Source organism: Brevibacterium sanguinis, assembly GCF_003315415.1.
GTDB lineage: Bacteria > Actinomycetota > Actinomycetes > Actinomycetales > Brevibacteriaceae > Brevibacterium > Brevibacterium celere_A.
The window spans coordinates 1-57,671 of sequence record NZ_QNSB01000007.1 but is presented as its reverse complement, the minus strand read 5'-3'; the positions used below and the strand labels follow the sequence as shown (position 1 = coordinate 57,671).

The 57,671-nt window shown below is 69.8% G+C and carries 48 protein-coding genes (1 of these 48 running past the window's edge); 11 read left to right on the top strand and 37 right to left on the bottom strand.

Going from position 1 to position 57,671, the window contains the following annotated elements; genetic code table 11:
- Positions 1-2,557: the 5' portion of an aconitate hydratase AcnA gene (gene acnA / locus DFO65_RS11250; RefSeq protein WP_113904535.1), read on the bottom strand. 128 nt of this gene lie to the left of the window's left edge; the window shows 2,557 of its 2,685 coding nt (coding positions 1-2,557); the start codon lies at positions 2,555-2,557; its stop codon lies off the left edge, out of view.
- Between the two features lie 343 nt (positions 2,558-2,900).
- Here acnA and DFO65_RS11245 point away from each other — a divergent pair, with 343 nt between their 5' ends.
- Positions 2,901-3,122, top strand: coding sequence for a hypothetical protein (locus tag DFO65_RS11245; RefSeq protein WP_113904534.1), 222 nt, complete (start codon positions 2,901-2,903; stop codon positions 3,120-3,122).
- 10 nt (positions 3,123-3,132) lie between these two features.
- Here the strand turns inward: DFO65_RS11245 and DFO65_RS11240 are convergent, their stop codons facing one another.
- Both DFO65_RS11240 and DFO65_RS11235 read right to left on the bottom strand, forming a co-directional pair.
- Positions 3,133-4,524: a class I SAM-dependent RNA methyltransferase gene (locus tag DFO65_RS11240; RefSeq protein ID WP_113904533.1), complete on the bottom strand. Its 1,392-nt coding sequence runs from the start codon at positions 4,522-4,524 to the stop codon at positions 3,133-3,135.
- A gap of 6 nt (positions 4,525-4,530) precedes the next feature.
- Entirely contained in the window at positions 4,531-6,435 is a 1,905-nt protein-coding gene (locus DFO65_RS11235; protein WP_113904532.1) for an APC family permease, read from the bottom strand.
- Positions 6,436-6,572: 137 nt separating this feature from the next.
- On the opposite strand from DFO65_RS11235, the gene DFO65_RS11230 reads away from it, so the two are divergent.
- Entirely contained in the window at positions 6,573-7,247 is a 675-nt protein-coding gene (locus tag DFO65_RS11230; protein ID WP_113904531.1) for a potassium channel family protein, read from the top strand.
- Positions 7,244-7,909 carry a potassium channel family protein gene (locus DFO65_RS11225; RefSeq protein ID WP_113904530.1) on the top strand — a complete coding sequence of 222 codons (666 nt, stop codon included), beginning with the start codon at positions 7,244-7,246 and terminating at the stop codon, positions 7,907-7,909. Before DFO65_RS11230 ends, DFO65_RS11225 begins: the two co-directional genes overlap by 4 nt.
- Here the strand turns inward: DFO65_RS11225 and DFO65_RS11220 are convergent.
- The 4 genes from DFO65_RS11220 to dut are packed head-to-tail and all read right to left on the bottom strand — an operon-like array spanning position 7,881 to position 10,240.
- Positions 7,881-8,597: a DUF3159 domain-containing protein gene (locus DFO65_RS11220; protein ID WP_113904529.1), complete on the bottom strand. Its 717-nt coding sequence runs from the start codon at positions 8,595-8,597 to the stop codon at positions 7,881-7,883. The genes DFO65_RS11225 and DFO65_RS11220 overlap by 29 nt on opposite strands.
- Positions 8,590-8,964, bottom strand: coding sequence for an OB-fold nucleic acid binding domain-containing protein (locus DFO65_RS11215; RefSeq protein WP_113904528.1), 375 nt, complete (start codon positions 8,962-8,964; stop codon positions 8,590-8,592). Before DFO65_RS11215 ends, DFO65_RS11220 begins: the two co-directional genes overlap by 8 nt.
- Before the next feature lie 8 nt (positions 8,965-8,972).
- Positions 8,973-9,806, bottom strand: a complete 834-nt coding sequence (locus tag DFO65_RS11210; RefSeq protein WP_113904527.1) for a DUF3710 domain-containing protein — start codon at positions 9,804-9,806, stop codon at positions 8,973-8,975.
- Positions 9,807-9,811: 5 nt separating this feature from the next.
- Positions 9,812-10,240, bottom strand: coding sequence for a dUTP diphosphatase (gene dut, locus DFO65_RS11205; RefSeq protein ID WP_428844226.1), 429 nt, complete (start codon positions 10,238-10,240; stop codon positions 9,812-9,814).
- Between the two features lie 109 nt (positions 10,241-10,349).
- Between dut and DFO65_RS11200 the strand changes: the two genes are divergently transcribed.
- On the top strand, positions 10,350-10,817 hold the full coding sequence (locus DFO65_RS11200; RefSeq protein ID WP_113904525.1) for a DUF3093 domain-containing protein: 468 nt from the start codon (positions 10,350-10,352) through the stop codon (positions 10,815-10,817).
- Positions 10,818-10,917: 100 nt separating this feature from the next.
- Here the strand turns inward: DFO65_RS11200 and DFO65_RS11195 are convergent, their stop codons facing one another.
- Entirely contained in the window at positions 10,918-11,217 is a 300-nt protein-coding gene (locus tag DFO65_RS11195) for a DUF4193 domain-containing protein (RefSeq protein WP_113904524.1), read from the bottom strand.
- A 290-nt stretch (positions 11,218-11,507) separates the two neighbouring features.
- Between DFO65_RS11195 and DFO65_RS11190 the strand changes: the two genes are divergently transcribed.
- Positions 11,508-11,735: a hypothetical protein gene (locus DFO65_RS11190; protein WP_113904664.1), complete on the top strand. Its 228-nt coding sequence runs from the start codon at positions 11,508-11,510 to the stop codon at positions 11,733-11,735.
- A 144-nt stretch (positions 11,736-11,879) separates the two neighbouring features.
- On the opposite strand, the gene DFO65_RS11185 is transcribed toward DFO65_RS11190, so the two are convergent.
- Positions 11,880-12,980, bottom strand: a complete 1,101-nt coding sequence (locus DFO65_RS11185) for a ferrochelatase (RefSeq protein WP_113904523.1) — start codon at positions 12,978-12,980, stop codon at positions 11,880-11,882.
- 187 nt (positions 12,981-13,167) lie between these two features.
- Between DFO65_RS11185 and sepH the strand changes: the two genes are divergently transcribed.
- Entirely contained in the window at positions 13,168-14,211 is a 1,044-nt protein-coding gene (sepH, locus tag DFO65_RS11180) for a septation protein SepH (protein WP_113904522.1), read from the top strand.
- On the opposite strand, the gene cydC is transcribed toward sepH, so the two are convergent.
- From cydC to DFO65_RS11165, 3 genes are read right to left on the bottom strand one after another with little or no spacing between them, the layout of a single operon-like run.
- A complete protein-coding gene (gene cydC / locus DFO65_RS11175) occupies positions 14,186-17,719 on the bottom strand; it encodes a thiol reductant ABC exporter subunit CydC (RefSeq protein ID WP_113904521.1) in 3,534 nt (1,177 codons plus the stop codon). The genes sepH and cydC overlap by 26 nt on opposite strands.
- Entirely contained in the window at positions 17,716-18,738 is a 1,023-nt protein-coding gene (gene cydB / locus DFO65_RS11170) for a cytochrome d ubiquinol oxidase subunit II (RefSeq protein WP_113904663.1), read from the bottom strand. The genes cydC and cydB overlap by 4 nt, the downstream gene beginning before the upstream one ends.
- A 24-nt stretch (positions 18,739-18,762) precedes the next feature.
- Entirely contained in the window at positions 18,763-20,325 is a 1,563-nt protein-coding gene (locus DFO65_RS11165) for a cytochrome ubiquinol oxidase subunit I (RefSeq protein WP_113904520.1), read from the bottom strand.
- Between the two features lie 212 nt (positions 20,326-20,537).
- Here DFO65_RS11165 and DFO65_RS11160 point away from each other — a divergent pair, with 212 nt between their 5' ends.
- Positions 20,538-20,900 (top strand): BlaI/MecI/CopY family transcriptional regulator, encoded by a 363-nt coding sequence (locus DFO65_RS11160; protein ID WP_113904519.1) that lies wholly within the window; start codon positions 20,538-20,540, stop codon positions 20,898-20,900.
- A gap of 13 nt (positions 20,901-20,913) precedes the next feature.
- Positions 20,914-21,807: a M56 family metallopeptidase gene (locus DFO65_RS11155; RefSeq protein WP_113904518.1), complete on the top strand. Its 894-nt coding sequence runs from the start codon at positions 20,914-20,916 to the stop codon at positions 21,805-21,807.
- Positions 21,808-21,862: 55 nt separating this feature from the next.
- Here DFO65_RS11155 and DFO65_RS11150 read toward each other — a convergent pair whose 3' ends face one another.
- Positions 21,863-23,974, bottom strand: coding sequence for a DNA gyrase/topoisomerase IV subunit B (locus DFO65_RS11150; RefSeq protein WP_113904517.1), 2,112 nt, complete (start codon positions 23,972-23,974; stop codon positions 21,863-21,865).
- 233 nt (positions 23,975-24,207) lie between these two features.
- Between DFO65_RS11150 and DFO65_RS11145 the strand changes: the two genes are divergently transcribed.
- Positions 24,208-25,038, top strand: coding sequence for an N-acetylmuramoyl-L-alanine amidase (locus tag DFO65_RS11145; protein ID WP_113904516.1), 831 nt, complete (start codon positions 24,208-24,210; stop codon positions 25,036-25,038).
- On the opposite strand, the gene DFO65_RS11140 is transcribed toward DFO65_RS11145, so the two are convergent.
- Positions 25,026-26,462, bottom strand: coding sequence for an RNA polymerase sigma factor (locus tag DFO65_RS11140; protein ID WP_113904515.1), 1,437 nt, complete (start codon positions 26,460-26,462; stop codon positions 25,026-25,028). The genes DFO65_RS11145 and DFO65_RS11140 overlap by 13 nt on opposite strands.
- A gap of 147 nt (positions 26,463-26,609) precedes the next feature.
- Positions 26,610-27,779, bottom strand: a complete 1,170-nt coding sequence (locus DFO65_RS11135; RefSeq protein WP_181778705.1) for a DUF4192 family protein — start codon at positions 27,777-27,779, stop codon at positions 26,610-26,612.
- A gap of 221 nt (positions 27,780-28,000) precedes the next feature.
- On the opposite strand from DFO65_RS11135, the gene DFO65_RS11130 reads away from it, so the two are divergent.
- Both DFO65_RS11130 and DFO65_RS11125 read left to right on the top strand, forming a co-directional pair.
- Entirely contained in the window at positions 28,001-28,786 is a 786-nt protein-coding gene (locus DFO65_RS11130) for a spermidine synthase (protein ID WP_113904513.1), read from the top strand.
- Positions 28,787-29,060: 274 nt separating this feature from the next.
- Positions 29,061-31,268 (top strand): HelD family protein, encoded by a 2,208-nt coding sequence (locus tag DFO65_RS11125; RefSeq protein WP_113904512.1) that lies wholly within the window; start codon positions 29,061-29,063, stop codon positions 31,266-31,268.
- A gap of 293 nt (positions 31,269-31,561) precedes the next feature.
- Here the strand turns inward: DFO65_RS11125 and nrdR are convergent, their stop codons facing one another.
- The 22 genes from nrdR to mraZ all read right to left on the bottom strand — a co-directional run bounded on the left by nrdR (position 31,562) and on the right by mraZ (position 57,312).
- Positions 31,562-32,059 (bottom strand): transcriptional regulator NrdR, encoded by a 498-nt coding sequence (gene nrdR / locus DFO65_RS11120; protein ID WP_113904511.1) that lies wholly within the window; start codon positions 32,057-32,059, stop codon positions 31,562-31,564.
- A gap of 2 nt (positions 32,060-32,061) precedes the next feature.
- On the bottom strand, positions 32,062-33,363 hold the full coding sequence (gene hisD / locus DFO65_RS11115) for a histidinol dehydrogenase (RefSeq protein ID WP_245940647.1): 1,302 nt from the start codon (positions 33,361-33,363) through the stop codon (positions 32,062-32,064).
- Positions 33,364-33,415: 52 nt separating this feature from the next.
- Entirely contained in the window at positions 33,416-36,925 is a 3,510-nt protein-coding gene (dnaE, locus tag DFO65_RS11110; RefSeq protein WP_245940675.1) for a DNA polymerase III subunit alpha, read from the bottom strand.
- Between the two features lie 165 nt (positions 36,926-37,090).
- A complete protein-coding gene (locus DFO65_RS11105; RefSeq protein WP_113904510.1) occupies positions 37,091-38,014 on the bottom strand; it encodes an RluA family pseudouridine synthase in 924 nt (307 codons plus the stop codon).
- Complete coding sequence (locus DFO65_RS11100) at positions 38,007-38,555, bottom strand: signal peptidase II (protein ID WP_113904660.1); 549 nt, start codon at positions 38,553-38,555, stop codon at positions 38,007-38,009. Before DFO65_RS11100 ends, DFO65_RS11105 begins: the two co-directional genes overlap by 8 nt.
- An 87-nt stretch (positions 38,556-38,642) precedes the next feature.
- Complete coding sequence (locus DFO65_RS11095) at positions 38,643-39,425, bottom strand: DivIVA domain-containing protein (protein WP_113904509.1); 783 nt, start codon at positions 39,423-39,425, stop codon at positions 38,643-38,645.
- 150 nt (positions 39,426-39,575) lie between these two features.
- Complete coding sequence (locus DFO65_RS11090) at positions 39,576-39,875, bottom strand: YggT family protein (protein ID WP_113904508.1); 300 nt, start codon at positions 39,873-39,875, stop codon at positions 39,576-39,578.
- A gap of 122 nt (positions 39,876-39,997) precedes the next feature.
- Positions 39,998-40,486 carry a cell division protein SepF gene (locus DFO65_RS11085; protein ID WP_113904507.1) on the bottom strand — a complete coding sequence of 163 codons (489 nt, stop codon included), beginning with the start codon at positions 40,484-40,486 and terminating at the stop codon, positions 39,998-40,000.
- 101 nt (positions 40,487-40,587) lie between these two features.
- On the bottom strand, positions 40,588-41,325 hold the full coding sequence (gene pgeF, locus DFO65_RS11080; RefSeq protein WP_113904506.1) for a peptidoglycan editing factor PgeF: 738 nt from the start codon (positions 41,323-41,325) through the stop codon (positions 40,588-40,590).
- Position 41,326: 1 nt separating this feature from the next.
- Complete coding sequence (gene ftsZ / locus DFO65_RS11075; protein ID WP_113904505.1) at positions 41,327-42,481, bottom strand: cell division protein FtsZ; 1,155 nt, start codon at positions 42,479-42,481, stop codon at positions 41,327-41,329.
- Positions 42,482-42,736: 255 nt separating this feature from the next.
- Positions 42,737-43,489, bottom strand: a complete 753-nt coding sequence (locus DFO65_RS11070) for a cell division protein FtsQ/DivIB (protein ID WP_113904504.1) — start codon at positions 43,487-43,489, stop codon at positions 42,737-42,739.
- A gap of 4 nt (positions 43,490-43,493) precedes the next feature.
- Positions 43,494-44,894 (bottom strand): UDP-N-acetylmuramate--L-alanine ligase, encoded by a 1,401-nt coding sequence (murC, locus tag DFO65_RS11065; protein WP_113904503.1) that lies wholly within the window; start codon positions 44,892-44,894, stop codon positions 43,494-43,496.
- Positions 44,891-46,000 (bottom strand): UDP-N-acetylglucosamine--N-acetylmuramyl-(pentapeptide) pyrophosphoryl-undecaprenol N-acetylglucosamine transferase, encoded by a 1,110-nt coding sequence (locus DFO65_RS11060; RefSeq protein ID WP_113904502.1) that lies wholly within the window; start codon positions 45,998-46,000, stop codon positions 44,891-44,893. The genes murC and DFO65_RS11060 overlap by 4 nt, the downstream gene beginning before the upstream one ends.
- Positions 45,997-47,610: a putative lipid II flippase FtsW gene (gene ftsW, locus DFO65_RS11055; RefSeq protein ID WP_113904501.1), complete on the bottom strand. Its 1,614-nt coding sequence runs from the start codon at positions 47,608-47,610 to the stop codon at positions 45,997-45,999. The genes DFO65_RS11060 and ftsW overlap by 4 nt, the downstream gene beginning before the upstream one ends.
- 1 nt (position 47,611) lies before the next feature.
- Positions 47,612-49,177: a UDP-N-acetylmuramoyl-L-alanine--D-glutamate ligase gene (murD, locus tag DFO65_RS11050; protein ID WP_113904500.1), complete on the bottom strand. Its 1,566-nt coding sequence runs from the start codon at positions 49,175-49,177 to the stop codon at positions 47,612-47,614.
- A complete protein-coding gene (mraY, locus tag DFO65_RS11045) occupies positions 49,170-50,258 on the bottom strand; it encodes a phospho-N-acetylmuramoyl-pentapeptide-transferase (RefSeq protein ID WP_113904499.1) in 1,089 nt (362 codons plus the stop codon). The genes murD and mraY overlap by 8 nt, the downstream gene beginning before the upstream one ends.
- On the bottom strand, positions 50,255-51,727 hold the full coding sequence (locus DFO65_RS11040; protein ID WP_113904498.1) for a UDP-N-acetylmuramoyl-tripeptide--D-alanyl-D-alanine ligase: 1,473 nt from the start codon (positions 51,725-51,727) through the stop codon (positions 50,255-50,257). The genes mraY and DFO65_RS11040 overlap by 4 nt, the downstream gene beginning before the upstream one ends.
- A 1-nt stretch (position 51,728) precedes the next feature.
- Entirely contained in the window at positions 51,729-53,321 is a 1,593-nt protein-coding gene (locus DFO65_RS11035) for a UDP-N-acetylmuramoyl-L-alanyl-D-glutamate--2,6-diaminopimelate ligase (protein WP_113904497.1), read from the bottom strand.
- Entirely contained in the window at positions 53,318-55,087 is a 1,770-nt protein-coding gene (locus tag DFO65_RS11030; protein WP_113904496.1) for a peptidoglycan D,D-transpeptidase FtsI family protein, read from the bottom strand. The genes DFO65_RS11035 and DFO65_RS11030 overlap by 4 nt, the downstream gene beginning before the upstream one ends.
- Before the next feature lie 66 nt (positions 55,088-55,153).
- Positions 55,154-55,711 (bottom strand): cell division protein FtsL, encoded by a 558-nt coding sequence (gene ftsL / locus DFO65_RS11025; protein ID WP_245940644.1) that lies wholly within the window; start codon positions 55,709-55,711, stop codon positions 55,154-55,156.
- The gene (gene rsmH / locus DFO65_RS11020; RefSeq protein ID WP_113904495.1) at positions 55,708-56,670 is read right to left on the bottom strand and encodes a 16S rRNA (cytosine(1402)-N(4))-methyltransferase RsmH; all 963 of its coding nucleotides are present in this window, start codon (positions 56,668-56,670) and stop codon (positions 55,708-55,710) included. The genes ftsL and rsmH overlap by 4 nt, the downstream gene beginning before the upstream one ends.
- Before the next feature lie 210 nt (positions 56,671-56,880).
- Complete coding sequence (mraZ, locus tag DFO65_RS11015; protein ID WP_113904494.1) at positions 56,881-57,312, bottom strand: division/cell wall cluster transcriptional repressor MraZ; 432 nt, start codon at positions 57,310-57,312, stop codon at positions 56,881-56,883.
- Between the last annotated feature and the right edge of the window lie 359 nt (positions 57,313-57,671).

Sequence of the window (57,671 nt, the reverse complement as noted above, 5' to 3'; positions counted from 1 at the left end):
CCTCGACCCTGACGGTCTTCGGCACGGCGCCCTCGTTGAGTTCGGTGACACCGGAGATCGCGAAGGTCTCGGTGCCGTCGAGTCCGAGCGAATCGGCGGATTCGCCGACCGGGAACTGCAGCGGGAGGACCCCCATGCCGATGAGGTTCGAGCGGTGGATGCGCTCGAAGCTCTCGGCGATGACCGCGCGCACTCCGAGCAGCTTCGTGCCCTTCGCCGCCCAGTCGCGCGAGGATCCCGAGCCGTACTCCTTGCCGCCGAGGACGACGAGCGGGATGCCCGCCTCCTGGTAGTTGACGGAGGCGTCGTAGATCGTCGTCTGCGGGCCGTCGGGCTGGGTGAAGTCACGGGTGAAGCCGCCCTGCACGCCGTCGAGCAGCTGGTTCTGCAGACGGATGTTGGCGAAGGTGCCGCGGATCATCACCTCGTGGTTGCCGCGACGCGACCCGTAGGAGTTGAAGTCCTTGCGCTCGACCCCGTGCTCGATGAGGTACCGGCCGGCGGGGGTGTCGGCCTTGAAGGAGCCGGCGGGCGAGATGTGGTCGGTCGTCACCGAATCGCCGAGCTTCGCGAGGACGCGTGCGCCCTCGATGTCGGTGACCGGCTCGATGTCGAGGCCCATGCCCTCGAAGAAGGTCGGCTTGCGCACGTAGGTCGACTCGTCGTCCCACTCGAAGATCGAGCCCTCCGGGGTGGGCAGCGACTGCCAGCGTTCGTCGCCGTCGAAGATCCGTCCGTACTCGGTGTCGAACATGTCGGTCGAGATCGAGGAGGCGATGACCGATTCGACCTCTTCCGGCGAGGGCCAGAGATCCTTGAGGTAGACGTCGACCCCGTCGGAGTCCTTGCCCAGGGGCTGGTTGTCGAAGTCGAAGTCCATCGTGCCGGCGAGGGCATAGGCGATGACCAGCGGAGGCGACGCGAGGTAGTTCATCTTCACGTCGGGGCTGATGCGGCCTTCGAAGTTGCGGTTGCCGGAGAGGACCGCGGTGACCGAGAGGTCGTTCTCCTGGATGGCCTCGGAGATCTCGGGATCGAGCGGACCGGAGTTGCCGATGCAGGTCGTGCAGCCGTAGCCGACGACGAAGAAGTTGAGCGCCTCGAGGTCCTCGATGAGCCCGGCCTTCTCGTAGTAGTCGGTGACGACCTTCGATCCCGGTGCGATCGAGGTCTTGACCCAGGGCTTGGAGTTGAGTCCCCGCTCCCGGGCCTTACGGGCCAGGAGGCCTGCGGCCATCATCACCGAGGGGTTCGAGGTGTTCGTGCACGAGGTGATCGAGGCGATCGCCACGGCGCCGTTGGTCAGCTCGAACTCCTGTCCGTCGCCGGCGGCCACGGTCGCGGACTTGCCCTCCTCGCCGGCGGCGGCGTAGTTGTGGATGTCCTTGGCGAACTGGCTCTTGGCGTCGGTGAGCTCGATGCGGTCCTGGGGGCGCTTGGGTCCCGAGATCGAGGGCACGACGGTCGACAGGTCGAGTTCGAGGTACTCGGAGTACACGACCTCCTTGCTCGGGTCGTGCCACAGGCCCTGGGTCTTCGCGTAGTCCTCGACGAGCTGGATCTGCTCCGCCGAGCGGCCGGTCAGCTTGAGGTAGTCGATGGTGACGTCGTCGATGGGGAAGATCGCGGCCGTCGAGCCGAACTCGGGGCTCATGTTGCCGATCGTCGCGCGGTTGGCCAACGGCACCGAGGCGACGCCCTGGCCGTAGAACTCGACGAACTTGCCGACCACGCCGTGCTGGCGGAGCATGTCGGTGATCGTGAGGACGACATCGGTCGCGGTCACTCCGGCGGGGATGTCGCCGGTGAGCTTGAAGCCGACCACGCGCGGGATGAGCATCGAGACGGGCTGGCCGAGCATCGCCGCCTCGGCCTCGATGCCGCCGACGCCCCAGCCGAGGACGCCGAGGCCGTTGACCATCGTCGTGTGGGAGTCGGTGCCGACGAGGGTGTCGGGGTAGGCGCGGAGAACGCCGTCGACCTCGCGCTGCATGACCACGCGCGCCAGGTACTCGATGTTGACCTGGTGGACGATGCCCATGCCCGGGGGCACGACCTTGAAGTCGTCGAACGCGGTCTGTCCCCAGCGCAGGAACTGGTAGCGCTCACGGTTGCGCTGGTACTCAATGTCCATGTTCCGCTCGATCGAGTCGGAGCTGCCGAAGGAGTCGATCTGGACGGAGTGGTCGATGACGAGTTCGGCGGGAGCCAGGGGGTTGACCTTGTTCGGGTCGCCGCCGAGCTCGGCGACCTTCTCGCGCATCGTCGCGAGGTCGACGATGCAGGGCACGCCGGTGAAGTCCTGCATGACGACGCGGGCCGGGGTGAACTGGATCTCGGTGTTCGGCTCCGCACTCGGGTCCCAGCCGCCGAGGGCCTTGATGTGCTCCGAGGTGATATTGGCGCCGTCCTCGGTGCGCAGCAGGTTCTCGAGCAGCACCTTGAGGCTGAACGGCAGCTTCTCGGAACCCTCGACCGCGTCGAGGTGATAGATCTCATAATCCTGAGCGCCCACGGTCAGAGTGCTCTTCGACTTGAACGTATCGACGTTGCTCATCGTGATTCTCCTGTTTCATCCGATACCCGGAACCGGTCCTGCCGATGCGCCGCGCACCGATTTACGCGACACAATTGTTTCCAAAAGTATCTTGACATCAAGATAAATTCTATCGCATTCGGCCCGTCTTGACCACCGTCGCGAGAACCCCGCGAGCCGGTCGCGCGTCCCCGTGATCGCGCCCGCGCGGACCGCGGCCCCGCGTCACGCGAGTCCACGGCCTCGGGTTTTCCCGAACCGGGTCTCCGGTCACCTCCAGCGCCTCGCTCGAGCGTCGGCTCCTAGTCTGGAACCCCGGCAGCGCGGTCTCGTCCCCGCTGCAGTCCCCTCGTCAGGAGTTCGCATGGACCCGTTCACGTTCGGCGCCGGCTTCGGATTCGGCGCCCTCCTCGTCGGCACGATCTTCTCCGTCGTCTGCCACTCGATCGCGAAGAGCCGGGGCCGCTCCCCCGGCTGGTGGGCCCTCTGGGGGTTCCTCATGACGCTCATCGCGATGATCGTCCTCCTCATGCTCCCCGCCCGGTCGCCGCAGCCCGCCCGAGACGGACTCCCGGCCGGCGGCTGAGACGGGTGGATCAGCGGCGCAGGACGGTCACCGTCTCGAGGTGGGCCGTCAGCGGGAAGAGGTCGAAGCCGCGCAGGCTCTCGATCTCGAACCCTCCCGCCCGCAGGGCCTTGAGGTCCCGGGCGAGCGTCGCGGCATCGCACGAGACGTAGACGAGGGTGCTCGCCCCCGAGTCGAGTAGGGAGGAGGTGACCGCCGGTCCCGCTCCGGCACGCGGAGGATCGAGGATGACGACGTCCGATTCGGGCAGGTCCGCGGCATCGACGCGGCCGACGGCGAAGTGCGCGTCGAGTCCGTCGGCGTTGATCCGCGCGGCGGCGATCGCGGCCCGGGCGCCCTCGATGCCGTGGAGCCGGGCCCCGACCTCGGCGGCGGCGCCGATGCCGAGCAGGCCGACTCCGCAGTAGAGGTCGGTGATCGTCGTCGTGTCCGCGGGCACCGCCGCGGTGACGACGGAGCTGAGCAGACTCGGGGCCTGTCGGTGCACCTGCCAGAAGCCGTCGGCGGCGACCTCGAAGCGACGCCCGAGCACGGTCTGGGTGAGGGAGTGACTCCCGCGGACGACGCGCAGCTGCCGGTGGCCGGCCGCCCCGCCGCGCCGCGAGGCACTGCGCGCCGAGGTGCGCCCGCGCGAGCGCCTCCCCGACCGTCCGACTCCCGGCCGCCCGCCGTCGGCGCCGTTCGATCCGCGACCGGATCCTGCGGGCTCCTCGGCGAGGATCGACCACTGCGGGCCCAGGGCCAGCGAGAGCTCGCTCAGCGGTCCGGATCCGGGCGCACCGCGCACGATGACCGCTCCGCGGTCGTCGGCCCAGGCGAACTCGAGGCGCTCGGCCCCGGGCAGCCGCAGGTCGGCGAGCGCCACCTCGGCGATCTCGGGGCAGGCCAGCGGCGCCGAGGCGACGGGCACGACCTCATGGCTGCGCGCGGCGAGCATTCCCGGCCGTCCCGCGGCGTCGACGGCGAGCTGCACCCGGGTGCGCCAGTCGAGGCCGGTCGTCTCCCCGGGGGCGGCCTCGACGGTCGGGGCGAGGTCGAGGTGGGCGATGCGGGCCAACTGGTCGGCGAGCACCTGGGCCTTGAGCTCGCGGCTGTGGGCGAGCTCGACGTGGGCGAACTCCATTCCCCCGAAGAGCCGGGGCCCACCGGCGATCGCGTAGCCGCGCCGGCGGTCGGGGACGCGATGGCCGGAGGGCTCGAGCACCTCGACGACCTCGGCGCGCAGGAACGTCGCCGCTTTCCCGCCGACCGTGCGCGCCCGCACGCGCTCGCCGGGCACGGCGCCCGCGACGAACACGACCTGTCCACGGTGCCGGGCGACGCAGGTGCCGCCGGCGGCGGGCCCGTCGATGAGCAGCTCCAACTCGGCCGGGGCGCTGTCAGTGGTGGGAGTCTCGCTCATGTCTGCCTATGCCTGTCTGTCCACGGGGTCGTCGGGTCCGTCTCCGGCGAACTGCCGGGAGAAGGAGCGCAGCCGCCACGGCACGGACACCACGACGACGTTGGGGACGAGCAGCAGACGATTGCGCAGCTTCAAGGCTACTTGGTTGTGGAGGAGGTGCTCCCACCAGCGTCCGACGATGTACTGCGGGATGTAGACGATGACGAGGTCCCGCGGGGAGCGGCGCCGGATCGCCTGGACGTGCGCGAGCAGCGGGCGGACGAGTTCACGGTAGGGCGAGTCGAGGACGGTGAGCGCGACGGGCAGCTCCATCTCGTCCCACTGCCTCTGCAGCGCCTCGGCGGCGTCCTCGTCGACGGCGACGGTGACCGCCTCGAGCTGACTCGAGCGGGTCACCCGCGCGTACGAGAGGGCGCGCAGGGTGGGCTTGTCGATCTCGTTGACGACGACGATCGCATGGGTGTTCGAGGGGATCGTCCGGGTGCCCACCTGGGCGTCGGGGGCGAGCTCGGCCGCCACCCGCCGGTAGTGGCGGTGGATGGCGCCCATGACGAGGAAGAGCGCGGCCATCGCGGCCACGGCGATCCACGCGCCGGCGAGGAACTTCGAGACGATGACGACGAGGAGCACGCCGGTGGCGATGACGCAGCCCAGCGCGTTGACGACGCGGTTGACCCGCATGCGCAGCCGGGCCCGGTGGTCGATGGCCAGCCGCAGCCGCTTGTTCCAGTGGAGGACCATGCCCGCCTGACCGACGACGAAGCTCGCGAACACGCCGACGAGGTAGAGCTGGATGAGCAGCGTCGCCGAGGCGCGGGTGACGATGACGAGGACGATCGCGGCCGCGGCGAGGAGGAGGATGCCGTTGGAGAACGTCAGGCGGTCGCCCTTCGTCGCCAGCTGCCGGGGCAGGAACCCGTCCCGGGCCAGCCGCGAGGCCAGTCCCGGGAATCCCTCCACGGCCGTGTTGGCGGCGACGAGGAGGACGAGGGCGGCGACGAGGACGACGAGGTAGAACATCACGGGAGCGGTGTCGAAGACCGCGTGCGCGAGCTGGGCGAGCACCGGCTCCTGCTCGTACTCGGCGCTGACGACGCTGCCGTCGGGCCGGACCAGGTGGAGATGCGGGTCGTCGACGTACTTGACCCCGGTCACCGAGGCCAGGTACGTCAGCCCCGTGAGCATGAGCGCGGCGAGCAGCCCCGACAGCAGCAGGGTGTTGCCCGCGTTCCTCCCCCGCGGCTTGCGGAACGCGGGCACCGCGGTGGCCACGGTCTGCACACCGGCCAGCGCCACCGACCCCGAGGAGAACGCCCGGAGCACGATGAGCACGGTCGCCAGACCGAGGGTCAGCTCGTCGTCGACGCCGCTGTGGGCGATCGTGTAGTCCGCGGTCTGCGCCTGCGGGGCGTCGCCGGTGCCGACCCGCAGGAGCCCCACGCACGTGGTGAGGAACACGGCGCCGAGGAACAGATAGGTGGGGATGGCGAGCAGGACGGGCGTGGCCTTCGACCCGCGCAGTCCCGCGAGGGTGATGAGGAGGATCCCGGTGATCGCGATCGGCACCCGGTACGGGGCCAGGACCGGCAGGGCGGTGGTGATGTAGGCCGCGAACACCGTCATCGACACGGCCAGGGTGAGGACGTAGTCGACGAGGAGCGCGGCCGCGACGACGAGGCCGGCGCGCGGGCCGAGGTTCTTCGACGCGACCTCGTAGTCGCCTCCGCCCGACGGGTAGGCCCTGACGTTGAGCCGGTAGCAGGCGACGATGACGAGGATGACGGCGCCGACCGCGACGCCGACCCAGGGGGCGACGCTGACGGCGAGCAGCGAGGTCAGGGACAGCGCGAGGAGGATCTCGTCGGGAGCGTACGCGACCGAGGACAGCATGTCGGAGGCGAAGACCGGCATCGCGATGCGCTTGTTGAGCGCGGGGACTCGCCTGTCCTCACTGCGGAAAGGCCGTCCAACGAGTAGTCTTTTGACGGCATCAGAAAAACTGCTGGCCACGGGCACCAATCGTAGAGCACTGCGGAGAGGAACACCCCATGCACTTCGTCATCATGGGCTGCGGCCGGGTCGGGGCGTCGTTGGCCAAGACCCTCGACGGCGGCGGGCACACGGTCGCGGTGGTCGACCGCAACCCCGATGCCTTCCTCAAGCTCGGCCGCGACTTCTCCGGCTCGACGATCACGGGCGTCGGCTTCGACCGCGACACCCTCACCCAGGCCGGCACCGCCGACGCCTATGCCTTCGCCGCGGTCTCCAGCGGCGACAACTCGAACATCCTCGCCGCGCGCGTCGCCCGCGAGACCTTCGGCGTCGCCAACGTCGCCGCCCGGATCTACGATCCCCATCGGGCCCAGGTGTTCGAGCGCCTCGGCATCCCCACCGTCCCCACCGTGCGGTGGACGGCGGAGCAGGTGATGCGCAAGCTCGTCCCCCAGGGCTCGATCACGGAGTACCGGGAGCCCTCGGGCAAGCTCGTCCTCGCCGAGGTGCACCTCGATCCCGGGTGGGTGGCCCGACCGATCCAGCAGATCGAGGACGCGACGAAGGCTCGGGTCGCCTATGTCACCCGGCTGTCCTCGGGGGTCGTCGCCCACGACGATCTGCTCATCCAGGACGGCGACCTCGTCCACCTCATGTGCCCGGTCGGCCGCCTCGGCGAGATCGAGCGGATCCTCGACCAGCCGCCAGTGATCTCCATGGAGGAAGAATGAGAGTCGTCATCGCCGGAGCGGGATCCGTCGGCCGGTCCGTCGCCCGTGAGCTCCTCGACAAGCAGCACGAGGTCCTCCTCATCGATCAGAACAAGGAGGCGCTCGGCCACGAGAGGATCCCCGGGGCGACGTGGCTGCTCTCCGACGCCTGCGAGATCGCCGGCCTCGGTGAGGCGAAGCTCGATGAGGCCGACGTCGTCGTCGCCGCCACCGGCGACGACAAGACCAATCTCGTCCTGTCCCTGCTCGCCAAGACCGAGTTCGGGGTCCCCCGGACGGTCTCGCGGGTGAACAATCCGAAGAACGAGTGGCTCTTCGACGACAACTGGGGCGTCGACGTCGCCGTGTCGACCCCACGGCTGATGACCGCTCTCGTCGAGGAGGCCGTCGAGGTCGGCGGGCTCGTCCACCTGATGAGCTTCGAGCGGGGACGGGCGGGCCTCATGGAGTTCACCGTCCACGAGTCCTCGCATCTCGTGTCCTCGCGGATCGGGGCGATCGCGTTCCCCGTCGACACCGTGCTCGTCGCGGTCATCCGCAACTCCCGGGCGTTCGCTCCGAGCTCCGACGACGTCATCGAGGCCGGCGACGAGCTCTTCTTCCTGTCCTCGCCGGACCAGCAGGAGGCCCTGCTCAGCCTCTTGCAGGCCGCCGCACGATGAGCCAGGTCATCCACAGCACGACCGCGGTCAGCGGCAGGCCCATGACGAGCTTGGCCGTGCCCAGGGGTGCGGTCAGCCCGGCGAAGTACAGCGGCGCCTGCACGAGGAGGCGGGCGACGAAGAGGCCCACCCACAGCCAGGTGACGAGTCCGTAGCGCCGCAGCGTCACCGGGTCCTGCCTCCAGCCGAAGAAGCCGCCGGGAGTCCCTGCGGCGCCCTTGAGCGCGGCGACGACGATGCCGACCGCGGGGTACCTGATGAGGATCGAGACGGTGAGCGCGAGCGCATAGCCGGCGTTGGCGAGCAGTCCGAGGGCGAAGAAGTCCTCGCTGCGCCCGGTCGAGCGGGCGACGAGCGCGCACACGACGACGCCGAGCAGTCCCCCGATGGACTGCGAGATCGGCCGCCTGGCGAACAGCGACACGACGAGGACGACGACCCCGGAGGCGACTGCGGCGATGAGCGTCGTGCGCAGCTCCTCGGTGAGGGTGAAGACGACGACGAAGACGAGGACCGGGATGATCGAGGTGATGATCCCCCACACCCCGCCGAGGGCGTCGAGGACGGAGGTCTCGGCCTTGGCCAGGGGGCTCGAGGCGGCCGCCTTCGCCAGCGAGTCGAATCCCTCGCTCCTGCCCTCCTCGGTGTCGTCCGCGGAGTCGTCCCGGGGCCTGCCCGGCTCAGTCATGGTCGTCCCCGGTCTGGATGAGCTCGTAGACAGGATTGTGGGCGACGAGCTCGCCGTCGCGTTCGCAGAATCGGCCCTCGAGGACGACGAGGGCGCCGGGCCTGAGCCCGCTGATGTCGCGCCGGCCGAGGAACTGGGCCTGGACCTCCCCGGTGCCGTCGGAGACCATGACCTTGAGCCGGGGGCTGTCGCCGATGCACGAGCGGGTCACGGCGCTGACGACCCCGGCGATGCGCGAGTGCCGGCGCGGTCTGAGCTCGTCGATGCCGATGGCGCCGGGGACCCTGCTGGCGACGCGGAGGTCGGCGCGCACCTCGGCGTCGCGGGAACCGTAGTCCCGCATCATACGGGTGAAGTGATCGAGCATGGCCCGGCTCAGCGGATCTCGGTGATTTCCGGACCGCGGGCGAACGGGTCGAGGCCCTCGTCGGCGTCGTCCTCGGGCTCCTCGTCGCGATCGACCTGGGGCGGGGTGAGGACGATGAGCTCCCGCGGGGCCATCGCCTCGGTGCCGCGGTCGACGACGACTCCGCGCAGCAGGGCGCTGAGCTCGGCGCGCACCTCGTCGTCGGTGACCGCTTTGCCGGAGAACACGGCGCGGACGAACCAGCGGGGTCCGTCGATGCCGGCGAAGCGCATCGCCCGCTTGCCGGGCCTGCCGTCCTCGGTCTTGGCGGGGATGAGCGCGGCGAGCTCCTTGCCCAGGGAGGTGTGGAGCTCGGTGGTCTCCCCGCCCTGGTTCGCGATGCCCTCGGCGAGCTGGCGGCGCACGGTGTTCCACAGTCCCTCGGAGCGGGGTGTCGCGAACGCCTGGAGCTGGACGCCTCCCCCGTCGTGGACGAGGGTCACGGCGAGCACGCGCTGCGAGTCGTCGTCGGTGTCGAGGCGCACCTGCATCCCGTCGACCACCGGCACTTTGAGGGCGCCGAGGTCGAGCCGGTTGAGCTCCGGATAGTCCTCCGAGACGTCGAAGGGTCCCTTCTCCGCCCGGTCGAACGGCGCGGACTTGCGCAGCAGCGCCTCGTCGTCGTCCTCCTCGGATTCGGAGTCGGTCGCGTCCGCGGCGGTGCCGTCCGCATCGTCGGCATCGTCGTGCTCGTCGCCGGCGACGCGGTCGGCGGCGAGATCCTCGTCACGCTCGCGCTCCGCGGCGAGATCGCGCTTCTCGGCGCCGGTCGTCTTCCTCGTCAATCGTGAGAACAGTCCCATTGTCGTCACACCCCTTCGGTGCTCAGTCCCGCTCCGACCCCACCGGTGGAGCCGAAGCCGCCTTCGCCGCGATCGCTGGTTCCCAGCGAGGGCACGAGGCGGAAGTCCGCCTGCCTGATCTCCTGGATCACGAGCTGGGCGATGCGGTCCCCGCGGGAGATCGTCATCGCCGTGTGCGGGTCCAGGTTGATGAGTGGCACCTTGATCTCTCCCCGGTAGCCGGCGTCGATGGTCCCCGGGGCATTGACCACGGTCACCCCGTGCCTGCTCGAGAGCCCCGACCGCGGGTGGACGAAACCGGCGTACCCGACGGGCAGCGCCAGGGCGATGCCGGTGGGGACGAGTCGGCGGGCGAAGGGCTCGAGGACGAAGTCGATCGTCGAGCACAGGTCCGCTCCCGCGTCGGCCGCGTGCGCGTACGCGGGCACGTCCATGCCGGGGTCGAGCAGGGCGAGTTCGATCTTCAGGGTTCCAGCCACAATGAAGCACTCTAACCTGCTCGGCTGAGCGGTCCAAAAGAATGCGCTGTGGGACAATGGAGACATGGCAACGACTCATCCCGAAACGCATGTCAACTACCTGGAGAAGGTCCGTCCGTCCCCGGGCATCTGGGCGCTCTGCGTCTGCGCCGCCGCCTCGACGGCGCTCATGGTCTTCCCCGTGTGGAGGCTCGGCGCAGTCGTCCTCCCCGTCATCGCCTTCCTCCTCCTGTTCCTGTGGATGCGGTCGCTGACCGTGCGGATCGTCGTCACCGACACCCAGCTCATCGTCGGCGAGGCGCACATCGAGCGGACGTTCGTCGCCGCCGCCCATGCCTACGACGCCGAGGCGGCTCGTGTCGCCCGGGGGGTCGAGCTCAACGCCCGCGCCTTCCTCGTCCTCCGGCCCTGGGTCAAGCCCGCCGTGAAGATCGACATCGCCGACGAGACCGACCCGACTCCCTACTGGCTCGTCTCGAGCAACCACCCCGAGGAGTTCGCCGCGGCGCTGGGCGACCGTCCCCGCGACTGACCCGCGTGCGTGGGTCCTCCGCGCCGGAGACGAATGCACGAAGGCGCCCCGGTCTCCCGGGGCGCCTTCGTGCATTCAGAGGTCGAGCGGTCGTCTGCTCTCAGCTCGCGCAGTCGGTGCAGATCGGCATTCCGCCGTCGTCGCTGGCCATCTGCGACCGGTGCCGGACGAGGAAGCACTCCATGCAGGTGAACTCGTCGCTCTGCTTGGGCAGCACCCGCACCGACAGCTCCTCGTTCGACAGGTCCGCACCCGGCAGCTCGAACCCCTCCGCAACCGCAGCCTCGTCCTCGTCGATCTTGCTCGCCTGCGCCTGAGAGCGCTGCGCCTTGAGCTGTTCGATGGAGTCACTCTTGATTTCGTCGTCGTGCTTGCGAGGTGCGTCGTAGTCGGTTGCCATGTGGCGTCTTCGCTCTCTCTGAGGGGGTACTGAAAGGGAATCCGATCCCCTTTCCGAAACGTGTCCTCAGCATTGTGCACCCTGGGGTGGGCGTTGGCAAGATCGATCGGCACGTGCGTTCAGTGATTCTCGTCACCGCATGGTCCCCTGCGATGATGCTCACACATAGGATTCTCGAAAAGCTCTGCGACAATGGACCCGTCGGAAAGCATCGACCCACGCGAGCCGATGAACGCGAACTGGGACTGTCCCCGCCCATGAGGGGCGACCAGAGGAAGGACGGATACACGATGAGTGAATTCGCAGATCAACTCGACACCAGGATCGACGATGTCCGTCAGCGCCTCCATGAGGCCCGAGCCGCCGGGGACGACTTCCTCGTCGAGAACCTCATCGACGAACTGGAGAATCTCCTGGCCCTGGCCGACCGCAACGACGTCGACACAGGGCCCATCGCCGAGGTGATCAGGGCCGAGACCGGGTCCATTCCGGTCATCGTCGAGCCCGAAGGAGCCTGAGCGTCCCGGGTGCGGTGCAGTCCGCGCTCATGACGCCATGCTCAGGCCCGCGGGCCGGGTCCGCGGGCGACGGAGAATCCCTCCCCAGCTCATCGAGCGGGGGAGGGATTCGTCGTTCTCAGCTCTCGGGGGCGGTGGGTCGGCTCACCAGTTCGGGTGGGTCGGCCGCTCGACCCGGCCGCGGCAGCAGTCGATGCTGCAGGCGCCGCTTCCCGGGCCGAGCGGACGCGTCCCGGGAATGACGGGCGTCTCGACGTCCTGCCCGCGCAGCTGGGCGACCCGCTCCTCGATGAGATCGACGAGGCCGCGGACGAAGAGCGGGTGGGTGCCCACGGTGGCGACGCGGGTGAAGGCGAGGCCCAGCTCACCGGCGGTCTCCTTCGCCTCGGTGTCGAGGTCGTAGGCGACCTCCATGTGGTCGGAGATGAAGCCGATGGGGACGATGACCACTCCTGTGATCCCCTCCCCCGCGAGCTCCTCCATCCGATCGTTGACGTCGGGTTCGAGCCACGGCACCTCGGGAGACCCGGAGCGGGAGCAGTAGACGAGCTCGGCCGGCAGGCGCATCTCCTCGGGGAGCTCGGCGAGCAGGTGCGCCATGAGCTCCTCGTGCTGGGCCCGGTACCCGTTCGTCTCGACCGCGGAGGCGTCCTGCATGACGTCGGGGATCGAGTGCGTGACGAAGAGGATGCGGTGACGGTCGGCGTCGAGCGCTGCCACCTGGGAGCGGAAGTCCTCGAGCCCCTCCGTGAGCAGTGCCGCGCACGCGTCGGCGTAACCGGGATGGTTGTAGAACTGCCGGATCTTCTCGATCGAGACCTCGTGGCCCTCGTTCCGCATGCTCTCCACCGTCCGGGCGAAGTCCTCCCGGTACTGCCGGCACGAGGAATAGGAGGAGTACGCCGAGGTGTCGATGGACAGGAAGCGGGTCCGGCCCGCCTCGACCTCGGCGCGGACCTCGTCGGTGAGATAGGGCTCCCAGTTCCGATTGCCCCAGATTAGCGGGGTGTCGATGCCGCGCCGGTCGAGTTCGGTCCGGAGTGCGGCGAGCAGCGCCTTGTTCTGGTCGTTGATGGGCGAGCGCCCGCCGAATCCGAAGTAGTGCTCACCCACCTCTTCAAGCCGCTCCTCGGGGATGCCGCGTCCGGCGGTGACGTTCTTGAGGAAGGGGACGACTTCTTCTGGGGCCTCCGGTCCTCCGAAGGACATGAGGACGAGAGTGTCGATGGGTGCTGTCGTATTCACGTCCTCGATTTTACCGCGTGTAGAGAATCAATGCCGGTTGTCCGCACAGTGAGCCGATTCCACTCACCGTCGGGCCGTCCGCAGGCGAAACGGCGCGGGATTTCGCGACTCGCGAGGGAATCTGCCCGACTCGCGGACGCGGACGTGACAGGATTCAAGTCGAGACTGCGATTAAGGAGCCTGGGCAATGCGTGAATTGAGCTTGAATGGAGTCGACGCCGACGGCACCCACCTGCTGCTGAAGGACGACGACGGTCAGCAGTACCGGCTGCCCTTCGACGAGGCTCTCTACGCGGCCGTCCGCAAGGACCGCGCCGCCGTGAGGAGGGACACCCCTGTGCGTCCCCGCGACATCCAGGCGATGATCCGCGGCGGGATGAGCGCCGAGGAGGTCATCGCCGCGACCGGTGCCGACATCGAGCAGGTCCGCACCTATGAACGCCCCGCCCTCGCCGAGCGTGCGCACATGGCCCACCGGGCCAGCCGGCACCCGATCTACTTCGACCACGACCCCAATGGGGATCCGACCCCGCTCGTCGAACTGTGCCAGACGCGCCTGGCGATGCGCGACGTCGACATCGAGACGATGGACTGGGACGCCTGGAAGCAGCAGGACGGCAACTGGTACGTCCAGCTCTCGTTCACGGCGGCCGAGCGCACCCGCACGGCCGGGTGGAACTTCTACCGCAACTCGCTCACCCCCCTCGACGACGAGGCGAAATGGCTCTCCGATTCGGGACCGACCGACACCGGGCCCATCCCCCACTACGGGTCGGGGGTCGAGCGCCAGCGGCAGACGGAGGAGATCGAGCCCCTCACCCCGGCGGCGACTCCCGAGGAGACCCCGGCGGTGCGCGACCATCAGGCCGAGACCGGCCGGATCCTCGAGAACCTGCGCAGGAGGCGCCGGGACGAGGACGAGCCGCGGGCGCGTCTGCGCGCGGTGACCGAGGACCCCGAGACGCATCCGCAGGGAGCGCACACCGCTCCGGGCCGCCCCGAGGCCGCCACCGACGACGAGGTCTTCGCCTTCGAATCCGACGAGGAGCAGGAGCCGACCCTCGAGGTCGGGCGGTTCGACGACGACAATCAGCTCTCCCTGCTCAACGAACCGGGGGTCAGCGACGACGCCGATCAGTACCGGTCGACCGAGTCGAAGGCGAAGAAGAAGAGCAGCCGCGCCTCGATCCCGAGCTGGGACGAGATCATGTTCGGCTCGAAGCGGGACTGAGCCGACCGGCACCGAGGTCGACGACCCGATCGTCCGGCTCTATGAGCCGCCGGTCGTGGGTGACGAGGACGACGGTGTGGCCGACCAGGCCCTGTCGGAGCCGCGCGAGCATCCCGGCGGCCGTCGCGCGGTCGAGGTGCGCGGTGGGCTCGTCGAGGACGATGACGCCCGCTCCGCTGAGGATCGTCCTGGCCACGGCCAGCCTCTGCCGCTGACCGCCCGAGATCTCCGCGCCGCGGTCCCCGACCCACCTGTCGAGTCCTTGGGCGTTGGCCCATTCGCCGAGGCCCGCGCGGGTCAGGGCATCGCACATCTGGGAGTCGCTCGGCGTCTGCTCCCTCGCGATCGCGAGGTTGCCCCGGACGGTGGAGCGGAACACGTGCGCCTCCTGCGGGCACCAGGCGAGTGCACCGGCCACCTCTGCGGCCGCGAATCCGAGGACGTCGACATCCTGCCCCGTCGTCGTGCCCGCCCGGTAGCGTCCCGACCACGGGTCGAGGAATCTCAGCAGGACTCCCACCGTCGTCGACTTGCCGCTGCCGGACTCGCCGACGACGACCGTCCACCGATCGACGTCCGCGCGCAGGTCGAGATCCTCGACCACGGCCCGTTCCTCCCACCCGACGGTGATCCCCTCGAGGGCGAGCGAGGTCAATCGCGGCGCCCGCCCTGCCGCCGTCGGCTGCGCCGCAGGGTCCTCATCGTCGGCGCCGACGTGCGCACGTGCGACGGGCAGCCGGTCGAGGACGAGGCCGAGCTGGGGCAGCGCGCGCCATGCCGTGAGGGAGGAGGAGAGGACGTCGGTGAGGCCGACGGTCATGAGGACGACGACGGCGAGGACGCCGGTCGGGGCGGAGCTCGTCGCCGCGACGGCCACCGCGGCCGCTGCCGTGGCGACCTGGATCGCGAGCTGAGCGGCGCCGTACACCCTCGCGGATCTCGACTGGGCGTCGGCGAGATCCGCCTCGGTCGTGGCGAGGCGGTCGAGCACGGACCCCGCGGCGCGGTTGGCTGTGAGGTCGACCGTGGCCGCGAGCGCTCGGGTGACGAGGGAGAGGATGCGGGCCCTGCCGGACCGCATCCGCGCCGCCACCGGGGCCTGAGCGCGCACGAGCAGCGCCGGGACGAGCAGCAGGCCGAGGCCGGCGAGCACGAGGAGGATCGGCACCGCGGTCGGGAGGAGGAGACCGGTGGTGGTGATGATGGCCGCGACGACCATGAGCGCGACGATCGGCGGGACGAGGGCGCGGGGCACGAGGTCGCGGAGGTCGTCGGCGTCGGCGATCATCGTGCGCAGCGCGGTGTCGGAGGTGAGCAGCGTCCGATCGCCCGACCCGGAGCGTTCGAAGTGCGCCCAGAGCCGCGAGCGCAGCGCCGTGAGCGAGGCGAAGATCGCCGAATGGAGCGTGAGCCGGCTGAGGTACTGCAGGAGTGAGCGGCTGAGCCCGAAGAACCGCACCCCGACGATCGCGACCAGGAGGGTCATGATGGGCGGTTGGTGGGAGGCCTCGACGATGAGCCAGGCGGAGACGGCGGTGAGGGCGATCGCAGCGAGGCTCGCCGCGCACGAGGCGAGCAGGGCGAGGACCATGTCGCGGCGAAGCAGCGGCATGCTCGCCCGCAGCGCGGACCAGCGGCGCCGCAGGCTCCCGGGCGCCGGCGCGGAACCGCGTCCGCCATCGGGTCGGTGCGTACCCTCGAGGCCGTCCGCCGGCCGGGGATCGACGGTTCCCCGGGCGCTGTGGGGAGTCGCCGCCGGGATCGCGCTCACGGCCGGCTCCACTGGAGCGGACTCTCCGCCCACCGGTGCAGGCTCCTCCGCCGATCCGGGTGCGACCGCCGGTGCGACCACATCCGCCGGTGCGCCCACCTCCGCCGGTGCGCCCACCTCCGCCGGTGCGTCCACATCCGCCGGTGCGGTCTCCCACGGCGCGATCTCGTGGTCGGCCAGGTCGAGCACGTGCTCGTCGTGGCTGGCCAGAACGATGCGCAGCCGGGTCGAGACCGCCGCGATCATGCCGATGACCAGGGCGGCACTCTCCTCGTCGAGGTGGGCGGTCGGCTCGTCGAGCACGAGCACCTCGGCGCCGGCGTCGACGCGGGCGGCAGTGCGGACGAGCGCGAGGCGACGCTGCTGGCCCGGGCTCAGTGCGGCGATCGGTGCGCTCGCCGGAATCCCCAGGTTCGCCGAGGCCAGTTCCTCTCGCGCCCGCGCGGGATCGAGCCCGAAGACCGCGAGCTCCTCCCCGACCGTCTCGGCGAAGAACCGGGGTGTCTGCGGGACATAGGCGCAGTCGAGCTGCACGGCCGACGTCGCCGAGGTGCGCGGGAGGGTGCCGGTGAGTGCGGCCAGCACGCTCGACTTGCCGGAGCCGGTGGCTCCGGTGATCGCCGTGACGCCAGGGGCCGCGGGGATCTCCCCGGTCCACGTGATCGTCGTGCCGTCACCGTGGACGACCCGACCGGCGGGCCCGCCGGACTCGATCATGGCCTCGGTGGCCGCATCGGCCGGGGGCCCGGCGACGGTGCCGGCGGGGCCCGCAGAGCCGGTGCCGGCGGCGTCGGCATCCGCGGTGTCCGCGTGGGCCGACTGCTCGCCGGCGATGAGCTCCCGGGCGCGGTCGTAGGCGTCGCGGCCGTTCTCACTGGCGTGGAAGCCCGCGCCGAGCTGCCGCAGCGGGTTGAAGCACTCGGGGGCCAGGAGGAGGACGAACAGTCCCGAAGCCAGGTCCATGCTCCCCGACACCAGGCGCAGACCGATGACGACGGCGACGAGGGCGACGGAGATCGTCGCGATGAGCTCGAGGGCGAGGCTCGAGAGGAACGCGATGCGCAGGGTCGTAAGGCTCGCCGAGTGGTAGTCCGCGCCCAGCTTCCGCAGGGCGCGGGCATGGTCGCGGGAGCGGCCGACCCCGATGAGGACGGGCAGGCCGGCGGCGAGCTCGGCGAGGTGGTCCGACATCCGGGCGAGCGCCGTGGTCGTCGCGGCCGTCGAGTCGGCGGTGTAGCGGCCGATGAGGACCATGAAGACCGGCACCAGGGGCAGGCACGCGGCGATGATCACGGCCGAGAGGGCATCGGTGAACACGATCCGGACGAGGAGGGTCGCGGGCACGACGGCCGCGGCGCTCAACGCCGGGACGACGGTCGTGAAGTAGTCCTCGAGGTCGTCGACGCCGCGGGTGACGGCGACGGCGGTGCTCGCCCGGGCGCGCGCCCGCCCCCGCAGCAGGGTGGTGAGGATGGAGGACCGCAGCCGGCCGTGGGCGGCCGCGGCGGCACGCGTGCCCCACTGCTCGTCGATCCACAGTCCCGCGCCCCGCAGCCCGGCGCCGAGGAGGCCGAGCGTCCACCACAGGGCGGGATCGCCCGCGGACACGATCGCGCGGACGAGCGCCTCGGCGAGGAGGACCAGCCCGACGGCCCGGGCCAGCGCCGAGCCGACCGGGACGGCGAGGCCGCGGCGGCCGCCCGGCTGCTCGAACAGGATGCGCAGCGGCGAGCTCATGAGCGGATCGCCACGGGCAGCCGGTGCGCCTCGGGGATGTGGGTCTCGCGCAGCCGGCCGAGGAACATCCTGTAGCTGAAGATCTGGTACCCGATGATGATCGGCAGGAAGATCACGGTGACGACGAGCATGACGCCCAGGGTGTACTCGGACGACGACGCCGAGGCGATCGTCAGGGAGTGCGCGGGATCGAGCGTCGACGGCAGCACGACGGGGTAGACGCCTGAGAACACGGCGCCGAGTCCTGCGACGAGGTAGACCCCGTGGAGGACGAAGGCCCGCTTCTCCGCCTCGGCGCGCACGGCGACGATGGCACCTGCGAGCGCCCCGACGGCCACGGCGACGACGAGAAGCAGCCAGGTCCGGGAGAGCGCCGCGGTGGCGAACCACACGAGGAACGGAACGGAGGCCGGGACGATCGCGCGCAGGGCCCACCGCCGGGCCCTGGCCCGAATCGGTCCCTCGGTCTTGAGGCCGAGGTAGATGAGAGCGTGGACGAGGGAGAAGCCGACCGCACCGAGACCGCCGATGACGGCCGGCCACCCGAGCCAGGCGAAGGCGCCTCCGACGAGGTCCCCGTGCTCGTTGAGCGGCAGTCCCGTCGAGGTAACGGCGAGCAGGGCGCCGACGAAGAACGCCGTGCCCAGCGACCCCAGCGCCATCGCCCAGGTCCAGGTGCTGCGCCACGCCCGGGTGTGGCCCTTGCCGCGGTACTCGATGGCGACGGCGCGGAAGATGAGTGCGAGCAGGCACAGTGTCAGGGGCACGTAGAGCGCGCTGAACAGGGAGGCGTACCAGTGCGGGAACGCGGCGAAGGTGGCGCCGGCGGCGGTGATGAGCCAGACCTCATTGCCGTCCCACACCGGGCCGATCGCGTTGAGCAGGACGCGTCGGCGCCTCTCGTCCCGGCTGAAGACCGGCAAGAGCATCCCGACGCCGAGGTCGAAGCCGTCGAGGAAGAGGTACCCCATCCACAGCACGATGATGAGGACGAACCAGATCGTTGCCAGTGTTTCCATCGTCATGACTCCTCAGCAGGGTCCTCAGTAGGCGAACGACAGGACGTCGTCGCCGCCGGTGATCGTCGGTCTGCGGTTGACCTGGGCGAGTTCGGGCATCGCCGAGGCGACCCCTCCCCTGATGTAGACCGCGAGCAGCCTGAGCTCGACGAGCATGAGAACCCCGTAGACGGTCGTCAGGCTGATCAGTGAGAACAGCAGCATCGCGGGTGAGACCTCGGGCGAGAGCGCGGCCTGGGTGAACATGTACACGCCGTCGAGCTGGGCGGGGTTGGGGGCGACGACGAACGGCTGCCGGCCCATCTCCGTGAACACCCAGCCGGCGGAGTTCGCGATGAATGGCGCCGTGATCGACAGCAGCGCCCCGCGCATCAGCCATGTCGAGTCGGGCACCGTGCCCCGGCGGGTCAGCCACAGCCCGAGCGCGCAGACCCCGGCGGCGACGACTCCGAATCCGATCATGAACCTGAATCCCCAGTAGGTGACGATCATGATGGGCTGGTAGTCGATCTCGGCTCCCGAGTGCTCCCCGTAGCGGGGGTCCTCGGGCAGGTGGGTGCCGTAGCGCTCCTGGTACTCCGGGAGCAGGGTGTTGACGCCGTCGACGGGGGTGGTGAAGTCGCCCTTGGCGAGGAAGGAGAGCAGTCCCGGGATCTCGAAGACGTTCTCCACTCCCTCGCAGTCGTTCGACGAGGGGTCGCCGATCGTCAGCACGGAGAATCCGGTCCCGTCATGGCAGGCGCCCTCGGCGGAGGCCATCTTCATGGGCTGCTGCTCGAACATCAGCTTGGCCTGGACGTCGCCGGTGATCGCGACTCCGGCGAAGGCGAGGATCCCGACGAGACCGCCTATCCGCAGGCTGCGGATCCACACCCGGTGGTCGATCTCGTCCCGGCCGGGCAGGTCGGCGGCGGACCCGACGACGACCTTCCCATCGGGGCCGATCGTGTCGATTCCGTCCTTGCGCCGGTGGTAGAGGTGGTACCAGGAGACGCCAAGGAGGAAGCTGCCTCCCACGGCGAGGGCTCCGAACAGGGTGTGGGTGTAGGCGGCGATCGCCGTGTTGTTCGTCAGCACCGCCCACACGTCCGTCATCACCGGCCGTCCCTCGACCATCTCGACGCCGACGGGGTGCTGCATCCACGAGTTGGCGACGATGATGAAGTAGGCGGAGATCCAGGAGCCGATGACCGCGCACCACAGGCTGGCGAGGTGGACGCCCCTGGGCAGTCGCCCCCAGCCGAAGATCCAGAGCCCGAGGAACGTCGATTCGAGGAAGAACGCGAGCAGCGCCTCGAGCGCGAGCGGGGCGCCGAACACGTCGCCGACGAACCTCGAGTACTCGCTCCAGGCCATGCCGAACTGGAACTCCTGGACGAGTCCCGTCGCGACTCCCATGATGAAGTTGATGAGGAACAGCTTGCCGAAGAACTTGGTGCTGCGCAGATACACCTCGTTGCCGGTGCGATGGTACATCGTCTGCAGGATCGCGACGAGCATCCCGAGGCCGAGGGTGAGGGGAACCATCCAGAAGTGATAGACCGTGGTGATGCCGAACTGCCACCGTCCGATGAGGACCGGATCCATGTGAGCTCCGTTCGCGAAGAGGGCGTGTTTCTACAACACGTAGAATTCTACGCCCAGTAGAAACAACTCGAGGGTCGTCCCGGGATCCAAGACGGTCGCGTCCATCGCCGAGCGCGATCGCCGCCGGCACCGGCGCTTCTCTCATGGAATTCGACAGCTTGTAGAGCTAGACTGGAGTCACTGGACAAGATCTCCTGAAAGACAAGGACACCGTGGGAACACTGGGCGAACTCGAACGCAGCGTGATGGACGCCATCTGGGTGCATGACGACGGCCTGAGCGCGGCGGAGCTGCGTGATGTGCTGGCCGACCGGGACCTCGCGCTCACGACCGTGCACACCGTGCTCACCCGGCTGGAGAAGAAGGGCTTCGTCACCCGCGATCGCAGCATCCGTCCCCACCGGTACCTCGCCGTGTCCACGCGTGAGGACCATGTCGCCGAGCTGATGAGCGAGGTCCTCTCGCAGGCTCCCGATCGTCAGGCCGTGCTCGCCAGGTTCCTCGGCACGGTCTCCGAGGCCGACACGAAGACCCTGCGCACTCTCCTGGGGCGCAACCACTCGACCAGCTCCTGATCCGGACCCGCTCATGATCCTCGTCGGATCACTCCTCGCGGTCCTCGCCTTCCTCCTCGCCTGGCCGATCCCGGCCGCCCTGTCCCGCTTCCGCGGCGACCCGGTCTCCGAAGTCGTGCTGTGGCAGGCCGTCGGGCTCTCCGGCGGTCTGTCCCTCATCGGCACCGCGCTGGCCTTCGCCGTCGATTCGGACTCACGCAACCTCCCCGCCGGGATCTGGGATCTCGTCCGCGGGCAGTCCCATGCCGATCTCGGAATCGGCGCCTGGATCCTCCTCATCGTCGCCCTCCTGCTCATCGGGCGTCTGCTCGGCTGCCTCGCCGTGACCTTCTTCTCCGCCCGGCGGACCAGGCTGCGCCACGCCGAGATCCTCCATCTGCTCAGCGAGCCCTCGTCGACCCACCCGAACACGCGCATCATCACGACCGATGAGGCCGTGGCCTACTGCCTGCCGCAGGGTCCGAAGAAGGGCACGGCGGTGCTCTCCACGGGTCTGCTCGAAGTGCTGCCCGAGGAGGAGCGTGCGGCCGTCATCGCGCATGAGCGCGCTCACCTCGACTTCCGCCACGATCTGCTGGTGATCCCGTTCGCCGCGTGGCATCGGGCGCTGCCGTTCTTCTCCGCGACCGCGATCGGACTCAACTCCGTCAATCGGCTCATCGAGCTCATGGCCGACGATCTGGCGCGTGATCGCGTCGATCCCGAGGTCCTCGCCCGGGCCGTGGCCGCGGCGGCCCGGATCAGCCCCGACCACCGCGACGATCTCTCGCGGCTGCGGATCGAGCGACTCACGCAGCCCCCGCATCCGGCGAGGATCCCGGTGCGGGTGACGTCGATCCTCAGCGCGGTCGCGATGCTCCTCGTGCCCACGCTGCTCGTCATCGTGCCGTTCCCGGCCGTCGCCTGACGGCCGGTCGACGCGACGGGTTCGCGGCATCGCGGCCCGACGCCGCGGTCGGCCCTCAGCTGTCGATGCGCTCCGCGTCGAGCACGGCGGCTCCCGAGACGATGAATTCCTTGCGCGGTCCCACCGACGTGCCCATGAGGAGCTCGAAGGTGCTCTCCGCCGCCTCGGCGTCGGCCATGGTCACCCGGCGCAGGGTGCGCATCGTCGGGTCCATCGTCGTCTCGGCGAGCTGGTCGGCGTCCATCTCCCCCAGGCCCTTGTAGCGCTGGATCGGCTCCTTGTACGTCTTCTTCGACTTCTCGAGCTTCCTCAGAAGCGCCTGCAGCTCCGCCTCGGTGTAGGTGTAGACGATGTCGTTGGGGGTGCCGCGCTTCGTCACGACCTCCACCCGGTGCAGGGGCGGCACGGCAGCGAAGACGCGCCCCTCCTCGACGAGCGGCTTCATATAGCGGAAGAACAGGGTGAGCAGGAGGGTTCGGATGTGCGCCCCGTCGACGTCGGCGTCGGTCATGATGATGACCCGCCCGTAGCGGGCGGCGTCGAGATCGAAGCTGCGTCCCGAGCCGGCGCCGATGACCTGGATGAGGGCGGCGCACTCGGCATTGGCGAGCATGTCCGACAGCGATGCCTTCTGGACGTTGAGGATCTTCCCGCGGATCGGGAACAGCGCCTGGTGGTCGGAGTTGCGCGCGGCCTTCGCGGTGCCCATCGCCGAGTCGCCCTCGACGATGAACAGCTCGGTGTTCTCCACCCCGTTGTCGCGGCAGTCGTAGAGCTTCGCGGGCAGCGACGAGGCTTCGAGCGCCGTCTTGCGCCGCTGGTTCTCCTTGTGGGTGCGCGCGGAGATGCGCGACTTCATCTCGGAGACGACCTTCTCCAGCAGGACCGCGGCCTGCTGCTTCTCGGCGCGCTTCGACGAGGCGAGGACGGCTCCGAGCTGCTTCTCGACGGACTTCGCCACGATCTGCCTCACCGCGGCGGTGCCGAGCACCTCCTTCGTCTGCCCCTCGAACTGGGGTTCCGAGAGCTGGACGGTGACGACGGCGGTGAGTCCCGCGAGGACATCGTCCTTCTCGAGCTTGTCCTTGCCGAGCTTGAGCTTGCGGGCGTTCGCCTCGGCGGCCTTGCGCATCGCCTTGAGGGTGGCCTGTTCGAAGCCTGACAGGTGGGTGCCGCCGTGCGGGGTGGCGATGACGTTGACGAAGCTCTTGATCTTCGTGTCGTAGCCGGTGCCCCAGCGCAGGGCGATGTCGACGCCGACCTCCCGCTCGACCTCCTTCGACACGAGGTGTCCCGCGGAGTCGAGGACGGGGACGGTCTCCTTGAAGTGACCGGTGTCCTGCAGGCGCCAGGTGTCGGTGATCGGCGGGTCGATGGCGAGGTGGTCGACGAACTCGGTGATCCCGCCGTCGAACCGGAAGACCTCGACGCGTTCGGCGATGACCTCCCCCGTCTCGTCGCGCGCGACTCCGCGCCGGTCCTCGATGCGGATCTCGAGCCCGGGGACGAGGAACGCGGTCTGCCGGGCCCGTTCGACGAGGTGGGGATAGTCGAACTGGGCGTTGGAGAGGAAGATCTGCGGATCGGCCCAGTACTGGGTCCGGGTGCCCGTGACCCCGCGCTTGGCCTTGCCGACGATGTCGAGGCCGGTCGCCTCCTGGAACTCCTCGAAGGGGTTGTCGGGGCTCTTCGTGCCCGAGGAGTCGTCGAAGCGGCCGGGGACGCCGCGGCGGAACGACATCTTGTGGACCTTCGAGCCGCGGGTGACCTCGACGTCGAGGCGGGCGGAGAGGGCGTTGACCACGGAGGCGCCGACACCGTGGAGTCCGCCGGAGGCCGCGTACGAGGAGCCGCCGAACTTGCCACCGGCGTGGAGCTTGGTCATGACGACCTCGACGCCGGTCAGCCCCGTCTTCGGCTCGATGTCGACGGGGATCCCGCGACCGTTGTCGGTGACCGCGACGGAGCCGTCGGCCTCGAGCTCGACGAGGATCGAGCTGCCGTGACCGGCCAGCGCCTCGTCGACGGAGTTGTCGATGATCTCCCACAGGCAGTGCATGAGACCCCGGGAGTCGGTGGTCCCGATGTACATGCCGGGGCGCTTGCGCACCGCCTCGAGACCCGACAGCACGGACAGGTGCCTGGCACCGTAGCTTTCCTCTTCCACGCGAATCCTCTCGTTCGGTTGAATGATAGTCGGCGACACGGACACGACCGACTCCTGGCAGGCCGTGTCGGCCGAACTCGGGCCTCTGCGGACCGCTCCGGCAGGATCTGGGCCGCGCTGGGCCGCCTCGGCGGGACCGGAGCCCGGCGGACCACCCTCGCCGGGACCGGAGCCCGACGGACCGCCTCGGCGGGACCGACTCCGTGGGACCGGGGCAGTGGGACAATGGGTCCATGTCCGAACTCCGACGTCCGCTCGCGGTGCTGCTGTGCTCCATTCTCGCATTGGCCGCCCTCGGCGGCTGCGAGCGGCCGGGCCGGGAGCAGTCCGAGCCGACGCCGAGCGCCTCCGCACCGACGCCCAGCGCCCCCGCGGCGGCGCCGAAGTCCTCCCCCACAGCCGAGGGCGCCGACCTCTCGGGGCGCACCGTCGCCATCGACCCGGGGCACAACGGCGGCAATGCCTCCCACCCCCGGGACATCGCCAGTCCGGTTCCCGACGGCAGGGGCGGGACGAAGGCCTGCAACACCACCGGCACGGCCACCGATTCCGGATTCCCGGAGGCCGAGTTCACGTGGAAGGTCTCCGAGGTCCTCGCCGAGGAGCTGCGCGCCGCCGGCGCCGAGGTGATCGTCAGCCGCGAGGACAACGACGGGGTCGGTCCGTGCGTCGACGAGCGGGGCACGTTCGCCGATGACGCCGACCTCCTGGTGAGCATCCACGCCAACGGCAGCGAGTCGACGACGACCCGCGGGTTCCACGTCATCGTCGCCGATCCGGCCGTGAGCGAGGAGCTCGAAGAACCCTCGTCCCGCCTCGCCGAGGCGATCGCCGACTCCATGGGCGAGTCCTTCACCCCGAACCGGGCCTACGGCGATGAGGCGATCAGCCGTCGCAGCGATCTGGCCGGCCTCAACAACGCCTCGGTGCCGGCGGTCATCGTCGAGTGCGGTGAGATGCGCAACCCCGAGGAGGCGGAGCTGATGGAGTCCGCCGAGGGGCAGCGCGACTACGCCGCCGCCCTCTTCGACGGCATCGTCGCCTGGTTCGCTCAGTCGAGGTAGTCGCGCAGCACCTGTGAGCGGGACGGGTGGCGCAGCTTGGCCATCGTCTTCGACTCGATCTGGCGGATCCGCTCGCGGGTCACTCCGTAGACCTTGCCGATCTCGTCGAGGGTCTTGGGCTGGCCGTCGTTGAGGCCGAAGCGCATCGACACGACGCCGGCCTCCCGCTCCGAGAGGGTGTCGAGGACGGAGTGCAGCTGCTCCTGGAGCAGGGTGAAGCTCACGGAGTCCGAGGGGACGACCGCTTCGGAGTCCTCGATGAGGTCGCCGAACTCGGAGTCGCCGTCCTCGCCGAGGGGTGTGTGCAGGGAGATCGGCTCGCGGCCGTACTTCTGCACCTCGACGACGCGCTCGGGAGTCATGTCGAGCTCCTTGGCGAGCTCCTCCGGGCTCGGCTCCCGGCCGAGGTCCTGCAGCATCTGCCGCTGGACGCGGGCGAGCTTGTTGATGACCTCGACCATGTGGACGGGGATGCGGATCGTCCGCGCCTGGTCGGCCATCGCGCGGGTGATCGCCTGCCGGATCCACCACGTCGCGTAGGTCGAGAACTTGAAGCCCTTCGTGTAGTCGAACTTCTCGACGGCGCGGATGAGGCCGAGGTTGCCCTCCTGGATGAGGTCGAGGAAGAGCATCCCGCGGCCCGTGTAGCGCTTGGCGAGGGACACGACGAGGCGGAGGTTCGCCTCGAGGAGGTGGTTCTTCGCGATGCGGCCGTCGTGGACGATCCACTTGTAGTCCATCTTCAGGCGCGGATCGGTGACCTCGCCCTCGGCGAGCAGATGCTCGGCGTACATGCCGGCCTCGATCCGCTTCGCGAGGTCGACCTCCTCGGCGGCGTTGAGGAGCGCGACCTTGCCGATCTGCTTGAGGTAGTCCTTGACGGGGTCGGCCGTCGCGCCCGCGGAGACGACCTGCTGAGCGGGAGCGTCGTCCTCATCGGCGTCGGAGACGATGAAGCCGCCCGCCTCGGTGACGGCGGCGTTCTTCTCCTGCTCCTCGGAGTTCTTGGTCTCGGTCTCCTCGCCGGGAACCACCTCGGTGGCCAGCGCGTCCGGGGTCGGCTCGATGTCCTCGCCGGGTTCGACGACGACGTCGTCGACCTTCTTGTCCGTCACGTCCTCGTCGGTCTTGGCGGCCGACTTCTTCGCGGAGGTCTTCGTCGCGGTCGTCTTCTTGGCGGCGGTCTTCGTCGCGGTCGTCTTCTTCGCGGCGGTCTTGGTCGCAGTCGTGCTCTTCGTGGCGGTGGTCTTCCTCGCAGTGGTCTTCTTGGCCGTGGTTCCGGTCTCGGCGGCGGATGCCGAGGTCTTCGTCGCCCTCTTCGCTCCGGTCGACGCGGCAGCGGTCTTGGATCCACCGGTGGAGGACTGCGCGGTCCCCTCCGTCTTGTCGGTCACCGTCGTGGATTCCCTATCGACTCTCGGCACGTGTTCACCTTTCGCGAGCGTTGACACTTCTCAATGGTGCCAGGACATTACGAAGACCCATGTCAAGGGGTCTGCGATCCAGGCCCGAGGAAGAACGCACAGTTCTCCCATGATGCAATGACAGGGTCAACGCTCAATTTTCGCACGTTATTCCCTGCGGGGCGAATCGGTCCGGCCGCGTCGGGACCGGGCCTCGTCCAGCCACTTCGGCAGGTAGCCGGAGTCCACCGCGCGCAGCACCAGCCCGGCCATGACGTGGTCGGCGTCGAGGTCGAGCGCGGCCCGCGCGTACTGCTCGGCCATCGTCGACCCGCCCCCGGCCCACTCGAACCATGCGATCACGGCATAGGCCGAGGCCCGCACCTCGGGGTGGCCCCAGGGCAGGTAGTGCTTGAAGAACTCGATGGTCAGGCGGATGTCGCGGGGCCGCGGCCGGCGGTGGGACAGGCCCACCGTCTCCATCGCCGCCCGCGCCGACGACCCGTACTCGAGCGCGCGGCAGGCCAGTTCGCCGGCGGGGCAGTCGATGAGGTCGGCGGGGCGGAAGTCGGGGTGGTTGAAGCTGAAGATCATCTCGAGCGCATCCCGGGACCATTTCTGCCGCAGCATGGCGTCGATCGCCATGACGAGGAGCGGATGCATGATCTCGGTGAGGGCCCCGCGGTCGAGGTCGTCGTCGCTGCGGCGCAGCTCGGTGATCCGGGGGTAGGCCGCGGTCAGGACGTCGAAGCTCACGCCGATGTCGAGCCATTCGTCGAACCCGGGGCGGAACCGCTCGGCCTCGTCGACGGCTGCCGGCCGCACGACGAGGTCCTCCGGCGCCCGTGCGGGAGCCGATCCCCCGGCGATGAGCTCGGTCGCGCACGCCGAGGATGCCGCGGTCTCGAGCGGGGCGCCCTCGTCGTCGGGACGGTCGATCCTCCCGAACCTGTTCCCGCCCACCCACCAGGCGCTGAGCGTGTCGACGCTCTCGGCTTCGAGGGCCATGGCGATCTCGTCCATCGCCGCGCGGACGAGACCGCGGTGGACGAGGGCGCCCTCGTCGGCACCGGGGTAGTCCTCGTCGTAGAGGACGAAGAACACGCCGGACGGCCGACAGGCGTCCACGATGAGGTCGGTGACCCACCGGCCCGATTCCCTGACGATGTGGGCGGCGGTGTCGAGGTCGAAATCGATGCGCAGCGTGGTCTCGCACCGCGCCACCCCTCGCTCGTCCGTCGTGATGATGATCGCGACGAGGCTGCGGTGCGGGATGTAGCCGAGGGTGTGGGGGACCATGCCGACGATGTCTTCTGCGGTTCTCGCTGTGGTGTGCATGCTCCCATCCAGCGCCTCGCCACGCCCCGGCGCCAGGGGCGGGGAACGAGGTGTGGAAACGCCTCGGCGATCCACAGGCCCGACGGGCACGAGTCCGCCCGCTCGTCCACAGTCTCCGCGGTCGCCTCGGCGAGGGAGTCGGCACCGGTGGCCGCACCGCTCTCCCGCCTGCCGCGGTGGTCGGAATTGCCCCGCCGCGACAAGTGGCATAGAAGTGAGGGGTGGCGAAACGACGGATATTCACACCTCCCAGCACTCAAGTCGTCGAGATCTCGACCGGCATGGCCCGCCTCGAGAAGGTCGACGGGGAGGCCGACAGCTACGTCCTCCATGTCAACGGGGTCCCGTCGTCGTCGATCACGCTCAGCGATCCTCTGCGCCTCGACTTCGAGTACCTCGACTGGATGTCGCGGATCATCGACGCCCAGTTCGCGGCCGGCCCGCTCCGGGCGGTGCACATCGGTGCCGCCGGCTGCGCGCTGGCCCGGTACGTCCATGCGACCCGACCGGGCTCTCGGCAGACGGCCGTCGACATCGACCCGGTGCTCCTCGAGCACTCCCGCTCCTGGTTCGATCTGCCGCGCTCCCCCGCCCTGGCCCTGCGCGCCGGTGACGGTGCCGTCGAGATCGAGACGTTCAGGGAGGATTCCCTCGATCTCGTCATCCGCGACGCCTTCGACCACGACATCGTGCCCGAAGCACTGACCACGAGGGAGTTCTTCGCCTCCTGCGCCCGCGCGCTCAAGGGCACGGGCCTCTACCTCGCCAACGTTCCCGATCCCGGTGACCACGCCCGGCTCCGGGCGGACGTCGGGCTCCTCCGGGAGGAGTTCGCCCATGTGGCGGCGGCCTCGGAGCCCGCGATCATCAAGGGCCGGCGCCGGGGCAATGTCGTCGTCATGGCGTCGCAGTCGCCGATCGCCGACGTCGACCAGGTTCTGCGCACGGCGGCCACGTTGGCGTCGTTCCTCGATGCGCGGGCACTCGGCTCCCGCCTCGGGATCTGACGCACGATCGCGGATCCGGCGCGAGTCGTTCCGGCGTCCGCGGCCGCGGCACCGCGTCGTTCCGGTGCCCGCCCACCTCGGCGGGAATGCATCGGCACCCGCCGCCACGGGGCGCGTCGATCCCGGGCCTGCCGGGGCCGGCCCAGCCGCCCCGGACCGCGTCCGGGCCGCCGGTGGCGCAGGTGTGACCAAACACAACAGGCGAAATGCGCGTCCGAGACTACTCCCGGCGGTCGGATTTCGGCATAATTGAATGCCGATCTAAGAAGGTGAGATGACCGAAACTTCAGAACTGCGCGTCGAGCAGAAGAAGCTCGACGAACTCTATGCACGACTCGACGAACTGCGCGAGGAGACGACGGCCCGACTGGGCACGGTCCGGATCTCCGAAGTGGGGGGAAATCACCAGCACCGGAGCGAGCGCGATGCGTTCGCCACGCTCTACGAGGATCAGCTGATCCGGCTCAACAGCGCCGAGGACGGTCTCTGCTTCGGTCGTCTCGACCTCAAGGACGAGGACGAACCGAGCTACATCGGGCGCATCGGCCTCACGGACGCCGATCGCCAGCAGATCCTCATCGACTGGCGCGCCCCGGCCTCCGAGCCGTTCTACCAGTCGACCGCGGCGAACCCGGCAGGCGTCACCCGGCGGCGGCATCTGGTGACGAACCACCGCAGGGTCACCGACATCGAGGACGACGTGCTCGACATTGAGGCCCTCGACGAGGGGCAGCGGTCGAACCTCCAGGGCGAAGGCGCCCTCATCGCCGCGCTCACCACCCACCGCACGGGGCGGATGAGCGACATCGTCTCGACGATCCAGGCGGAGCAGGATGCGATCATCCGCCAGCCGCTCCAGGGCGTGCTCGTCGTCCAGGGCGGTCCGGGAACCGGGAAGACTGCCGTCGCCCTGCACCGTGCGGCCTACCTCCTCTACCGGCATCGGGAGCGGATCGCGAAGTCCGGCGTCCTCCTCGTCGGCCCCTCCCCCGTGTTCCTCAAGTACATCGAGAAGGTCCTGCCGAGCCTCGGCGAGACCGGGGCGCTGCTGCTCACCCCCGGTCAGCTCTACCCGGGTCTCGACACGGACCGCGGTGATCGCGCCGACGTCGCGGAGGTCAAGGGCCGCTCGGTCATGGCGAAGGTCATCGCCAACCATGTCGCCAACTACGAGCGCGTCCCCGACGAGGACGAACCGCTGCGCGTGGGCTCGCACACCGTGTGGCTGCGCCGCCGCGACGTGCGGTCGGCGCGGGAGCGGGCTCGGCGCAGCGGGGACGGGCACAATGCCGCCCGGACCGGATTCGTCACGGGACTGCTCAAGATCCTCGCCGAGGAGCTGGCCCGGGAGATGGGCCTCGACGGCGCCGGTGAGCGGCTGCCCGAGCTCATGGAGGAGCTGCGCTCGAGCATCGATGTCCGCCGCGCCCTCAACCTCGCCTGGTTCCCGATCAGTCCGGGCGATGCGCTGCGCGCCCTGCTGTCCAAGCCGCACAAGCTGCGGGCGGCGGCGCGCCGGCTCCTCACCGACGCCGAACAGGAGCTTCTCCTGCGGGACGCCCAGGCGCCGTTCACCGTCGAGGACGTCCCGCTGCTCGACGAGCTCGCCGAGCTCCTCGGCACGTCGCCGCAGCCGACCGCGGCCCGTGACGAATCGGCCCGGGAGTACGCCGAGGCGGTCGTCGACATGACCGACACCGGCGCTCTCATCGACGCCGAGACCCTGGCGAAGCGGTGGGAGGAGTCCGGGCCGGCCATGACGCTGACGGAACGCGCGATCGAGGACCGCGAGTGGACCTATGGGCACCTCGTCGTCGACGAGGCCCAGGAGCTCAGCCCCATGCAGTGGCGGGTGCTGTTCCGGCGCGTGCCCTCGAAGTCGGCGACCGTCGTCGGCGACCTCGCCCAGGCCAGCCGCGGCGACAATGAGCGCACGTGGGAGTCGATCCTCGGCGAGTTCGTCGGCGACAGGTACTCGCTCCTCGTTCTCACCGTGTCCTATCGCACTCCGCAGTCGGTGATGGACCTCGCGAACCGCTACCTCCACCGTCATTTCCCGCACCTCGAGCTCGTCGAGTCCGTGCGCCAGGGTGGGCCCGACCCCCGCCTCGAGTCCTTCGCCTCGACCGCTGACATCATCACGGCCCTCCCGCAGCGGGCCGAGGCCGAGGTCGACGCGGTCGGGGGTGGCAAGATCGCCGTCATCGCCCCGCCCGATCTCATCCCTGCCGTCGCCGAGGCGCTCTCCGGGTTCGACATCGGACGCGCGGCCTCGGGTCTCGACCACCGGATCGCCGTCATCACGCCCACGGAGGCGAAGGGTCTCGAGTTCGATTCGGTGATCGTCGTCGAACCCGGTCTCATCGCCCCGCGCGGCGCCGACGACGGTGTGGGTGCGCTCTACGTCGCCCTGACCCGCACCACCGAGCGGCTCGCTCTCCTCGCCGCGACCGAGTCGGAGCTGACCGAGCTGATGGGCTGAGCCCGGCCGGGCGTGTGCGCGCTCCGCGGTCACCGTCTCGAGCGGGACTGTGGTCGCGGCGCACATCCCTGGCGGGGCGGCCCTCTGCGGGCGGCGGTGAGGTCCCGGGTGAGGAGCCCTGGGGCGCTGCGACGGCGGTGTCGGGACGGACTGTCCCCGGACGTTGAAAGGCCGCTTGACGATCCGGCTTCCCCTCCGAACCGCAAGCGGCCGCGTGCCTGAGCACGCACTAGTCATATTACACAGGAAAGGGCCGTCAGCACCATTTCGCCGGCGGCGTTCGGGACAATTTCTCAGGAATCGAAATCCTCCGGCGAGACCTCCCGGGCCTGACCCGACTTCAGCGCCGCGTCGGCGCGCAGCGAGTCGATCGCGGCCTCGAAGTCCTCGAGCGAATCGAAGCCCTGATAGACGCTCGCGAACCGCAGGTAGGCGACCTGGTCGAGCTCGCGCAGGGGCTCGAGGATGCTCAGTCCCACCTCGTCGGCGTCGATCTCGGCGATGCCCTTGGATCGGATGTCCTCCTCGACCTTCTGGGCGAGCTTCGCGAGGTCGTCGTCGTTGACCGGCCGGCCCTGGCAGGCCTTGCGCACCCCCGACATGATCTTCTGCCGGGAGAACTCCTCGGTCACCCCGGAGCGCTTGATCACGGACAGGCTCGTCGCCTCCATCGTCGTGAACCGCCGGCCGCAGTGGCGGCACTGGCGCCGGCGGCGGATCGCGGCGCCGTCTTCGCTGGTCCGCGAATCGACGACTCGCGAATCGGACTCGCGGCAGAACGGACAGCGCATGTCTACTCCTCGAACCGGATGCTGACGGCGGTGCCGTGGGCGGGAAGCTGCTCGCTGGCCGAGAGGACCGCGATGTGGTCCGCGACCTCCTTGAGCGCCTCGTGGTCGTAGTCGATGACCTGACTGACCTTGATGAACGAATGGACGCCGAGGCCCGAGCCGTGCGCGGCGGTGCCCATCGTCGGCAGCACGTGGTTGGAGCCCGCGCAGTAGTCGCCCAGGGACACGGGCGCGTCGGCACCGACGAAGACGGCACCCCCGTTGGTGATCCGCGCGGCGACGGCATGCGGATCGGCGGTGTGGATCTCCACGTGCTCCCCGGCGTAGGCGTTGACGACGTCGATGCCGGCGTCGATGTCGTCGACGAGGACGATGGCCGACTGCGTGCCGTCGAGGGCCGCGGCGATCCTCTCGGAGTGGGCGGCGACGGGGACCTGGCGCGCGAGCTCGGCCGCGACCTCCTCGGCGAGGACGGTGGAGTCGGTGACGAGCACGGAGGCGGCGAGCTCATCGTGCTCGGCCTGGCTGATGAGGTCGGCCGCCACGTAGGCGGGCGTGGCCTGGGCATCGGCGAGGATGATGATCTCGGTGGGTCCGGCCACGGCGTCGATGCCGACGTGCGAGCGGACGAGGGACTTCGCCGCCGCGACGTAGGCGTTGCCGGGGCCGGTGATGAGGTCGACGGGTTCGCAGACCTCGTCGTCGTCGAATCCGTAGGCCAGCGCGCCGATCGCCTGCGCCCCGCCCATCGCCCACACCTCGTCGACGCCGAGCAGGTGGGCGGTCGCGAGCACGACGGGATGCGGCAGCCCGCTGCTCTGCGGTGGGCTCGCGATCGCCAGGGACCGCGCTCCGGCGGCCAGGGCGGGGACGACGTTCATCACCACGGTCGAGGGGTAGACCGCGAGGCCGCCGGGGACGTAGAGTCCGACGCGCTCGATCGGCAGATACCGGGTCGTCACCCGCGCGCCCGCCGACAGCTCGGTCGTGACGTCGGCGGGACGCTGGTCGGCGGCGACCGCCTCGGCGCGGGCGATGGACTCGACGAGCGCCGCGCGGATCTCCGGGTCGAGGGCCGCCTCCGCCTGCTCGAGGGCCGCGGTCGGCACGCGCAGGCTCTCCGGTTCGACGCCGTCGAACCGTGCGGTGAATCGCTTCACCGCCGCGCTGCCGCCCGTCCTGATCTCGGCGAGGAGATCGGCGACCCGACGCCCGACATCGGCGTGGGTCTCAGCGGCCCGGGGCAGGCGCTGCTTGAGGTATCTCTTGCTCAGGTTCTCACCGCGGAAGTCCAGAATGTTCACCCGAGACAGTCTAGTCTCTCGGACCCCGTGCGCCGCCAGCGCCCGCCGCACCTCAGGCGCTGAAGCAGCGGGATCCGAGCAGCGCCTTGAGGTCGCCGTAGAGGCTCGGATTCGGATCGACCCGGATCGAGCGGTCGAGGCGCATGACGGTCTGGCGTCCCGGTTGGGTGAGCACGAGGTGGACGTCCGTCTGGCCCTTGTTCGCCTCGAGGATCCGGCGCAGCTTGACGGCCATCTCCTCGGTGGCCTTCTCCATCGGCATCATGAGGTTGAGCGGCCGGTCCTTGGGGTCGGTGACGTCGGGGATCGTCATCGACATCGCCATGAGCGAGGTCGGCCGATCGTCGGAGTGGCGGATCCGACCCGTCAGCGAGATGACGAGGTCGGTCGCGAGCAGGCTCGCCACGGGCTCGTAGGTGTCGCCGAAGAACATCACCTCCACCTCGGCGTCGAGGTCCTCGAGGGTGACGATCGCGTAGGGCTTGCCGGAGTTCTTCGACACCTTCCGCGTCACCTGGGTGATCATCCCGCAGACCTTGACCTGGGAGCCGTCGGGGCGGTGGGACTCGGGGTCGACGACCTCGGCGATCGAGGCGTCGGACTCCGCGGCCAGGACGCCCTCGAGCCCGTTGAGCGGGTGGTCGGAGACGTAGAGGCCGATCATGTCGCGCTCGAACGCAAGCTTCTCCTTCTTCTCCCACTCGGGGCGGTCGGGGATCGCGACGGAGAAGCTCGGGGCGTCGTCGGCACCGCCGAGGCCGGCGAACAGGTCGAACTGCCCGTTGGCCTCCTGCCGCTTGACCCCGATGACGGAGTCGACGGCCTCTTCGTGGACCTCGACGAGCGACCGGCGGGTCTGCCCGAGCGAATCGAAGGCGCCCGCCTTGATGAGGGACTCGATCGTGCGCTTGTTGCACACATGGCTGGGCACCTTGTCGAGGAAGTCGGTGAAGGAGGTGTAGGCGCCCTTCTCCGCCCGGGCCTCGACGATGCCGTCGACGACGTTCGAGCCGACGTTGCGGACCGCGCCCATGCCGAAGCGGATGTTCTCCCCGACCGGGGTGAAGTGCAGGGCGGAGTCGTTGACGTCGGGCGGGAGCACCGTGATGCCCAGCCGGCGGCACTCGTTGAGGTAGATCGCCAGCTTGTCCTTGTTGTCGCCCACCGAGGTGAGCAGGGCCGCCATGTACTCCGCGGTGTAGTGCGCCTTGAGGTACGCCGTCCAGTAGGAGACGACCCCGTAGGCGGCGGAGTGGGCCTTGTTGAACGCGTAGTCGGAGAACGGGAGCAGGATGTCCCACAGCGCCTGGGCCGCCGCCTCGGAGTAGCCGCGCTCCTTCATCCCGCCGAAGAAGCCGACCTGCTGCTTGTCGAGCTCGGACTTCTTCTTCTTGCCCATCGCGCGGCGGAGGATGTCGGCCTGACCGAGGGAGTAGCCGGCGACCTTCTGCGCGATCGCCATCACCTGCTCCTGGTAGATGATGAGCCCGTAGGTGGTGTCGAGGATCTCCTTGAGCGGCTCCTCGAGCTCCGGGTGGATCGGGGTGACCTCCTGGAGGCCGTTCTTGCGCAGCGCGTAGTTCGTGTGGGAGTCGGCGCCCATCGGCCCCGGACGGTAGAGGGCCAGGGTCGCCGAGATGTCCTCGAAGTTGTCGGGCTTCATCAGCCGCAGCAGGGCGCGCAGCCCGCCGCCGTCGAGCTGGAACACGCCGAGGGTGTCGCCGCGGGCGAGCAGCTCGTACGCGCCGGGGTCGTCGAGTTCGAGGTGCTCGAGGTCGAGCTCGAAGTTCCGGTTGGCCCGGATGTTCTCGACCGCGTCGGAGATGATCGTGAGGTTGCGCAGCCCGAGGAAGTCCATCTTGATGAGGCCCAGGCCCTCGGACGTCGGGTAGTCGAACTGGGTGATGATCTGCCCGTCCTGGAACCGCTTCATGATCGGGATGACGTCGATGATCGGGTCCGAGGACATGATGACGCCGGCCGCGTGCACGCCCCATTGGCGCTTGAGCCCCTCGAGGCCCTTCGCCGTCTCGAAGGTCTCCCTGGCCTCCGGGTCGGTGGCGACGAGCTCCCGGAACTCACCGGCCTCGTTGTAGCGCTTCGCCTCCGGGTTCTCGATGTCGGCCAGCGGGATGTCCTTGGCCATCTCCGCCGGCGGCAGGGCCTTGGTCAGCCGCTCGCCGAGGGAGAAGGGCTTGCCGAGCACGCGGGCGGAGTCCTTGAGCGCCTGCTTGGTCTTGATCGTGCCGTAGGTGACGATCATCGCGACGCGCTCGTCGCCGTACTTCTTCGTCACGTACTCGATGACCTCGCCGCGGCGGCGATCATCGAAGTCGACGTCGAAGTCGGGCATGGACACGCGGTCCGGGTTGAGGAAGCGCTCGAAGAACAGCCCGTGCTGGAGCGGGTCGAGGTCGGTGATGCGCATCGCGTAGGCGACCATCGAGCCGGCTCCGGATCCACGTCCCGGTCCGACCCGGATGCCGTTGTCCTTCGACCAGTTGATGAAGTCGGCGACGACGAGGAAGTAGCCGGGGAAGCCCATCGAGATGATGATGTCGAGCTCGTAGTCGGCCTGCTTGCGCACGGCGTCGGGGATCCCGTTGGGGTACCGGTACTCGAGCCCCTTCTGGACCTCCTTGACCAGCCAGGAGGTCTCGTCCTCACCGGGTGGGCACGGGTACTTCGGCATGTAGTTCGCCGAGGTGTCGAACGACACCTCGCACATCTCCGCGATCGTCAGGGTGTTGTCGCAGGCCTCGGGGAGCTCGGAGAACAGGGCCCGCATCTCCGCCGGGGACTTGAGGTAGTAGCCGGAGCCGGAGAATGCGAAGCGGGATCCGCCCTGGTCGTAGGTGGGCTCGATGAGCTTCGAGCCGGACTGGATCGCCAGCAGCGCCTCATGGGCCTTCGCGTCGGATTCGTGGGTGTAGTGGAGGTCGTTGGTGGCGACCAGCGGGATGTTCATCTCCTTGGCCAGCCGGAGCAGGTCCTTCGTCACCCGCTTCTCGATGGACAGACCGTGGTCCATGAGCTCGCAGAAGTAGTTCTCCGCCCCGAAGATGTCCCGGTACTTGCCGGCAGCGGCCTTCGCCTCCTCGTACTGACCCAGCCGCAGGCGGGTCTGGATCTCCCCCGAGGGGCAGCCGGTGGTGGCGATGAGCCCCTCCGAGTACGTCTGGAGCAGGTCCTCGTCGATGCGCGGCCACTTGGCCGTGACGGAGTCGAGGGACGCCTGCGAGGAGGCCTTGAACAGGTTGCGCATGCCGGTGTTGTTCTTCGACAGCAGCGTCATGTGGGTGTAGAGGCCGCCGCCGGAGATGTCGTCGCGCTTCTGCGACTCGTCCGTGCGCCATTTCACGCGCGACTTGTCCTGCCGGTCGGTGCCCGGGGTGATGTAGGCCTCGACGCCGATGATCGGCTTGAGCCCCGCGTTCGTCGCCTGCGACCAGAAGTCGAACGCCCCGAACAGGTACCCGTGGTCGGTCGTCGCGATGGCCGACATCCCCGAGGCCTTCGTCGCGGCCATGAGATCGCCGAGGCGGGCCGCCCCGTCCAGCATGGAGTACTCGGTGTGGACGTGGAGATGGACGAAGTCGTCGTTCGGCACTGTCAGCCTTCCTAGAGCACGGTGTTCCGCAACCACCTTAGACCATCGGCACCGAGCCGTTCAGACCTCGCCGAGGTGCTCCCGAGGTCGTTTCCGGGCGTTCGAGCGGGCTGACTCTCAGGAGGCGCGGAGGCGATCGAGCGCCGTCTGCAGATCCTGCGGGTACTCGCTGGTGAACTCGACCCAGTCCCCGGACTCGGGGTGGCTGAAGCCGAGCTTGACGGCGTGGAGCCACTGCCGCTCGAGCCCCAGGTGCTTGGCCAGCACCGGGTCGGCGCCGTAGGGCAGGTCGCCGGCGCAGGGATGGCGCAGGGCGGAGAAGTGCACGCGGATCTGGTGAGTGCGACCCGTCTCCAGGTGGATCTCGAGCAGTGAGGCGCGCCGGTGGGCTTCGATGACCTCGTAGTGGGTCACGGCGTGCTTGCCCTCGCTGTGGACCGCGTAGAGACCGTCATGGCGGGGATGGCGGGCGATGGGCGCCTCGATCGTGCCGAGCACGGGGTCGGGCAGTCCCTGGACGACCGCGTGGTAGGTCTTCTCGACGGTCCGCTCCTTGAAGGCGCGCTTGAGCACGCTGTAGGCGAACTCGCTCTTCGCGACGACCATCAGGCCGGAGGTGCCGACGTCGAGTCGCTGGACGACGCCCTGCCGTTCGGGCGCCCCGGAGGTCGCGATCCCGTACCCGGCCGCGGCGAGTCCGCCGACGACGGTCGGTCCGGTCCAGCCCAGTGCGGGGTGGGCGGCGACCCCGACGGGCTTGTCGACGACGACGAAGGACTCGTCGTCGTGGACGATCCGCATCCCCGGCACCGGATCGGGGACGACCTCGAGCGGGCGCTTGGGTTCGGGCATGACGACGTCGAGTCTCTCCCCGGCGGTGACGCGGTCGGACTTGCCGACGACGCGGCCGGCCAGCTGGACTCCCCCGTCCGCGCAGATCTCCGCGGCGGCGGTGCGCGAGAGTCCGAGCAGCTTGCTCAGTGCGGAGTCGATCCGCTGGCCCTCGAGGCCCTCGGGGATGAGGATGGAGCGTTCAGTCATGGGTGTCCTCCCTGCTCGTGTGGTCGCTCGACCCGGTGCGCGATCCGTCGAGGTCGATCCCCCTCAGGCTCGCCACCACGAGGGTCACGGCCGCCGCGGTGATCGCGATGTCCGCGACATTGCAGATGAAGAGGGAGAGGTCGATGAAGTCGACGACCGCGCCGTGGAGGAAGCCGGGCTGGCGGAACAGGCGGTCGACGAGGTTGCCGAAGAGCCCTCCGAGCAGCAGGCCGAGGCCGACCGCCCACGTGCGGGAGCCGAGCTTCCGGGACAGGACGAGGATGGCTCCGAAGACCGCGATCGCGATGAGCGGGAAGACCCACGTGATCCCCGCACCCATCCCCAGGGCGGCCCCGGGATTGCGGTAGAAGTCGAAGCCCGCCAGCGATCCGAGGACCGGGATCGCCTCCCGGCCTTCGAGGAACCGCACCGCGAGCAGCTTCGTCAGCTGGTCGACGACGAGGACCGCCGCTGCGATCGCGAACAGGGTGCGCCGCATCCGTCCGCGTGTGGATTGAGCCTCGCGGGGCTGGGATCTCATCTGGTCCATTCTAGTCAACGCAGTGTCCGGGCAGGCGACAAGGTCCGGGCACGCCGTGCCCGGACCTTGTGCGGTGACCGTCGCTGCTCAGAGCTTGTTGCTCGAGGAGCCGAACGAGCTGCCGTCGAGGGTCTCCGGAGCCAGGCTCGTGGAGTTCTCGAGTTCGCGCAGCTGATCGTTGAGGTAGCTCTTGAGGCGGGTGCGGTACTGGCGCTCGAAGTTCGAGAGCTGGTCGATCGCACGCTCGAGGGTCGACTTCTGCGACTCGAGGGACGACAGGGTCTCGTCGCGCTTGCGCTCGGCCTTGCCGACGATGTCCTGGGCTTCCTTCTCGGCGCTCTTGATGAGCTCGTCGCGCTTGCGCTCACCTTCGGCGACGTGCTCGTCGTGCACGCGCTGGGCCAGGGCGATGAGGCCGTGGGCATCGGCGTCCGACCCGGCGGTGACCGCGGCGGCACCGGCGGGAGTCGGCGACGGAGCGGCGGGAGCGGACTGGCTCGGGGCAGGCGACTGCGGAGCGGGAGCCGCTTCCTTGACCACGGGAGCCGCGGGCGCCTCGGGGGCGGGAGCGGGCGGAGCCTTGTCCTCCTTGGGCTGCGCGGGCGCCGGAACGGCTGCAGGCATCGCCTGGGTGGCGTCGATGTCCTCGGCCGGCGCGGCGGGGCTCGCGCCCGATCCGGACTCGAGCTCCTTGACCCGCTGCTCTGCCGCAGAGAGCTTCTGACGCAGTTCGTCGTTCTCCTGGTAGAGGCGACGGAGCTCGACGACAACCTCGTCGAGGAAATCGTCGACTTCATCCTGGTCGTACCCGTCGCGGAACTTCACATGCTGGAACCGCTTGTTTACTACGTCTTCAGGCGTGAGCGCCATGAGGTCACCTTTGGTCGATCTGCATTCATTCAACGTGGCCGCCCATCGCAGGCGGCTTCAACGTCACAATAGCGTAACACCAACCCGTTTGTCGTGCGGAAATGCCGTGCCACGCCGCTCTTTGCGTGAATTCGCGTGAAGTCTGCGGGCTCAGAGGGTCGAGCGCGAGAGGCCGAAGAGGAAGGATGCGACGATCTGGATGCCGATGAGGAGCACGATGAAGCCGAGATCCAGGGAGACCTGGCCCATCCGCAGCGGCGGGATCACCTTCCGCAGGACCTTGAGCGGGGGGTCGGTGAGGGTGTAGACGAGTTCGGCGAGAACGAGGAAGAACCCCTTCGGACGCCAGTCCCGGGAGAACACCTGCACGAGGTCGAGGACGACGCGGGCGAGGAGGACGTAGACGTAAAGGCTGAGTGCCGTGCCCAGGATGTAGAAGATGATGGCCACGAGTCGCTAGTGCCTTTCGTTGATCACGGATCGGTCGACTCCCAGCGTATACGCTGCGGCTGGGAGAACCTCCAAGGGAACGTGGAGATTGCGCCAGCGGTCCCTCGGCTCGGGTCGAGCCCTCAGCTCTGGTTGAAGAAGCTCGCCTGGGTGTCCGGGTCGGCTTCGCTCTCCCCTGAGACCTCGATGTTCTCCGGGGTGAGGAGGAAGACCTTGTTCGTCACCCGCTCGATCGATCCGTGGAGGCCGAAGATGAGTCCGGCGGAGAAGTCGACGAGGCGCTTCGAGTTCGACTCGTCCATCTCGGAGAGGTTCATGATCACGGGAGTCCCGTCCCGGAAGGCCGAACCGATGACCATGGCGTCGTTGTAGCTGCGGGGGTGGATGGTCTTGATGCGATTCATCGGGATTCCTGGAGCCGGAGTGTCAACTGGACGGATCGGTGTCGGATGGATCGGGGTCACCGGGGCGGGCGCCTGGTCCTTGACCGGCTCCGGTTCCGGGGTCTCATCGACGGACCGCTCGACGACCTCGCGGTCGCGACGCTCCACAGGGGCCTCGTCCTCCTCGACGAATCCCAGGTATTCGAGTGTTTTCTTGATTGCTGACATTCTCATGCTCCTCGGCAGATCTGTGCGTACCTCGCCTGCCGCCCAAACTATCGCACTGCGCAGCCGCGGCGACCAAGCCTCGCTGGTGTGTCGCGAAGGTTTTATCCCTGCAGCCAGACGACCCCGGCGAACCGTCCCGTCCGCTGCTGCCGGCGGTAGGAGAACAGGTCGTCGGATTCCCGCGTGCACGTGCGGGAGAAGTGCTCGATGCCCACGCCCTCCCGGCTCAGCTGCTCGGCGACCGCGCCGGCGACGTCGATCGCCGGGGTCCCGCTCACCGACACCGAGGCGGCGACGGGTTCGATCGCGGCGACCTCGTCGCGCAGCTCGGCCGGCACCTCGTAGCAGCGGGGGCACACGGAGGGCCCGATGACGGCGCGGATGTCTCCGGCCCCGGCTCGGCGCATCTGAGCGAGCGCGGCGGGCACGACCCCGGCGGCGAGTCCCGGACGTCCGGCGTGGACGGCGCCGATGACACCCGCCTCGGTGTCGGCGAGCAGGATCGGGGTGCAGTCGGCGACCATGATCGCCAGCCCCACCCCGGTCAGGGTGGTGACCTGGGCATCGGCCTCGACCGCCGAGGCGCGCAGGTGCTCGGCGGCGCCGACCACGTGGACGCCGGTGCCGTGGACCTGCGACACGAAGCTCAGCCGCTCCGCGCTCAGCCCGAGGACCTGGGCGAGTGCCGCGCGGTTGGCCCCGACCATCGACTCGTCGTCGCCGACATGACCGGCGAGGTTGAACGAGGAGAAGTCCCCGCTCGAGTAGCCGCCATGACGGTCGGTGAACGCGATGTGCGCGCTCACCCGGCCCGGGACGACGAATCGCGAGTACAGCATGCTATTTGAGGAAGTCGGGGATGTCGAGGTCGTTGTCGAGGCTCGAGGAGCTGCGCTCGCTCGGCAGCGACGTCGGGATGTCGTCGGCGCGGTGCTCGGCCTCCCGGGAGGGGGCGTCGGGCACCGTGGCCGGGACCGGCTCCGGCTCGGCCGCGGCGGCCGGGATCGCGGCGGGCGCCGCCTCGGCTCCCGCGGACTCCTGACCGGGCACGGTGTTGTCGAACCCGGCGGCGATGACGGTGACCCGGCATTCGTCGCCGATGTTGTCGTCGATGACGGCGCCGAAGATGATGTTCGCCTCGGGGTGGGCGGCCTCCTGCACGAGGCGCGCGGCCTCGTTGACCTCGAAGAGCCCGAGGTCGGCTCCGCCCTGGATGCAGAAGAGCACGCCGTGGGCGCCGTCGATACTCGCCTCGAGCAGCGGCGAGGCGATCGCGGACTCGGCCGCCTGGACCGCCCGGTCGTCGCCGGTGGCCGCACCGATGCCCATGAGCGCGGTGCCGGCGTCCTGCATCACCGACTTGACGTCGGCGAAGTCGAGGTTGATGAGCCCGGGCACCGAGATGAGGTCGGTGATGCCCTGGACGCCGGAGCGCAGGACCTCGTCGGCGGACCGGAACGCATCGACGACGGACACGCTGCGATCGGAGATCGACAGCAGCCGGTCGTTGGGGATGACGATGAGGGTGTCGACCTCTTCGCGCAGGGCGGCGATGCCGGCCTCGGCCTGAGCGGAGCGACGGCGCCCCTCGAACGTGAAGGGACGGGTGACGACGCCGATCGTCAGGGCGCCGAGCGAACGGGCGACCCGGGCGACGACGGGGGCGGCGCCGGTGCCGGTGCCTCCGCCCTCTCCCGCGGTGACGAAGACCATGTCCGCGCCCTCGAGAGCGTCGCGGATCGCGTCCTCGCTCGCCTCGGCGGCCTTGCGCCCGATCTCCGGGTCGGCACCTGCGCCGAGCCCGCGGGTCTGCTCACGGCCGATCTCGAGCTTGACGTCGGCGTCGGAGAGGACGAGTGCCTGCGCGTCGGTGTTGATCGCGATGAACTCCACGCCGCGCAGACCGACGTCGATCATTCTCTGAACAGCGTTGACACCACCGCCGCCTGTACCGGCGACCTTGATATCCGCTCCGGATTGTGGGAATTCAGCCAAGTCGGTTCCTCTTTCGGCGCATCACACACGCTGCTTCAGCATGCCAGTTCGAAGTCTTCTTTGCCTTGACGCTATTGTCCAGGGCAACACCACTGCAACCATTCTCCCCGGAGTGTCGGACATCGACCAAACTCCGGCCTCGGTGTGTCGGCGGCAATGGTCGCCGATATCGCGAGTGGCCCCTGGGAGTCGGGCCCGCGATGGCCGGCGGCGCCGCCCGGATCGGGCCCTCCCGTCGTCCGGGCCCTCGGTGACTCAGTTCGTCACGGGCACCGAGGGGACGGAGACGTCGATCGCGGTGCGCCCGGCCTCGGCCAGCTGCACGGCGGTCTCCATCTTCAGGCTCGCCCCGTTGCTGTCGCCGAAGACGACGTTCGCCTTCGCCTCCCCGATCTCGATCGTGCCCTGGAGGTTCGCGGCGTCGACGGCCGAGATCGTGCGCAGGTGCGCGCGCAGCCCGGGGCTGAGCTCGGCCATGAATCGGATCACCGCCGCGACCGTCTCCCTGTCCGGCGGACCCTTCGCGTCCTCGAGCACGGTGAGCCCCTCGGGGGCCTTGTCCACGGTGCCCAGGTGCACGGCGTCGGGGTCGAACAGGGAGTAGCCGCCGTCGGCGGCGATCGCGAGCACGGGCGTGCGGTCGGTGATCTCGATGCGCAGGCTGCGGGCTCCCCCGTAGGTCACCGAGGCCTCCCGGGCCCGGGGGAAGCGGTCGAGGACCTCGGCCTCGACGGTGCCCGGACGCACCTGCGGAAGCGGGGTCTGGCCGTGCCGGGAGAGGACGAACCGCTCGACGGCGTCCGCGGAGACGAGCCGGCTGCCGCCGACGGCGACCGCCTCGAGCCGCAGCACGGGTGAGAACCAGGCGACCGCGGCGAGGGCGAGCACGGCGGCCACCGCCCCTGCGCCGATGAGCCGCCGGGTCCATGTCCGGCGGCGCCGGTCGCGGATGACGGCGGAGAGGTCGGCGGTGGAGTTCTCGCCGGGGATCGGAGCCTCGAGCGGCACGGTCTCAGTTCTCCAGGGCGGCGAGCAGCTCCGGTCCGAGGATCGTCACGTCGCCGGCGCCGACGGTGAGGACCAGGTCGCCGGGGCGGACGCGCTGGGCGACGAAGGGCACCGCCTCGGCGAAGGACTCGAGGTAGGTGACGTGCTCGTGCGGGACCGTCTCGGCGACGATCGCCCCGGTGATCCCGGGGACGGGGTCCTCCCGGGCGGGGAAGATGTCGAGGACGACGACCTCGTCGGCCAGTCCCAGGGCCTGTCCGAACTCGGCTCGGAACTCCATGGTCCGGGAGTAGAGGTGGGGCTGGAAGATCGCCCACACGCGCCCGGACTCGGTGACGACCCCGCGTGCGGCCGACAGCACCGCCGTGACCTCGGTGGGGTGGTGGGCGTAGTCGTCGATGACGCGCACGCCGGCGGCCATGCCCTTCTCCTCGAAGCGCCGGCGGGTGCCGCCGTACTCGGCGAGTCCGCGAGCGGCGGCCTCGACATCGGCGTCGAGGGCGTGGGCGACGGCGATCGCGGCGCTCGCGTTGAGCGCGTTGTGGGTGCCGGGCTGGCGCAGGCTCACGGGCAGCCCCTGCTCCCGACCGGGGATCTCGAGGACGAAGTCGACGCCGAGGCGCGACTCGAGTCCGGTCAGGCGCAGGTCCGCCGACTCCGAGAGCCCGTAGAGCAGGACCGCGGTGCCCTGCTCCCGCGCGCGCAGGGCGACGGCTGCCGATCCCGGGTCGTCGGCGCAGGCGATGACCGTCCCGCCTCGGCGTCCGATCCCGGCGCAGAACTCGTCGAACGCCTCGGTCACGGCCTCGGCGGTGCCGTAGTGGTCGAGGTGGTCGGCCTCGACGTTCGTGAGGATCCCGATCGTCGGTTCGTAGAGGAGGAACGAGCCGTCCGATTCGTCGGCCTCGGCGACGAAGACGTCCCCGGTGCCCAGGTGGGCGTTGGTGCCGGTGGTCGAGAGCACTCCCCCGATGACGAACGACGGGTCGAGCTCGCACGCCTGCAGCGCCACCGTCGTCATCGACGTCGTCGTCGTCTTCCCGTGGGTGCCGGCCACGGCGACCGTCCGGCGGCCGATCATCAGGGAGGCCAGCGCCCCGGACCGGTGGAGGATCCGCAGTCCCCGGCGCTGCGCCTCGACGAGTTCGGGGTTGTCCTTCCGGATCGCCGAGGAGACGACGAGGGTGTCGGCGTCGCCGAGGTTGTCCGCCGCGTGGCCGATGTGGACCGTCGCGCCGAGGGTGCGCAGGACCTCGACGACCGCGGAGTCCTTGGCGTCGGAGCCCGAGACCCGGATCCCGTTCATCACCATGATCCGTGCGATGCCGGACATGCCGGCGCCGCCGATGCCGATGAAGTGGACGGCTCCCAGCTCGATGGCCGGGACGATGGTCGTGTCGGTCATGTCAACCTCTTCAGCGCTGATTCGACGATTCCGGCCATGGCGGCGGCGGCGTCGGTGGGATAGTGCAGGTCGAGGGCGGCGGAGCTCATCGCCTCGAGGCGGTCGGAGTCCCCGACGAGGGGCAGGACGAGATCGGTCACCACGGTCGCGGTGAATTCGGCGTTGTCGACGATCCTCGAGGCTCCGGCGCGGGCGCTGCCGGCGGCGTTGAGCCGCTGCTCCCCGTTGCCGATCGCCAGCGGCACGTAGACGGCGGGCACTCCGGCCACCGTCGTCTCCGCGACCGTCGCCGCCCCGGACCGGGCGACGAGGAGGTCGGCTGCGGCGTAGACGCGGTGCATGCCGTCGACGTAGTCGACGACATGGTAGTCGGGCAGGCTCGCGGTCGCGGCCCGCAGCGTCTCGCCCTTGCCCCTGCCGGTGATGTGGAGGACCTGGACGCCGGCCTCCTGGCAGCGGGCGGCGGCGGACTCGAACGCGTCGTTGATCCGCTGCGCTCCCGACGAGCCGCCGGTGACGGCGAGGACGGGCGCGTCGTGGCGCAGTCCCAGGGCGTCCCGGTGGGCGCGGCGGACCTCGGCGTCGCTGCGGTCGAGGGTGGTGATCTCCGTGGGCATCGGCATCCCGACGAGGCGGGCGCCGGGCAGCTTCGTGCCGGGGAACGTCACCCCGACCCGCCCGGGCCGGGTGAGGCGGGCGCCGAGGCGGTTGGCCATCCCCGGTTTGGCGTTGGCCTCGTGGATGATCAGCGGCAGCTTCGCGGCGCGGGCGGCGAGGAACGCCGGGGGGCAGACGTAGCCGCCGACCCCGACGACCGCGGAGACCTCGCGCTCGGCGATGATCGAGCGCACCGCGGAGACGTTGGCGGCGAAGCGCTGCGGGAACCGCAGGGTCGCGGGCCCCAGCGACCGGGGCATGGGCACCTTGTCGATCGTCAGCAGCTCGAAGCCGGCCCGCGGCACGAGGTCGGTCTCGAGTCCGTCGGGTGTGCCCAGGGCGATGATCTCGGCCTCCGGGTGCCGGGCCCGCAGCTCGCGCCCGATGGCGAGCAGGGGCGAGATATGGCCGGTGGTGCCGCCGCCGGCCAGCAGAATACTCAAGCTCATCTCACTTCTTTCGGTTGCGGTGCCGGCGTCCGGCGCCGGGCGAGGACCGCGAACGAGGAGCGCACGCGGGCGCGGTGGGCCGCGATCGCCGCCGCGGCGCCCTCCTCGGTGCGGGCGAAGGACAGGATCACCCCGACGGCCAGGAGCGAGGCGATGATCGAGGAGCCGCCGTAGGACACGAACGGCAGCGGGAGGCCGATGACGGGCAGGAGCCCGGTGACGACCCCGATGTTGATGGCGGCCTGGCCGATCAGCCAGGCGAAGAGCCCCGCCGTGGCGACCTGGACGAACAGGTCGGTCGAGCGCATGATCACCCGGATCAGGCCGAAGGCGAGCGTCGCGAAGACGAGGACGACGACGAGGGTGCCGAGGAGTCCGAGCTCCTCGCCGATGATGGCGAAGATGAAGTCGTTGTGGGCCTCGGGCAGCCAGGACCACTTCTCACGGCTCGCGCCCAGGCCGACGCCCAGCCAGCCGCCGGAGGCCAGGGAGAACAGTCCGTGGTTGGACTGCCAGGCCTGCCCGGTGATGTCGGCCGCGGTCTGGTCGGCGTGTCCGGTGAGCATCGCCTCGATGCGCTGCAGGCGGTTGGCGGAGCTGAGGACGTAGAACGCGGCGACCGCGGCCAGTCCGGCGAACAGGAGCAGGAAGTGCCGCCAGGGGAAGGCGCCGATGAACAGGCAGACCATCGCCATGGCCATGAGCACGACGGCGGTGCCGAGGTCGTTGCCGGCGATGACGAGGCCGACGGCCAGGGCGATCCCCGGGACGACGGGGATCATGGCGTGGCCGAAGGTCTTCATCTTCCCGAACTTCCCGGCGAGGACGAACCCGAGCCAGACGGCCAGGGCGATCTTGAGGAACTCGGAGGGCTGGAGCTGGAACCCGCCGAGCTGGATCCAGTTGGCGTTGCCGTTCGTCGACTTCCCGATCCCGGGGAGGAAGACCGCGGCCTGCATGAACAGGCCGAGGACGAGCGCCGGCCAGGCGAGCCGCTTCCACAGGTGCACCGGGAGGCCGGCGGCGACGAGCATGAGGACGATGCCGATCGCGGCGAAGCCCGCCTGCTTGTTGAAGTAGGCGAAGGAGGAGCCCTCACCGCCGTCGTAGGACGTGATCGAGGACGCGGAGAGCACCATGACCAGTCCCAGCGCGGTGAGCGCGAGGACGGAGACGAGGACGAGGTAGTACGTCGTCAGCGGGTAGGCCGAGACGCGGCGGAACTCCCGGCCGATCGCGATGAGCCCGTCGCGCAGGGACGGCAGCGCCGGCCGTCGTCCCGTTCCGGCCGCGGTCGTCGCACTCCGCCCCGTGGACGCCGCTCCCGCGGTCGTCGCTCGTGACTTCGTTCCTCGTGCGGCCTTCGCTCGGGTCTTCTTCGACCCGCGTCCCGCTGACGCCCGGCCCGTCGCACCCGGGCTCGTCGCCGCGGGGTCCTCGGGCTCCGCGGCAGCCGCTCCCTGGGGTCCTGCGGCGGCCGCTCCTCCGGGTTCCTGCCCGGGCCGATGGGTCGTGCGGCGCCCGGAGGCCTGCGTGCGTGCTCCGCGCGCCGGGGTGGGCTTCGACGCGGCCGGTCGGCGGGGTGCCTTCGCGGTGGTCTGCCGTCCCATCTCAGCTCCTCAGGCGGGCGTGGACGGCTTCGGCGAAGAGGTCACCGCGGGTGGTGTAGTCGCGGAACTGGTCCATGCTCGCCGCTGCCGGGGCGAGCAGCACGACGTCGCCGGCGCGGGCCGCCTCTCCGGCGGCTGCGACGGCGGCCCGGATGATCGCCGCCCCGCGCCGCGGCGGGTCCTCGGTCTCGTCGGCGAGCTCCGGATCGATCCTGATGAGCGGAACGTCGCCGGCCGCCTCGGTGAGTGCCTGCCGGAACGGGGCGTCGTCGGTGCCGATGAGCACGAGGGCGCGCAGTCGGTGCGCGTTCTCGGCCACGAGCGGGGTGAGGTCGGCGCCCTTCGGCAGTCCCCCGGCGATCCACACGATCGAGTCGAAGCTGCCCAGTGCCGCGGCGGCCGCGTGCGTGTTCGTCGCCTTCGAGTCGTCGACCCAGCGGACGCCGTCCGCCTCGGCGACCGTGACCAGCCGGTGCGCCCCCTGGGAGTGGGCGGCCAGTCCCCGCGCGATGGCCTGACCGGGAACGCCGATGCTGCGGGCGAGTGCGGCCGCGGCCAGGGCGTTGGCCACCTGGTGCGGCGCGGGGGCGGATCCGGCGGCGCCGGTGGCGGTCGCGACGTCGGAGAGGGCGGCGAGCTCCGCGGCCGAGGAGTAGCGCTGCGGGATGAAGGCCCGGTCGACGAGGAGGTCGTCGACGACCCCGAGCTCGCCGGGTCCGGGGATGCCGGTGGTCACGCCGATCGCCCGCGCTCCAGCGACGACGTCGGCGTCCTCGACCATCCTCCGGGTCGCGGGGTCGGCGACGCTGTAGACGCAGGCGGTGCGCACCTGGTGGTAGATGCGGGCCTTGTCGGCGGCGTAGGCCGCGGCGGATCCGTGCCAGTCGAGGTGGTCGGGGGCGATGTTGAGGACGGCGGCTGAGTCGGCGCTCATCGAGAACTGCCAGTGCAGCTGGAAGCTCGAGAGCTCGATGGCGAGCACCTCGAGTCCGGGCTCGAGGACGGCCTCGAGCAGGGGCGTGCCGATGTTGCCGCACGCCCTCGCCTTCAGTCCCGCGGCGAGCAGCATCGACTCGAGCATTGTCGTGGTCGTCGTCTTGCCGTTCGTGCCGGTGATCGCGAGCCATCTGGCGTCGTTGGTGCCCCGGATCCGCCAGGCCAGCTCGACCTCTCCGATGACGGGGATGCCGGCGGCGATCGCGGCGGCGAGCACCGGCTGGTCGGGGCGCCAGCCCGGGGAGGTGACGACGAGGTCGAGCGGTCCGTCCGGCAGGGCGGCCACGTGCTCGGGGCCGCGGCGGATGTCGACGTCGAAGACCTCGAGGATCCGGGCCTTCTCGCTGACGTCGGCGGTCGCGTCGCCGTCGATGACGACGACCTGCGCACCCCGCTCGGCCAGGTGCACGGCGGCGGGGAACCCGGTCACGCCGAGGCCGGTGACGAGGATGCGCAGTCCGCTCAGCGACGAGCTGGGCCCCTCGAGCGCGGCGGGGATCGCCGCGGCGTTCGGGTATGCCGCGGCCAGGCCGCCGGGTGCGGTCGTCTCGTGCGCGGGGGTGTCAGTCAATCCGGGACACCCATTCGGCGTAGAAGAGGCAGATGCCGGCGATGACGAAGAGCGCGGCGATGATCCAGAACCGCACGACGATCGTCACCTCCGCCCAGCCCTTGAGCTCGAAGTGGTGCTGGAGAGGCGCCATCCTGAACACGCGCCTGCGGGTGAGCTTGTAGGAGGCGACCTGGATGATGACGGACAGGGTGATGATGACGAAGAGCCCGCCGAGGACGATGAGGAGCAGCTCGGTCCGCGACATGATCGCCAGTCCGGCGATGGCCCCGCCGATCGCGAGCGATCCGGTGTCGCCCATGAAGATCTTCGCCGGTGACGTGTTCCACCACAGGAACCCGAAGCAGGCCGCGGCCATCGCCGCCGCGACCATCGCGAGGTCGCGGGGGTCGCGCATGTAGTAGCACGCGTTCGTCGCCTCGGACATGAGGTTGCAGTTCTGCGTCGACTGCCACGTGCCGATGACGACGTAGGCCGCGAAGACGACCGCCGAGGCGCCGGCCGCGAGGCCGTCGAGGCCGTCGGTGAGGTTGACGGCGTTGGAGACGGCGGTGACGATGAGGTTCGCCCAGATGATGAACAGGATGAGCCCGAGCAGCGCCGAGCCGAACGCGAGGTCGAGGTTCGTGTCGCGGATGAAGGAGATCTTCGTCGACGCCGGCGTCTCCCCGAACGAGTTGGGGAACTGCAGGGCGAGGACGGCGAAGGAGATCCCGACGAAGCCCTGGCCGATGAGCTTGGGGATCGGCCGCAGGCCGAGTGAGCGCTGCTTCTTGATCTTGATGAAGTCGTCGAGGAAGCCGACGACCGCGAGCCCGGCCGCGAGCCACAGGACGAGCAGCCCCGAGGCGGTGGGGACGGATCCGGTGAAGAGGTGGCCGAGCAGGTAGGCGATGACGGCGGCGCCGATGATGACGACACCGCCCATCGTCGGGGTGCCGCGCTTGGTCGCGTGCGAGGTCGGGCCGTCGTCGCGGACGAACTGGCCGTAGCCCTGCTTGACGAGGAAGCGGATGAACAGCGGCGTGCCGAGCAGGGTGAGGAACAGGCTCAGGCAGGCGGCGAGCAGGACGGCGATCATTGGGCCCCCGAGACGCCGGCGATCTCATCGCCGAGGTAGCGCAGTCCGGCATCGCGCGAGGACTTGAACAGGACGATGTCGCCGGGGGCGAGTTCGGCCAGGAGCAGCTCCTTCGCCTCGGCGGCGGTGGGCACCCAGGTCGCCTCGTTGCCCCAGGAGCCCTCGAGGTTGGCGGCGTTGTAGATGGGCTTCGCGCCCTCGCCGACGACGATCGTGCGGGTGATGTTGAGGCGGACGACGAGCTCGCCGATGTCGGCGTGGGCGCTCACGGAGTCCTCGCCGAGCTCGAGCATCTCCCCGAGCACGGCGAAGGTCCGGCGGGGCCGGTTCTCCTCGTCCCCGCGACCCATCGAGGCCAGGGTCTTCAGGGAGGCGCGCATCGAGTCCGGGTTGGCGTTGTAGGCGTCGTTGAGCACCGTCACCCCCGATGGGGAGTCGATGAGCTCCATCCGCCACCGGCTCGCCGCCGAGGAGGTCGCGAGCGTCGTGACGATCGACTTCACTCCCACTCCGCAGGAGTGGGCGACGGCGGCCGCGGCCAGGGCGTTGCCGACGTGGTGCTCGCCGACGAGGGCCAGGCGCACGGACTGCGGCTCCTCCCCCGGCAGGTGCAGCGTGAACTCGGCGTTGCCGGAGACGTCGGTCGTGATGTCGCGCGCCCGGACCACCGCGTCGTCGGGTCCGACCCATTCGGGCAGGGTCTCGCGCTGGGAGAACCACAGCGTCGACACGTCGGGGCCGAGCACGTCGCGCATCGCCGCGACCCGGGCGTCATCGGCGTTGAGGACCGCGACGGAGCCCGCGGTCAGGGACTCGACGAGCTCGGCCTTCGCCCGCGCGGTGTTGTCGATCGAGCCGAAGACTCCGGAGTGGGCGGTGCCCACGGCGAGCTCGACGGCGATGTCGGGCCGCACGAGGCTCGTCAGGTAGGCGAGGTTGCCGATCGAGCGCGCGCCCATCTCGAGGACGAGGAAGCGGGTCGACTCGTCGGCGCGCAGGGCGGTCAGCGGGACGCCCACCTCGTTGTTGTAGGAGTTCGGCGGCCACACGGTCTCGGCCTCGCCGGCGAGCAGGTCGGCGGTGAGATCCTTGACGGTGGTCTTGCCGACGGAGCCGGTGATCGCGATGACCGTGATGTCGGTCTCGGGATCGGCGCGCAGCGCCTCGATGCTGTGCTTGGCGAGCAGACCCAGCGCCTCGGTGGCGTCGGGCACGACCACGGTGGGCAGGGTCACCTCGCCGACGGTCGGGACGGACTCCCCGATGATGAGCGCGGCTCCGGCCTCGACGGCGGCGGCGGCGAACTCGATGCCGTCGAAGTTCTCACCTCGGCGGGCGATGTAGACATCGCCGGGCCCGACCTCTCTGGAGTCGGTCACCACGCCTGCGGACAATGGGGTCTCGGGGTCAACGCCGTACAACTCGCCGGAGACGGCGGTTGCGATGTCGGCTGCAGTCAGTCGCTTCATATCAACTGTGCACTTTACCCGTTTCCGCGCCCTCAAGTCGTGCCCGGAGAGCTGAGCGTGTCCGTTCGCGGTCGTCGAAATCGGTGACGACCCCGCCGGAGTCCTGTCCGGTCTCGTGGCCCTTTCCCGCGATGAGGATGGTGGAATCCGCCCCCGCCGAGGCGATCGCCTGGTCAATGGCCGCGCCGCGATCGGGCACTTCGAGCACCCGGCGCACCCGGGCGCGTCCCGCCGCGATCTCGGCGTCGATGCCCTCCCGGATCGCGGCCCGGATCGCGGCCGGGTCCTCGGTGCGGGGATTGTCGTCGGTGAGAACGATCACGTCGGCGCCGCGGGCCGCAGCGCGGCCCATTCCGTGCCGTTTGCCGGGGTCCCGGTCGCCGCCGGCGCCGAAGACGATGACGAGCTCGGCGCTGTCGGCGTCGAGGGATCCCAGCGCCTTCTCGATGGCGTCGGGTGTGTGGGAGTAGTCGACGATCGCGCGCGGCCCTGCGGCCTCGGCCGTCGGCCGCCCTGCGGCGTCGCCCCGACGCGGGGCCGAGGTGTCGGCTGCCCGGGGGGCCGAGGCGTCGATGACCTCCATCCTCCCGGGCACTGAGGCGGTGAACGTGCGGCCGATCGCGCCGAGCTCGCTCGCGTCGATCCCGGCCTCGAGCAGCATGCTCGCGGCCAGCGCCGTGTTGGTGACGTTGAAGTCGCCGGGCAGCGGGGAGCGCAGCTCGAGCCTGGCGTTGCCGGCGACGAGGACGAAGTCCGACTCGCCGGGGGTGTGCTCGATCCGCAGCTCGCTGCGCCCATCGCGGCCGAGCGTGCGCACCGGCACCGTCGCCGCCGCGGCCATCCGCTCGCCCCACTCGTCCTCGACGACGACGACCGCACAGCGGGAGTGCTCGGGCGTGAGCAGCTGGGCCTTGGCCGCGAAGTACTCGTCCATCGAATGGTGGAAGTCGAGGTGGTCCTGGGACAGGTTCGTGAAGCCGGCGACGGCGAACCGGGCCCCGTCGACGCGGTGCTGGACCAGGGCGTGGGAGGACACCTCCATGACGCAGCAGTCGAGCCGCGCCTCGCGCATCCTCTTCAGCAGCGCGTGGAGCTCGGGCGCCTCGGGGGTGGTGCGCACGCTGGGCACGGCCACGCCGTCGATGAGGGTCGCCACGGTTCCGATGACCCCGGTGCGCCTTCCGAGGGCCGCGAGCATCCCGGCCATGAGGTAGGTCGTCGTCGTCTTCCCGTTGGTTCCGGTCACCCCGAGCAGCTCCGGCGTCCCCGTGGTGCCGTAGACGGCGGCGGAGACGGCGCCGAGCACGGACCGCGGGGAGTCGACGACGAGGCCGGTCACCTCGGCGAGGAGGTCGGCCGGGACCCCGGCCGTGATGATCTCCCACCCGCGACCATCGGTGAGGATCGCGCGCACGCCCTGGGCGAGCACCGCGGGGGCGAACGTCGCCCCGTGGACGTTGGCTCCGGGCAGTGCCGCGTAGAGCTGTCCCGCGGTGACGGTGCGCGAGTCGTGGGAGACTCCGACGACCTCTCGCTCGGGGTCGCCGTGGAGGGTGCCGGGGGCCGCCGGCAGCAGCTGTGAGAGACGCATCATTTCCATTCTCGGGCGGGTAGCTGGGGCTCGGTCGTCGACGGAGGGATCCGCAGATGGCGCATCGCGAACCCTGCCACATCGGAGAAGACGGGGGCTGCGGCAGTACCACCGTAATAGCCGTCTCGCGGCCGCTGCAAAGTCACGGAGATCGCCAGCTGGGGGTCCTCGGCCGGGATGACGCCGACGAACGAGGCGGTGTAGCCGTCGTAGCCGCCGCCCTCGGCGGCGGGCGCCTGGGAGGTTCCGGTCTTGCCCGCCACCCGGTATCCGGAGACCGCCGCGGACTTGCCGGTGCCCTCGGCGACGACGCCCTCGAGGATGTCGAGCGTCTGCTCCGCGGCCTTCTCGCTGACGACGCGCTTGGACTCTCCGCTCGGCACCGGGATCTCCTGCCCGCTCGCGGTGACCGTGTCGGAGACGAGGCTCGAGGGCACGTGCACCCCGCCGTTGGCGATCGTCGCGATGACGTCGGTCGTCTGGATCGCGTTCGCGGCGATGCCCTGGCCGAACATCACGGTGTACTTCGTCCGCCCGTCCCAGTCCTGGTAGGGGTGGAGGATGCCGGCGGTCTCGGCGGGGAAGCCGATCCCCGACTTCGACCCGAAGCCGAAGCGCTTGAGGTACTCGTAGCGCTGCTCCTCGGTGAGCTGGTCGCCGGCGAGGATCGTGCCGGTGTTCGAGGACTCGGCCATGATCCCGGCGAAGGTGAGCTTCTGGTCCGGGTGCTCGTGGGAGTCGCGGAACTCCTCGTCGTTGGGCGCCTTCCACTTGTAGGGGACGGTGAACTCCTGCTCCGGGGTGACGAGACCCTGGTCGAGGAGCGCCGCGGCGGTGACCATCTTCGCCGTCGATCCGGGTTCGAACACGTCGGTGAAGATGCGGGAGCCGCGGTCGAGTCCGCCGACCTTTCCCGGGGAGTTGGGGTCGACGCTGGGGGCGTCGGCGGCCGTGAGGATCTTGCCGGTGGGGATGTGCTTGATGACGATCGAGGCGGATTCGGCCTTGTGCTTCTTCCGCTGCTCCTCGATCGCCTGCTGCGCGTAGTACTGGATGTCGGGGTCGATGGTCGTCTTGATCCCCTGTCCGTCGACGGCGGCCCGGATGTTGTTGTCGCCGAGCGGGATGATCTCCCCGCGCGCGCCGCGCTCGTACTGCTGCTGGCCGTCACGCCCGCGCAGCTGGTCGTCGTAGGCGAGTTCGAGTCCGGCCTGGGGCTGGCCGTCGGAGCTGAGGAAGCCTACGAGGTTGCCGGCGACCCCACCGGCCGGATAGGAGCGGACCGCGTACTCCTCGGCGCTGATGCCGAGGATGCCGAGCTCCTTGACGGCGCTCCAGGTCTCCGAGGTCAGTCCCTTGGCGACGGGATTCCACCGCTTGTCGCCGACGAGCTTCGGGTAGAGCAGTCCCGGGTCCGTGTCGAGGGGGCCGGCCAGCGCCTCGGCGGCTCCCCATGCGCCGAGGAGCTCACCGTCGACCTCGTACTGGGCGACGTTCTGCTGATCGACGACGAGCTGGTAACGGGAGACGCTGTCGGCGAGCACGGTGCCGTCGGCGGCGACGATCTGCCCCCGGGAGGCCGGCAGGGTGCGGGTGACGAGGCGGTTCGACAGCGCCTTCTCCGCGAGCTTCATCGAGTCCATGCCCTGGATCGAGATCAGCCGCGCCGAGGTGATGAGCAGGACGATGATCGAGACGACGGCGATGATCGCCATGCGCAGGCGGGGGTTGGGCGTCCGCCGCCCCTTGGCCTTCGCTCCTGTGCCCATTGCGCTGTCCTCGGTCCTTCCGGTGCGGCGAACGGCGAACCGGTGGGTGGTCGTCGCTCGTGCTGCCTATCTGGGGGTCTTCTGGGCCGGGGCCGAGATGTCCTTGCTCGGGGTGCCTCCGACCACGGGAAGCCTCTCATCCGAGCGTAGGTTGGGTCGGAGGTCTTCGCGGGTATCGGCGCGCGGTCCGGGCACGACTGTGGGCTTCTTCTCACCGCTGACGTCGATCGGCGGGGCGTCGATGACCTTCCCGGTCCGCGCGTCGAGGAACTCGGGCGAGGAGTCGCGCACGAGGCCGAGCTCCTCGGCGGCGATCGCGATGTTCTGCGGGCTCTCGCGGTAGGAATTGTCCTCGACGAGGCGGTCCTTCTGTTCGACCAGAGCGTCCTTCTGCGAGGTCAGCCGGTCGATCTCGTAGGAGGTGTGGGAGATGAAGATGTTGAGCAGGAGCACGGCGACGAGGCCGGCGACGAGGATCCCCACGCACAGCATGGAGAACGGCACCCGCGCCCTGGGCAGCTCGAAGGTCATGAGCTTCAGGCGCGGGCGCTGGACCCTGGAGCCGAGCTCCGCGGAGCTCGGCCAGGCGGTGTCGGTCACTGCTGCCGCGTGGGCGTTCCTCACGATCGTGCCTCCCTGATCTTCTGGACTGCGCGCAGGCGCACGCTCTTGGCTCGCGGATTGCGTTCGGCCTCGTCGGCATCGGCGAGTTCGGATCCGCGGACGATCTCGGCGAGCCAGGGTTGGAGGGACTCGGGGACGACGGGCATCTCGGGCGGGGCCTGACTCGTGGTGCCCGCCCGGAACACCTTCTTGACGATGGTGTCCTCGAGGGACTGGTAGGACTCGACGACGGCCACTCCCCCGATGTGGAGGGCGCGCAGCGCCTCCGGCAGCGCGGTGCGCAGCACCCCGAGCTCGTTGTTGACCTCGATGCGCAGGGCCTGGAACGTCCGCTTGGCCGGGTGCGAGCGCTTCTTCGTCTCGGGCAGCACCCGGGAGAGCATCGCGGCCAGCTGCTGAGAGGTCTGCCAGGGTGTGTGCTCCCGGTCGGTGACGATGATCTTCGCGATCCGCCCGGCCATCTTCTCCTCGCCGTACTCCCGGAGGATGCGGCGCAGCTCGGATTCGGGGTAGGTGGCGAGCACCTCGGCGGCGGTCAGCGACTGGGACTGGTCCATCCGCATGTCCAGCGGCGCGGGACGCGAGTAGGAGAATCCGCGCTCGTCCTCGTCGAGCTGGAGGGAGGAGACGCCGAGGTCGAGGAGGATCGCGCTGATCGCCTCGATGCCGAGGTCGTCGAGGATCTCGGGGAGCTCGTCGTCGACGGCGTGGACGATGTCGGTGCGCGCGGAGAAGCGCTCGAGGCGCCGGGAGGCGATGTCGATGGCCTGCCGGTCGCGGTCGATGCCGATGAGGTGGACGTCGGGGTACTCCGTGAGCACCGCCTCGGCGTGCCCGCCCATGCCCAGGGTCCCGTCGACGACGACCGGGGTGATGCCCGCCTCCCGGGCGGCCCGGACCCCGACCCCGATGAGCTCGACCACTCGGGTCAGGAGCACGGGCACGTGTTGGGAGTCCATAGGGGGTGTCCTTCGTGAGTCGTCGACCGTCTTCTCGGCTGAGTGCTGCTGTCCGCGGGCTGGTGTCCTTCGGCTGGTCACTGCTGGAGCCAGAACCTTGTCCGCCGCTGCCCTGCCACCGGGGAAGTGCGTCAGGACTGCCGTGCTTCGGAACCGGGGAAGTGCCCCGAAACGTCGGCGACGGCGGGCAAGGATCAAGCCCGAGCAGTGTCAGATCACTCCTGGGATCACCTCGTTCTCCCGCTCGGCGAATGCCTGCTGAGCGCCGACGAGGTACTCCTCCCAGGTCGGGGCGTCCCAGATCTCGACCCGGTTTCCCATGCCGATGACCGCGACCTCCCGATCGAGTGATGCGTACTGCCGCAATATGTGGGGAACGGTGATCCGTCCCTGTTTGTCCGGCTGGTCCGCGAATGCCGCCGACAGGAAGACACGCTGGTAGTCGCGGGCTTCCTTGTTCGTCTTCGGCGCGTTCTGGATCCGCTCATGCTCGGCCTCGAACTCCTTGGTCGGGAACAGGGTGAGACAGTTCTCCTGACCTCGGGTCAGCACGAGTCCGGGCGAGAGCTCGTCGCGGAACTTCGCGGGCAGGATGAGGCGACCCTTGTCATCGAGCTTCTGCATATGAGTGCCCAAGAACATGTCGTCTCACCCCTTTCGAAACCCAATCGGCTCCGATGGCAACCACACTACTCCACTTTCCTCCACCCAATCCAGTACTTTCCCCGACGAAGCGCCATTGGACGATAAAACTCCAGGTGAGAACGGTGGAGGAAAGTGGAAGAAATTCGACTGGGCGCGTCCCGGAGTGGGGCGCGAGGGGGTGGCAGAAGGGTCGTGAGGGCGGTGTCGACAGGGGTTCGTCGGGCGTGCGCGGGCATGCCGAGCCGCGAGATCCCGGGGATCGGCAGTCCCGGGGAGGGAAGTGGGGAGCGAAGTGGAGGGACCGGGTGGAGGGAAGTGGGGAGCGAAGTGGAGGGACCGGGTGGAGGGAAGTGGGG

Excerpts from the sequence above, each read along its gene's own strand:
- DFO65_RS11245 (WP_113904534.1), top strand. The coding sequence starts at position 2,901 with ATGGACCCGTTCACGTTCGGCGCCGGCTTCGGATTCGGCGCCCTCCTC.
- DFO65_RS11240 (WP_113904533.1), bottom strand. The coding sequence starts at position 4,524 with ATGAGCGAGACTCCCACCACTGACAGCGCCCCGGCCGAGTTGGAGCTG.
- DFO65_RS11235 (WP_113904532.1), bottom strand. The coding sequence starts at position 6,435 with ATGCCGGTCTTCGCCTCCGACATGCTGTCCTCGGTCGCGTACGCTCCC.
- DFO65_RS11230 (WP_113904531.1), top strand. The coding sequence starts at position 6,573 with ATGCACTTCGTCATCATGGGCTGCGGCCGGGTCGGGGCGTCGTTGGCC.
- DFO65_RS11225 (WP_113904530.1), top strand. The coding sequence starts at position 7,244 with ATGAGAGTCGTCATCGCCGGAGCGGGATCCGTCGGCCGGTCCGTCGCC.
- DFO65_RS11220 (WP_113904529.1), bottom strand. The coding sequence starts at position 8,597 with ATGACTGAGCCGGGCAGGCCCCGGGACGACTCCGCGGACGACACCGAG.
- DFO65_RS11215 (WP_113904528.1), bottom strand. The coding sequence starts at position 8,964 with ATGCTCGATCACTTCACCCGTATGATGCGGGACTACGGTTCCCGCGAC.
- DFO65_RS11210 (WP_113904527.1), bottom strand. The coding sequence starts at position 9,806 with ATGGGACTGTTCTCACGATTGACGAGGAAGACGACCGGCGCCGAGAAG.
- dut (WP_428844226.1), bottom strand. The coding sequence starts at position 10,240 with ATGGACGTGCCCGCGTACGCGCACGCGGCCGACGCGGGAGCGGACCTG.
- DFO65_RS11200 (WP_113904525.1), top strand. The coding sequence starts at position 10,350 with ATGGCAACGACTCATCCCGAAACGCATGTCAACTACCTGGAGAAGGTC.
- DFO65_RS11195 (WP_113904524.1), bottom strand. The coding sequence starts at position 11,217 with ATGGCAACCGACTACGACGCACCTCGCAAGCACGACGACGAAATCAAG.
- DFO65_RS11190 (WP_113904664.1), top strand. The coding sequence starts at position 11,508 with ATGAGTGAATTCGCAGATCAACTCGACACCAGGATCGACGATGTCCGT.
- sepH (WP_113904522.1), top strand. The coding sequence starts at position 13,168 with ATGCGTGAATTGAGCTTGAATGGAGTCGACGCCGACGGCACCCACCTG.
- cydC (WP_113904521.1), bottom strand. The coding sequence starts at position 17,719 with ATGAGCTCGCCGCTGCGCATCCTGTTCGAGCAGCCGGGCGGCCGCCGC.
- cydB (WP_113904663.1), bottom strand. The coding sequence starts at position 18,738 with ATGGAAACACTGGCAACGATCTGGTTCGTCCTCATCATCGTGCTGTGG.
- DFO65_RS11165 (WP_113904520.1), bottom strand. The coding sequence starts at position 20,325 with ATGGATCCGGTCCTCATCGGACGGTGGCAGTTCGGCATCACCACGGTC.
- DFO65_RS11155 (WP_113904518.1), top strand. The coding sequence starts at position 20,914 with ATGATCCTCGTCGGATCACTCCTCGCGGTCCTCGCCTTCCTCCTCGCC.
- DFO65_RS11145 (WP_113904516.1), top strand. The coding sequence starts at position 24,208 with ATGTCCGAACTCCGACGTCCGCTCGCGGTGCTGCTGTGCTCCATTCTC.
- DFO65_RS11135 (WP_181778705.1), bottom strand. The coding sequence starts at position 27,779 with ATGCACACCACAGCGAGAACCGCAGAAGACATCGTCGGCATGGTCCCC.
- DFO65_RS11125 (WP_113904512.1), top strand. The coding sequence starts at position 29,061 with ATGACCGAAACTTCAGAACTGCGCGTCGAGCAGAAGAAGCTCGACGAA.
- nrdR (WP_113904511.1), bottom strand. The coding sequence starts at position 32,059 with ATGCGCTGTCCGTTCTGCCGCGAGTCCGATTCGCGAGTCGTCGATTCG.
- dnaE (WP_245940675.1), bottom strand. The coding sequence starts at position 36,925 with ATGCTGGACGGGGCGGCCCGCCTCGGCGATCTCATGGCCGCGACGAAG.
- DFO65_RS11105 (WP_113904510.1), bottom strand. The coding sequence starts at position 38,014 with ATGACTGAACGCTCCATCCTCATCCCCGAGGGCCTCGAGGGCCAGCGG.
- DFO65_RS11100 (WP_113904660.1), bottom strand. The coding sequence starts at position 38,555 with ATGAGATCCCAGCCCCGCGAGGCTCAATCCACACGCGGACGGATGCGG.
- DFO65_RS11095 (WP_113904509.1), bottom strand. The coding sequence starts at position 39,425 with ATGGCGCTCACGCCTGAAGACGTAGTAAACAAGCGGTTCCAGCATGTG.
- DFO65_RS11085 (WP_113904507.1), bottom strand. The coding sequence starts at position 40,486 with ATGTCAGCAATCAAGAAAACACTCGAATACCTGGGATTCGTCGAGGAG.
- pgeF (WP_113904506.1), bottom strand. The coding sequence starts at position 41,325 with ATGCTGTACTCGCGATTCGTCGTCCCGGGCCGGGTGAGCGCGCACATC.
- murC (WP_113904503.1), bottom strand. The coding sequence starts at position 44,894 with ATGACCGACACGACCATCGTCCCGGCCATCGAGCTGGGAGCCGTCCAC.
- DFO65_RS11060 (WP_113904502.1), bottom strand. The coding sequence starts at position 46,000 with ATGAGCTTGAGTATTCTGCTGGCCGGCGGCGGCACCACCGGCCATATC.
- ftsW (WP_113904501.1), bottom strand. The coding sequence starts at position 47,610 with ATGGGACGGCAGACCACCGCGAAGGCACCCCGCCGACCGGCCGCGTCG.
- mraY (WP_113904499.1), bottom strand. The coding sequence starts at position 50,258 with ATGATCGCCGTCCTGCTCGCCGCCTGCCTGAGCCTGTTCCTCACCCTG.
- DFO65_RS11040 (WP_113904498.1), bottom strand. The coding sequence starts at position 51,727 with ATGAAGCGACTGACTGCAGCCGACATCGCAACCGCCGTCTCCGGCGAG.
- DFO65_RS11035 (WP_113904497.1), bottom strand. The coding sequence starts at position 53,321 with ATGATGCGTCTCTCACAGCTGCTGCCGGCGGCCCCCGGCACCCTCCAC.
- DFO65_RS11030 (WP_113904496.1), bottom strand. The coding sequence starts at position 55,087 with ATGGGCACAGGAGCGAAGGCCAAGGGGCGGCGGACGCCCAACCCCCGC.
- rsmH (WP_113904495.1), bottom strand. The coding sequence starts at position 56,670 with ATGGACTCCCAACACGTGCCCGTGCTCCTGACCCGAGTGGTCGAGCTC.
- mraZ (WP_113904494.1), bottom strand. The coding sequence starts at position 57,312 with ATGTTCTTGGGCACTCATATGCAGAAGCTCGATGACAAGGGTCGCCTC.